Annotated in this window: 41 protein-coding genes and 1 pseudogene; 21 read left to right on the top strand and 21 right to left on the bottom strand. The window is 62.3% G+C overall.

The features are described from left to right. The first annotated feature begins 192 nt into the window (after positions 1 to 192). Complete coding sequence (locus tag AC5RW2_RS33520) at positions 193 to 843, top strand: hypothetical protein (protein WP_493961899.1); 651 nt, start codon at positions 193 to 195, stop codon at positions 841 to 843. Positions 844 to 1,372: 529 nt separating this feature from the next. After that, positions 1,373 to 1,921: an SGNH/GDSL hydrolase family protein gene (locus AC5RW2_RS33515; RefSeq protein WP_493961898.1), complete on the top strand. Its 549-nt coding sequence runs from the start codon at positions 1,373 to 1,375 to the stop codon at positions 1,919 to 1,921. A 1,251-nt stretch (positions 1,922 to 3,172) separates the two neighbouring features. On the opposite strand, the gene AC5RW2_RS33510 is transcribed toward AC5RW2_RS33515, so the two are convergent. The 3 genes from AC5RW2_RS33510 to AC5RW2_RS33500 all read right to left on the bottom strand — a co-directional run bounded on the left by AC5RW2_RS33510 (position 3,173) and on the right by AC5RW2_RS33500 (position 4,928). Continuing rightward, positions 3,173 to 3,772, bottom strand: a complete 600-nt coding sequence (locus AC5RW2_RS33510) for a class I SAM-dependent DNA methyltransferase (protein WP_493961897.1) — start codon at positions 3,770 to 3,772, stop codon at positions 3,173 to 3,175. A gap of 89 nt (positions 3,773 to 3,861) precedes the next feature. Continuing rightward, a complete protein-coding gene (locus AC5RW2_RS33505) occupies positions 3,862 to 4,356 on the bottom strand; it encodes an NUDIX domain-containing protein (protein WP_493961896.1) in 495 nt (164 codons plus the stop codon). A gap of 65 nt (positions 4,357 to 4,421) precedes the next feature. Next, the gene (locus tag AC5RW2_RS33500) at positions 4,422 to 4,928 is read right to left on the bottom strand and encodes a GNAT family N-acetyltransferase (protein WP_493961895.1); all 507 of its coding nucleotides are present in this window, start codon (positions 4,926 to 4,928) and stop codon (positions 4,422 to 4,424) included. A gap of 98 nt (positions 4,929 to 5,026) precedes the next feature. On the opposite strand from AC5RW2_RS33500, the gene AC5RW2_RS33495 reads away from it, so the two are divergent. Then, positions 5,027 to 5,482, top strand: a complete 456-nt coding sequence (locus AC5RW2_RS33495) for a DUF6176 family protein (RefSeq protein WP_493961894.1) — start codon at positions 5,027 to 5,029, stop codon at positions 5,480 to 5,482. Between the two features lie 219 nt (positions 5,483 to 5,701). Here AC5RW2_RS33495 and AC5RW2_RS33490 read toward each other — a convergent pair whose 3' ends face one another. Next, a complete protein-coding gene (locus tag AC5RW2_RS33490) occupies positions 5,702 to 6,190 on the bottom strand; it encodes an alpha/beta fold hydrolase (RefSeq protein WP_493961893.1) in 489 nt (162 codons plus the stop codon). A gap of 274 nt (positions 6,191 to 6,464) precedes the next feature. Next, the gene (locus tag AC5RW2_RS33485) at positions 6,465 to 7,646 is read right to left on the bottom strand and encodes an ROK family transcriptional regulator (RefSeq protein WP_493962280.1); all 1,182 of its coding nucleotides are present in this window, start codon (positions 7,644 to 7,646) and stop codon (positions 6,465 to 6,467) included. Positions 7,647 to 7,804: 158 nt separating this feature from the next. Between AC5RW2_RS33485 and AC5RW2_RS33480 the strand changes: the two genes are divergently transcribed. The 8 genes from AC5RW2_RS33480 (at position 7,805) to AC5RW2_RS33445 (ending at position 16,570) form a co-directional block, all read left to right on the top strand. Continuing rightward, the gene (locus AC5RW2_RS33480; RefSeq protein ID WP_493961892.1) at positions 7,805 to 8,932 is read left to right on the top strand and encodes a Gfo/Idh/MocA family protein; all 1,128 of its coding nucleotides are present in this window, start codon (positions 7,805 to 7,807) and stop codon (positions 8,930 to 8,932) included. Positions 8,933 to 8,984: 52 nt separating this feature from the next. Beyond that, complete coding sequence (locus AC5RW2_RS33475) at positions 8,985 to 10,031, top strand: Gfo/Idh/MocA family protein (protein WP_493961891.1); 1,047 nt, start codon at positions 8,985 to 8,987, stop codon at positions 10,029 to 10,031. Positions 10,032 to 10,060: 29 nt separating this feature from the next. Continuing rightward, positions 10,061 to 11,179 carry an ABC transporter permease gene (locus tag AC5RW2_RS33470; protein WP_493961890.1) on the top strand — a complete coding sequence of 373 codons (1,119 nt, stop codon included), beginning with the start codon at positions 10,061 to 10,063 and terminating at the stop codon, positions 11,177 to 11,179. A gap of 75 nt (positions 11,180 to 11,254) precedes the next feature. Further along, a complete protein-coding gene (locus AC5RW2_RS33465) occupies positions 11,255 to 12,244 on the top strand; it encodes a sugar ABC transporter substrate-binding protein (protein ID WP_493961889.1) in 990 nt (329 codons plus the stop codon). An 83-nt stretch (positions 12,245 to 12,327) separates the two neighbouring features. Next, complete coding sequence (locus AC5RW2_RS33460; protein ID WP_493961888.1) at positions 12,328 to 13,179, top strand: TIM barrel protein; 852 nt, start codon at positions 12,328 to 12,330, stop codon at positions 13,177 to 13,179. Then, positions 13,172 to 14,026 (top strand): TIM barrel protein, encoded by an 855-nt coding sequence (locus tag AC5RW2_RS33455; RefSeq protein WP_493961887.1) that lies wholly within the window; start codon positions 13,172 to 13,174, stop codon positions 14,024 to 14,026. Before AC5RW2_RS33460 ends, AC5RW2_RS33455 begins: the two co-directional genes overlap by 8 nt. Further along, complete coding sequence (locus AC5RW2_RS33450; RefSeq protein ID WP_493961886.1) at positions 14,023 to 15,525, top strand: sugar ABC transporter ATP-binding protein; 1,503 nt, start codon at positions 14,023 to 14,025, stop codon at positions 15,523 to 15,525. The genes AC5RW2_RS33455 and AC5RW2_RS33450 overlap by 4 nt, the downstream gene beginning before the upstream one ends. 22 nt (positions 15,526 to 15,547) lie before the next feature. Then, the gene (locus AC5RW2_RS33445; protein WP_493961885.1) at positions 15,548 to 16,570 is read left to right on the top strand and encodes a sugar phosphate isomerase/epimerase family protein; all 1,023 of its coding nucleotides are present in this window, start codon (positions 15,548 to 15,550) and stop codon (positions 16,568 to 16,570) included. Between the two features lie 394 nt (positions 16,571 to 16,964). Here the strand turns inward: AC5RW2_RS33445 and AC5RW2_RS33440 are convergent, their stop codons facing one another. The 7 genes from AC5RW2_RS33440 to AC5RW2_RS33410 all read right to left on the bottom strand — a co-directional run bounded on the left by AC5RW2_RS33440 (position 16,965) and on the right by AC5RW2_RS33410 (position 24,828). Then, entirely contained in the window at positions 16,965 to 17,534 is a 570-nt protein-coding gene (locus AC5RW2_RS33440; RefSeq protein WP_493961884.1) for a hypothetical protein, read from the bottom strand. A gap of 16 nt (positions 17,535 to 17,550) precedes the next feature. After that, positions 17,551 to 18,699 (bottom strand): zinc-dependent alcohol dehydrogenase, encoded by a 1,149-nt coding sequence (locus AC5RW2_RS33435; protein WP_493961883.1) that lies wholly within the window; start codon positions 18,697 to 18,699, stop codon positions 17,551 to 17,553. Between the two features lie 59 nt (positions 18,700 to 18,758). After that, a complete protein-coding gene (locus AC5RW2_RS33430) occupies positions 18,759 to 19,907 on the bottom strand; it encodes a glutathione-independent formaldehyde dehydrogenase (protein WP_493961882.1) in 1,149 nt (382 codons plus the stop codon). 495 nt (positions 19,908 to 20,402) lie between these two features. After that, positions 20,403 to 21,398, bottom strand: a complete 996-nt coding sequence (locus AC5RW2_RS33425) for a hypothetical protein (protein WP_493961881.1) — start codon at positions 21,396 to 21,398, stop codon at positions 20,403 to 20,405. 727 nt (positions 21,399 to 22,125) lie between these two features. Continuing rightward, positions 22,126 to 22,332: a hypothetical protein gene (locus AC5RW2_RS33420; protein ID WP_493961880.1), complete on the bottom strand. Its 207-nt coding sequence runs from the start codon at positions 22,330 to 22,332 to the stop codon at positions 22,126 to 22,128. Between the two features lie 355 nt (positions 22,333 to 22,687). Then, complete coding sequence (locus AC5RW2_RS33415) at positions 22,688 to 23,392, bottom strand: hypothetical protein (protein WP_493961879.1); 705 nt, start codon at positions 23,390 to 23,392, stop codon at positions 22,688 to 22,690. A gap of 398 nt (positions 23,393 to 23,790) precedes the next feature. Further along, positions 23,791 to 24,828, bottom strand: a complete 1,038-nt coding sequence (locus tag AC5RW2_RS33410) for a LacI family DNA-binding transcriptional regulator (protein ID WP_493961878.1) — start codon at positions 24,826 to 24,828, stop codon at positions 23,791 to 23,793. A 160-nt stretch (positions 24,829 to 24,988) separates the two neighbouring features. On the opposite strand from AC5RW2_RS33410, the gene AC5RW2_RS33405 reads away from it, so the two are divergent. Together AC5RW2_RS33405 and AC5RW2_RS33400 are read left to right on the top strand one after the other, a co-directional pair. After that, positions 24,989 to 25,924 carry a dihydrodipicolinate synthase family protein gene (locus tag AC5RW2_RS33405; protein WP_493961877.1) on the top strand — a complete coding sequence of 312 codons (936 nt, stop codon included), beginning with the start codon at positions 24,989 to 24,991 and terminating at the stop codon, positions 25,922 to 25,924. A gap of 175 nt (positions 25,925 to 26,099) precedes the next feature. Continuing rightward, a complete protein-coding gene (locus AC5RW2_RS33400; RefSeq protein WP_493961876.1) occupies positions 26,100 to 27,401 on the top strand; it encodes an Nramp family divalent metal transporter in 1,302 nt (433 codons plus the stop codon). A gap of 739 nt (positions 27,402 to 28,140) precedes the next feature. On the opposite strand, the gene AC5RW2_RS33395 is transcribed toward AC5RW2_RS33400, so the two are convergent. The 7 genes from AC5RW2_RS33395 to AC5RW2_RS33365 form a co-directional block, all read right to left on the bottom strand. Beyond that, complete coding sequence (locus AC5RW2_RS33395) at positions 28,141 to 29,121, bottom strand: NAD(P)H-quinone oxidoreductase (RefSeq protein WP_493961875.1); 981 nt, start codon at positions 29,119 to 29,121, stop codon at positions 28,141 to 28,143. Beyond that, positions 29,118 to 29,513, bottom strand: a complete 396-nt coding sequence (locus AC5RW2_RS33390) for a cupin domain-containing protein (protein WP_493961874.1) — start codon at positions 29,511 to 29,513, stop codon at positions 29,118 to 29,120. The genes AC5RW2_RS33395 and AC5RW2_RS33390 overlap by 4 nt, the downstream gene beginning before the upstream one ends. A gap of 43 nt (positions 29,514 to 29,556) precedes the next feature. Next, positions 29,557 to 29,982, bottom strand: coding sequence for a nuclear transport factor 2 family protein (locus tag AC5RW2_RS33385; protein WP_493961873.1), 426 nt, complete (start codon positions 29,980 to 29,982; stop codon positions 29,557 to 29,559). Between the two features lies 1 nt (position 29,983). Then, positions 29,984 to 30,928 (bottom strand): 3-carboxyethylcatechol 2,3-dioxygenase, encoded by a 945-nt coding sequence (locus AC5RW2_RS33380; RefSeq protein ID WP_493961872.1) that lies wholly within the window; start codon positions 30,926 to 30,928, stop codon positions 29,984 to 29,986. A gap of 104 nt (positions 30,929 to 31,032) precedes the next feature. Continuing rightward, positions 31,033 to 32,355 carry an MFS transporter gene (locus AC5RW2_RS33375; RefSeq protein ID WP_493961871.1) on the bottom strand — a complete coding sequence of 441 codons (1,323 nt, stop codon included), beginning with the start codon at positions 32,353 to 32,355 and terminating at the stop codon, positions 31,033 to 31,035. Between the two features lie 95 nt (positions 32,356 to 32,450). After that, entirely contained in the window at positions 32,451 to 34,133 is a 1,683-nt protein-coding gene (locus AC5RW2_RS33370) for an FAD-dependent monooxygenase (protein WP_493961870.1), read from the bottom strand. Between the two features lie 193 nt (positions 34,134 to 34,326). After that, complete coding sequence (locus tag AC5RW2_RS33365; protein ID WP_493961869.1) at positions 34,327 to 35,190, bottom strand: fumarylacetoacetate hydrolase family protein; 864 nt, start codon at positions 35,188 to 35,190, stop codon at positions 34,327 to 34,329. Positions 35,191 to 35,409: 219 nt separating this feature from the next. Between AC5RW2_RS33365 and AC5RW2_RS33360 the strand changes: the two genes are divergently transcribed. Further along, positions 35,410 to 36,108, top strand: a complete 699-nt coding sequence (locus AC5RW2_RS33360; protein ID WP_493961868.1) for a GntR family transcriptional regulator — start codon at positions 35,410 to 35,412, stop codon at positions 36,106 to 36,108. A 451-nt stretch (positions 36,109 to 36,559) separates the two neighbouring features. Further along, positions 36,560 to 37,447 (top strand): Abi family protein, encoded by an 888-nt coding sequence (locus AC5RW2_RS33355; protein WP_493961867.1) that lies wholly within the window; start codon positions 36,560 to 36,562, stop codon positions 37,445 to 37,447. A 225-nt stretch (positions 37,448 to 37,672) separates the two neighbouring features. Here AC5RW2_RS33355 and AC5RW2_RS33350 read toward each other — a convergent pair whose 3' ends face one another. Continuing rightward, entirely contained in the window at positions 37,673 to 37,861 is a 189-nt protein-coding gene (locus AC5RW2_RS33350) for a recombinase family protein (protein WP_493961866.1), read from the bottom strand. A gap of 457 nt (positions 37,862 to 38,318) precedes the next feature. Here AC5RW2_RS33350 and AC5RW2_RS33345 point away from each other — a divergent pair, with 457 nt between their 5' ends. From AC5RW2_RS33345 to AC5RW2_RS33320, 6 genes are all read left to right on the top strand, one after another. Then, a complete protein-coding gene (locus AC5RW2_RS33345) occupies positions 38,319 to 38,945 on the top strand; it encodes a DUF6932 family protein (RefSeq protein WP_493961865.1) in 627 nt (208 codons plus the stop codon). Beyond that, positions 38,938 to 39,867 carry a hypothetical protein gene (locus AC5RW2_RS33340; protein WP_493961864.1) on the top strand — a complete coding sequence of 310 codons (930 nt, stop codon included), beginning with the start codon at positions 38,938 to 38,940 and terminating at the stop codon, positions 39,865 to 39,867. The genes AC5RW2_RS33345 and AC5RW2_RS33340 overlap by 8 nt, the downstream gene beginning before the upstream one ends. 544 nt (positions 39,868 to 40,411) lie before the next feature. Continuing rightward, positions 40,412 to 41,263 (top strand): HAD family hydrolase, encoded by an 852-nt coding sequence (locus tag AC5RW2_RS33335; protein ID WP_493961863.1) that lies wholly within the window; start codon positions 40,412 to 40,414, stop codon positions 41,261 to 41,263. A 278-nt stretch (positions 41,264 to 41,541) separates the two neighbouring features. Then, entirely contained in the window at positions 41,542 to 42,240 is a 699-nt protein-coding gene (locus tag AC5RW2_RS33330) for a class I SAM-dependent methyltransferase (protein WP_493961862.1), read from the top strand. Between the two features lie 227 nt (positions 42,241 to 42,467). Further along, entirely contained in the window at positions 42,468 to 42,719 is a 252-nt protein-coding gene (locus tag AC5RW2_RS33325; RefSeq protein WP_493961861.1) for a hypothetical protein, read from the top strand. 274 nt (positions 42,720 to 42,993) lie between these two features. Then, on the top strand, positions 42,994 to 43,854 hold the full coding sequence (locus tag AC5RW2_RS33320) for a GAF domain-containing protein (RefSeq protein WP_493961860.1): 861 nt from the start codon (positions 42,994 to 42,996) through the stop codon (positions 43,852 to 43,854). 498 nt (positions 43,855 to 44,352) lie between these two features. Here the strand turns inward: AC5RW2_RS33320 and AC5RW2_RS33315 are convergent. After that, positions 44,353 to 45,083, bottom strand: a pseudogene (locus AC5RW2_RS33315) (ParB/RepB/Spo0J family partition protein); the annotation flags it as partial.

Below are 45,083 nucleotides of genomic sequence, written 5' to 3'. Positions count from 1 at the left end.
CTCCAAGCTGACACACGGCTCCTTGCTTTGGTCCTCGGGTATCGTGAGTGGTCCTGCTTGGGAGACTGGCTCGCGTTCCGCGTGTTTGCCAGTTAGGGTACACCCCAACCTGACGTCAGGTGAGTGCCGGCGGCGACGTCGATTTTACGCAACGGCGTGCGGCGGGGCCGGCCGGAGCCGTACGGTAGCCGGATGGAGAGCTTTACAGGGTTCATCGCGGGTTTGGGCACCAGCGCGGGTCGCCGGCTGGTGGTCGGGCACTGGATGGACTCGCCGCTCGGCGCCTTCACGGACGTCATGACCGAAGACCGCGACGGGCTGCGGACGCTGCTGGCCCCCAACCGGGCGGTCGCCGACTATGTGTCCGCGACCTACCGCTTCGATGAGGTGGCGGTGGCGCCGCTGGAGGCCAGCCTGAGCCCCGCCGAGGAGCGGAGCGCGGAACCGGGGAACGAACCTGGGACCGCCGCAATGGTCCTCCGCGTTTCCGGCGGCCCGCTGGAACTGCGCGTCGACCTTGGCCCCCTGACAGCGCTGGGCTGGATGCTGCAACTGGTCCCCGCCCGCATCGCCGTCCACCCGGCGTGGCTGACAGCCGTGAACCGCGCCGCAGGGATCCTGCTCCCGGGGGTGGCCACCGCCGGTTCCGCCGTAGGCGGACGTCGGGAGTACTATGGCGTGCGCTCCATCCGTGGCGTCGAGCGCGCCGCGGCGAGCTGGAACGGGGCCAGCCTCGGGCCCCTCGCGCCGGTGGATCCGCCCGTGCGCTTCGGCTTCAGTTCCGTCCCCCGCACGCCGCAGGCCGTGGCCGTCACGACGACGATCCTCCCCGCCCGCCGCTGAGGCGGGACCGGTGGCTGAAGGGGGTTAGTGGCGTTCGTTCCGGGGGCAACAAGACCTTCCCTTCTCAGGGTCGGGAGTTGCCCGCCCGCCAGTCGCATACGCCGGTCCCCCACCGCGACAGGGGTGGGGGAGAGCTTATGAAAGCACGTGAATAGCGCGTGGGGCAGTCCCCGATGGCTTCAGCACCCCCGTCTGCCCACCAACGGCGTACTGGATGGCCCCAGTTGAGATGGCACGCGCTCCACCATTGAGGTGGACACCCGCCAACGCCAACGCCATTGATTGAGGGGGCCAGGTCCAGGAGTAATCACCCTGACTCACCTTTCATCGCCCGTTGAACAGCACTATGGAGTTCCTCGCTCCCTAACTGAGCGGCGTTGGGATGTGCCTGGCTGGACGCACGCGTCGAAACTTTATACCCATGGGGGGTATGCTCACCCATATGGGAGCGTTGCTTGGACGAAGCCACAAACAGTCGTACACACACCGCGCGTACTGGGACCAACCTCAGACGGGGACGCTGACGTACGTGGCGCTTGGTGATTCCGCCGGACTTGGGGTGGGCCTTCCTGACCCCAGCCGCAGCTACGTGGCCCTCCTGGCCCAACGACTTCAGAGCACCACGGGCAGCCACGTGCGTGTCGTGAACCTGTCTGTGAGTGGTGCTACCGCCGAGGACCTTCTGCGGGATCAGATACCCAATATGCCCGACCCGTCGGGCAACATGGCCGTGACATGTGTTATCGGTGGCAACGATGTGGCCCGGTTGCGATTTGACGCCCAGGCCTTCGCCCAAACCATGGAGATGATCGCTGTGCGCCTGCCTGTCGGCGCCGTGATGGGTCTAGTGCCCCGTTTCGGTCATTGGCCCTATGACAAACGCGTACAACTCGTCAACGAGGCGATTCGGGATGCAGCTGCCACGAGAGCGCATAGAGTCGCCGATATCTACACCCCCAGTGTCAGGCTTTCCATGGCGCAGTATATAAAGACGCTGGCCAGAGACTTTTTCCATCCCAACGAGTCCGGGCATGTCATGTGGGCGGACGCCGTGTGGGATCAGTTGGCACATCCTTGAGTACCAGCTTTTATCTCAGGGACCCTCGCCCCCTCGGGACGCCCGGCCACGCAGCGGGAACACAATCCCTCGGGGCGGCCATGGCGGGCCGCGAAGCCTATCTGGGCGAGCTCGACGGCCCGGGTACGCGAACCCTCCGGTCTCGCCTCCAGAACAAGGCAGCCGGTTCCGGCCGCTAACCAAAGCCCAGTCGAACCGCGAATCCTTGTCCCAAAGCCGGTCCCCCACCGCGACATGGATGAGCGAGAGCCTATGCACACCTGTGAATAGCCCCAGGGCGATCGAAGTTCCGTTTTCGCCGGGGCTGCCCCTGTCCCTTTTGAGCATGCTTCATCGAAACACCTGTCCGGACATACTCACGGTTATCGGTACAAAAAGATTGGGGTTGCCGTTCCCAGCTTCACCGCGCCACCCAGACGGGCTGCGGCCCATGTGAGACCCAACGGTCGACGCAAACGTCTAAACGTCCAAAGTCCATGCAAGGCCGCTGAAGAGAAGAATGCTGCTGATAGGAGACAGCCTGCCAAGGAAAAAGGCGGCTGCGGATACTGCTGAGGAACAAGCGGTTGCCCAGCGGGCTGCGGCGGAGATAGCCCCGCAGGCGCCGCCGACGTCAATCCCGGTGCCTTCTGTAGCCGCGGCACCGGTGTCAGCAAAACTGGCAAGCCGATGTTCTACTACAGCAAAAGGCCGCACCCATGGCTGAAGCCAGGATGGGGGTTTGGTGTCAGCGGGTGCTGGCCCGGCTCACGATCAGTGAGACAAAGTCGTGGGTCGCCGGACGCTACTACTCTCGTTCTACGGCGCCCAAACTCTCCATTGAGCGTTCGGCTCTAATGGCACCGCGAACCGCTGACTTTATAACCGCATGCAGCACAAAGAAGAAGATCGCAACAGGTATCCCATACATGAGGATTGGCACCAAGATGGAAATAAGTATCATGCGTCATGACGCTACAGCAGGCGCTCAGTTTCTCAGTCCGTCACCTGCACAATTGGGAATTTCAACATCACAGGACCGGACACAACCCGGGGCTCGCTCGCCGGGGCAATGCAAGCACGGCGTGTAAGGACGTAACGGACTCGGGGGCTGGGCGTATGCTCTCACCAGGGACCGTCTCGGTGGCCGGTGCCCCTACGCGAAAGTGATCAGCGAGGAACTACGCACGTGTCCACCCTAAAAGACGCGCCCGCTCGGCACTCCCTTCTGTCCCGGATGAACATCCCTCAACGGGCACTTGGAGGCGCGGCTCATCGGTCTAGCCGCGCTCTCAATGCTGCATGCGGGCGATGGCCATGGTCGTGACGTTGGTGGAGTTCAATGACTGTAAAGCCGGCATTGCCAAGGGCCGCATCCAGGGACTCAACGGACCAGAAGTAAGCTGGCGCTATGGCGTGGGGAAACTCCTGTTCGGCCTCGCCGTCGAAGAAACCGATGAGCAAACCCCCGCCGGGTTCTAAGCACCGCGCAAACTCGTCCAGAATGGCAGGCACAGTGTTGGGGGATGCATGAATCATGGAATACCAAGCCAGAATGCCTCCAAGGCTCGCCGAGAGCGTGGGCAACTCTCGAAACGTGCCGCGAATAAACGGGAGCTGGTACCGGTCGCGAGCTGTGGCCAAAAATTCTTCGGAGAGATCTATACCCAGAACGTCCCGGTGCCCGGCGTGCAGGAAGGAAGTCCAGTGTCCAGGTCCGCAACCGGCGTCCAGCAGACGCCCCGGAGTGGAATCGCGCCAACGTCCTATGAGGTTTCGGTCGGGTTCGGCCATCTGGCTGACGTCCCCAAAAAACTCGATGTATTGCGCAGCTCGCGAGTCGTAGGCCTCGCGCACAAGTGCATCGCTCATGGCAGGAGTTTACTCGGCCGAATCGAGGTCATTCCGCAGGCACCAATTCCTGAACGGACGTCCCGTAAGCCGGTCCTTCAGCGGTACGCCTAGTTTGCCTGAAAAACGCCGGTTTCCCGGAACAGTGCATACAGCTTCAGAACTTCCAGGGTCGGGGCATGAGTGGGGGCCGGTGGATCAACCAGTGGAAAGAACCCAAGGTCACTCACCTCGCACTCTTCTGCTGAGAGGCTTCCTTCCCAGTTAGCTAGCACAAAACACATCGCGAAGGCCTGAACCTGATCGCCGTTGGGGTAGGTCAGGCTGTGAATTGAAGGATCGGACAGGCTCGCGAAGGGTTCAAGGTCCTCTGCTTTGGCAACGATGCCCGTTTCCTCAAACAACTCGGCTATGGCCGCTGTCCTGAAACTCTGGCCAGGTTCGCAGCCTCCAGCGGGTAACTCCCACACTCCGTTATCCGATCGGCGCTGGAACAAGGCTTGGCCTTCTTCTCCCAGCACTAGCACTTGAGCACCTGGTAGAAGAACGAGTTGCGATCCGAGGTGTTGCCGAATCTTCCATAGATACGACCCAATGTGCCCCATTGCCTCACCCTACAATGTCGGTCAAAACGCGCCCGTTTGCCGGTCGCTATACGGATGGGAAGGAACTACTCCAGCACTGCGACCATCTGTACGCGACGCCCGTACCTAGCAAGCTCGAGGCTGTCTTCACCATGGACCAGTTTGCGGTGGAAGTCAGTCGAAGGGGCCTCCTCCGTAAAACCAAGTCGCGAGTAAAAAGGCGCATTCCAAGGGACGTCGGCATAAGTACGCAGGGTCAACCGGTTATGCCTCCGTCCTCGGGCTTCTTCCTTCGCGGCATCGACCAGCATGCGCCCATAGCCGCGACGACTATATTCGGGCGACACCGAAAGTTGCTCTAAGTGAGCAATCTTGTCTAACTCAATGACGTGCACGAAACCCAAAACAGCGCCTGTGTCAGTCGCTTCGGCGACCAGGACGTATCCGGGCTCTGACGCTCTCGAAGCGCCAGATGGGGCGGCGGGCCACTGCTCAGGGAGCAGCCAATCAATGAGAAGCCGATCGGCAGCATTTTCGATCGTCTCGACTGCAGCGTAGTCAGCCGGTGTCGCGAAGCGGATTCGAACGGTCACCTATCGATCATATGGTGACCGCCCGTAAGCGGGTCCCTGAGCGAAACACGTCTGCGTTGGAAGTACCTCCGTGCGGTCAGCGCCGCGAGAATACCTTCATGACCTCTCATGAAAATGACTTCGAGCTCCCTTTCGCTCCGGTGCCGCGCGATTTTCCTGGGCACCAGATGCCGCCATCAGTACCGCAGGGCATGCGACTCGAGCTGAGCCGCTCACGCATCGTCAGCGGCAAGGAGCGCGCATTCGAGGAGTGGATGGACATGCTCAACTCGCGGCCGGATGAACTGCAGCAAGGACTCTCGGCGGAGCGCGCAGTCTTTGAAGCAACATTCCGAAATGTCGAAGCCGATGGCTCAACGTGGATCTATCATCTTGCTCTCATGGGCGAGGAATCGGGTGGGCTCGACGAGTCCATTCCCGTTGATGCCGACCATGCAGCGTACAGCCGGCGCGTGAAAGAGCCGGGCTGGGAGGAACTCGAACCTCGCTTCATGCTCGCGCCAAATCATCTCCTCGAAGCAATGAAGCGCTGGGCTGCGACCGGAAACGAATGAGATCTGAATGAATCGCGCGCGACGCTGGCTCGGCTGGTTGCCCCGCCCGTAAGCCGGTCCCCCACCGCGACTTGGACGAGCGAGAGCTTATGCAAGCGCGTGAATAGCCAGCAGCTGATTATATTCATGTCATCAGGGCCTATTACTGTCCCCGTTGGAGGATGGCTCAGCGGGGCAGTGCCGTGTTCTCCCGTCTCGTCAGGACGGCTTGGCGGTTTGTCAGCCGTTGGCGTGCTGGGCGTGCCGGGTTACTCGTTCGACAGCACTGACCAGGTCTGCCAGCCCTGGGTCCTCGATCGGGAAGTGGCCGCACTCGCGCAACATGACCAGTTCTGCCGGAGCGGCGATTCGACTGAGCCATCGCGTACTGATCTCAACCGGCGTCCAGTCATCTTTGGCCGGATGGGCCAGCGTTACCGGGATGCGCATGCGCTCCGGTGGGGTGTGGCGGTAGGTGATGAACGAGGTGAGGAATCCGAGCGGGACTTTGGCCCCTCCTCCACGCGAGTCCGCGGTGCACAGCCGTGACAGGCCGGGGTCGCGATTCATTTTCGACAGCGCAGCGACCCAGGACATCGGGATGTGCCTTCCGGCGAACCTGCCCGAGAGAAGGCGTACCAGCGCCCCGCCGAGGATTTCAAGCGGGCCGAAGCGGGTAATGACCGCGCGAGCCTTGGGGTCACGCGGGTCGAGCAAACTCGTCGCCACCACTCCGGCAGAACGACCGGTGCGGGCAGCGACCTCATAAGCAAGCCGCCGATGCTGGCACCCAATAACACCTCCGGCCGGCGGTGTTACTGGATACGGGCGCTGCCCGTAGCCGGGGCTTCGCATAAGCCCGATCTTGGACGGGCATATGCGTACGGGTCAGTCACGGCAGGAATCCGTGTGGTGCCGCCGGAGCTCCTGTCCCCGGTCAGTGTTGCCGGCCCCTGACGGTACGCGCCTACTTGCCTGCCTGACAGGGCGGTTCATTTCTGGTTCAGGTATCCGCGGGGATGACGGGTTGCGTGTCAATAGAGGTGATGTTCTCCGGCGAAAGTATGTGCTCGATGGCGAGAATTCCTGCGCCGATGACACCGGCCTGGGAACCAATCTGGGAAGGCACAACGGTGAGATTCCGGGTGGCTAGGGGGGTCGATCCCGTATAGATCACTTCGCGGATGCCGGCTATCAGGTGTTCGCTGGACTGGGACAGCGAACCTCCGACCACAATAAGCGACGGGTTGAGGACGCTCACGCACATATTGAGCACCTCTCCGATGTCCCGCCCCGCCTGCCGAAGTGTCTGGATCGCGGCTAAGTCGCCTGACTTCACCAAGGCGATCACATCTTCACTGGTTGATGCTTCGGCCCCGAGGCTGCTTATATGTGCCGCGATGGCAGGGGCGCCGGCGATTGCCTCCAGGCATCCGATCTTCCCGCATCGGCACGCGATTCCGGATCCGCGCGAGACCGGGATATGGCCTACGTCGCCGGCGCTGCCTTCAGCGCCGCGCTGAAGCGTGCCGCCGGAAACGATCCCCGCTCCGATACCCGTGGCGACCTTGAGGAAAACCATATTGTCCACCTGAGGCCAGCACTTGGCCCTTTCCCCAAGGGCCATGATGTTCACGTCATTGTCAACGAGTACGGGAACCGCAAAAGACTGCTGAACATGGGACGGCACGTCGAAGCCGTCCCATCCGGGCATGATCGGAGGGCTGGAGGGCTTGCCCGTGGAGTGCTCCACGGGACCCGGCAGGCCGATCCCTGCCGCGATGAGGTCGGATACCGGCCTTTCAAGTTTACGCAGCAGATCAGTGATGGTTTCGACCAGCCACTTCAGAACCAATTCGGGACCGGCCGCAATCTCCAACCCGGCGGTGGTCTCGGCAAGGACCGTCCCGGCAAGGTCCGTCATTGCGACCGTCGCATGCGTGGCTCCCAGGTCAGCCGCCGCAATAACCCTCACTCCGGCGTTGATTGCCACACGTGCCGACGGACGTCCGCCCGTGGATGACGCATCGGCAACCGGGGCGATGAGCCCGCAAGCAAGCAGTTCATCCAGCCGGGTCGTAATGGTCGAACGGGACAAACCGGTAAGGGCGGCAAGATCGGCACGCGTACGCGGCACGCCGTCACGTAGGGCCTGGAACAGGTCCCCTGCCCCGAATCCCGTCAGAGTTTTGCCGATTCCCTGCACTATGTCTCCTCCTCAGTCGTGGGTATGACTCTACCGACCCATTCGCCTGCCGGGCAATCATCAGAAGATGACGTTAAGAATACGTCTTTTGCTGACCTATTGACATAAGTAGTGTGCCACGTGTCACACTTGTGTACATGGAAGACAACGACTTCAGCTCACCGGCGGGATTGCGCGTCGGCATCGTGGGTGGCGGCTTCATGGCTCAGGCCCATTCGAGGGCAGCGCGAAACGCCGGGGCCGACATCGCAGGCGTGGCTTCGTCCACTGAGGCCAGCGCCGTCGCGGCCAGCCGAAGGCTGAACGTGCGCAGGGCCTATCTCTCGGTGGAGGCCTTGCTTGCCGATGACGACATCGATCTGGTGCATGTCTGTACGCCGAACATGACGCACGCGTCGATCGCAAAAAGCGTGCTCCAGGCCGGGAAGCATGTTGTTTGCGAAAAGCCGTTGGCGACAACATCCGATGACGCCCGCGAACTGATGGAGTTGGCCCAGGCCAGCGGTCTGACCGCCGTTGTCCCCTTCGTCTACCGGTTCCACCCGATGGTCCGTGAGGCCCGTGCCCGCGTCGCAACCGGCGACATCGGGAGGATATTCACCATCCAGGCTTCCTATCTTCAGGATTGGCTGCTTTCCAGCACGGACGATAACTGGCGTATCGACGCCCGTGTCGGAGGGCCGTCACGGGCCTTCGCCGATATCGGTTCGCATCTGTGCGATCTCATTGAGTTCGTGACAGGTGACCGGATCGCCCGGATCAACGCCTTGACGCGGACGGTCCACCCGGACCGCGTCCTGAATACAAACATTGACACCGAGGACGTTGTCGCCGTTGTTTTCGAGACGGTTGGAGGAGTGGTCGGGACACTGCTTGTCAGCCAGGTGGCTGCCGCCCGCAAAAACTTCCTTAGTTTCGAAATCAGCGGTGAATCAGGGTCCCTTCGTTTTGACCAGGAAAACCCCGAAACGCTGTGGCTGGGGGGAAAGCAGGGGTTTCACCGGCTCGTGCGGGACCCGCAGCATCTGACCGAGTCGGCCGCCCGCTATTCAATTCTCCCTGCGGGTCATCCCCAGGGTTTCCAGGACGCCTTCAACGCCCTGATTGCCGATGCCTATCAGGCCGCTGCCGGCGACACTCCGGACGGGCTGCCGGTTTTCGCAGACGGCTACCGCGCAGCCCTGCTCACCGAAGCGGTCCTGAAGTCAAAATCGTCCGGCGGTTGGATCGACGCCGTGGAACAGTCCCACAGCGGGTTGAAGTAATCCGCAGCCGGCCGGCGGCCGGCCCTATGAATCATCACGAAGGAGAAACGCAATGAAAATCGTTCAGGTCGGACTCGGAGCCTGGGGCGCTTCCTGGCTGGATGTGGTCAAGCGCAGCAGCGACTGGGAACTGACGGGCGTGGTCGACGTTAACCAGGCGGCCGCCCAGACCGCAGCCGAACACCATGGCATCGCCGCTTACCGTGACATTGCCGAGGCTCTGGCGAACCGGGACAGCTTCGATGCGGTCCTGGTGATCGTGCCACCGGAGTATCACGCTGCCGTGGCCATCCCGGCCCTCGAAGCAGGAATCCCCACCCTTATCGAAAAACCCCTCGCACACAACATGGAGGACGCACTGGCGATCATCGCCGCCGCGAAGTCCAGCGGTGCGGCCGCGATGGTCTCGCAAAACTACCGGTTCAAGCGGGCGCCGCGGACCGTGCAGCGGCTGATCCGCGAAGGAGTTATCGGGGACGTCCAGCAGGTCTTCATCAATTACCAGAAGAATCCGCCCTTTGAAGGTTTCCGTCTGACGATGGACGAACCCCTGATTGTCGACGCGATGATCCACCATATTGACCAGATCCGCGGCATCGCAGGAGTCGAAGCCACGTCGGTCAAAGCCGATTCTTGGAACCCCTCCTGGTCCCGTTTTGCCGGCAATGCCTCGGCCGTCGTCCAGATCCAGGGAGCCAATGGAGTCCGGGTCGTCTACACCGGTTCATGGGCATCCCAGGGCGAGCAGACGAGCTGGGACGGCGACTGGGATATTCAGGGCTCCAAGGGAGCGATCAGCTGGAAAAACAACACCGTCCAGATCCGGTTCCAGTCCCTGTTCGACACCGTCTTCCTGGCGGGAGCCACCGAACACTCCGGTGTCATGCACGTTGAGCTCGACGCCGTCGAAAACGAAGAACGCCTGGGAACCCTGGAAGCCTTCGCCCGCACGATCAAGACCGGGGAGCGTGCGGAAACCGATGTTCTCGACAACATCCAGAGCCTGCAGCTCGTCCTGGCCACGGCCGAATCGGCCAGGAACGGCGGAGGGCCGGTCAGGCTTACCGCCACCGAGGATCTCCTCACGAAAAGCAACTAGAAACGCATGCTGACTACAGGGAAACGACCATGACACCCACGACTCCACACGCCCCCGCCGACAATCGCCAGCCCGCTGCGGCGCCGGCCGAACCGCCTCAGAAGAAGTTCACGGCCGCGCTTGTCGGCCGCCTGATCGGGGGGCAGGGACTGCTCATCGTAGTGCTGGCCTTCGGGGTGCTCCTCAGCGTCCTGAGCCCGGTATTCCTGACCCCCGCGAACATCATCAACCTTCTCTTCCAGTCGACCATCCTGGCAGTCTTCGCCATCGGGATGACTTTTGTGATCCTGACCGCCGGCATCGATGTGTCGGTCGGAGCGACCGCGGCCGTAACATCCGTCCTTTCGATGGGCGTCATTGTCAGGATGGGCCTGCCCACAGCCGCCGGACTGATTGTCGGACTGCTGATCGGGCTCGCCATCGGGACGATCAACGGATTCATGGTTACCAAACTCGGAATCTCCCCCCTGATCGCCACTCTTGCCACGCTCAGCGCGGGAACGGGGCTCGCCTTCGCCTACTCCGACGGCGGAAACATCACCCCGGTCCCACCAATGCTCAGCAGCTTCGTGAACGCCAAGCTGTTCACCGTACCGCTGCTTATCCCCGAGGTGCTGCTCCTGGCCTTCCTCGCGCACTGGGTTCTCACCCGGACCACGTACGGCCGCTCGGTCTACGCGGTCGGCGGCAACCCTGAAGCGGCCCTGCTGGCCGGCATCCGGGTCGACCGCGTCAAGCTCATTGCGTACGCGCTCAGCGGGCTGACCGCCGCCATGGCCGGCCTGTTGTTGACCGGCCGGCTGGCATCCGGCAGCCCCCGCGCCGGCGAGGGCATCGAACTGGTCGTCATCGCGGCGGTAGTTATCGGCGGAACGAGCCTGTTCGGCGGCCAGGGAACCATCAAGGGCACCCTGCTGGGCGTGCTGCTGATCTCGATGGTCTCCAATGCCGTGAACCTCCTGGGCATCCCGTCCTCGTACGACCAGATCGTGCAAGGCGCCGTGATCTTCGGCGCCGCAGCGCTGGACGTCTACCGCTATAAGTACGTCCAGCGGGGACTCTCGCGGAAGGCGAAAATCGCACCGCCGCCGGCGACTCCACCGGCATCCGGGGCCACAGGAGCCGCACCGACGGCCCAGGGAGCATGAGAGCGCATGATACGTCCGGTCACAAACCCGCCAAGAAACCCCCTCAGGAAACCGCAGGAAGCAAGGAGAAAATCGATGAAGACCGGTAAAAGAATGCTGGTTCTGATCGCCGCAATGGTCGCAGCGGCCCTGTGCCTCACAGGCTGCGGAGGCGGCGGCGGCACCGCAAGCGGCGGCGACAGTGGCAAGCCCAAGATCGCCGTGCTTCTGTACAGCCAGGGCTTCGAGTTCATGGTCGCCCTGGGTCAGGGCATCCAAGACAAGGCCAAGGAGCTGGGAGTAGACGTAACGATCCTGGATGCGAAGGGGGATTCCTCGACCCAGATCAGCCAGATCCAGGACCAGCTCGCCCAGGACGTCGACGGATTCGTGCTGAGCCCGAACAACTCCGACGAGTTGGTTCCCGGCGTGCAGATGATTCACGACGCTGGCAAGAAAGTAGTCACGGTCGACTCCATCGTCACCGGCGATATCGCCGACGCCGCGGTGGCCTACGACAACAAGCTTGCCGGCAAGCAGGGCGCCGAACACCTCGCCAAACTCATGGACGAGAAGGGTACCGTGCTGGAATACCAGGGCGCCAAGGGTGCCTATCATGCACGGCTGCGCGGCGAGGGATTCCACCAAGGCATCGAAGCCTTCCCCGACATCAAGGTCATCCCGCGTGATTCCCAATGGACGGCCGATCAGGCCCTTGCCCTCACCGTCGATAACTTCACCGCCGACCCCTCCATCAACGGCCTCTTCAGCCACAACGATGAGATGGTCCGGGGAATCGTGTCGGGGCTGGACCAGATTGGCAAGGCAGCCAAGGTGGGAGAAAGCGGCCACATCCCGCTGGTAGGCGTGGACGGAACACCGCTGGCGCTCGACCGCATCCGCAACGGCACCCAGGACGCCACCATGGACCAGGATCCGTTCACAATGGGTGCCCTCTCCCTGCAGACCATGGTCGACATTCTCAACGGAAAAGAGGTTGAGAAGCTCCAGCTGACCCAGCCCAAGCTCATCACCCGCGAAAACGTTGACGATCCGAAGCTGTGGGGAAACGTCTTCGAAAAATAATCACATCTGCCCCAAGCACCCTTTGGCCCCACTGCTTCATAGCACCGCTTAGTACAACCGCCAGAAAGAAAAGGAAGATCCTCATGTCCCGCTTCAAGTATTCCTACAACGCGATCGTTTACTACCAGGAGGAAATCTCCAAGGGCATCGACCGGGTCGCACGCTTCGGCTACGACGCCATCGAGCTCGTCGGAGAACCCAAATCACACAATGTCGCAGAGGTAAACAAGCTCACCTCCGACGCCGGGATCGAGGTGAGCTCGATCTGCAGCATCTGGTTCGGCGAAGAGCGCGACCTGGTCAATCCCAGCGCGGAGAACCGTAAGAAGGCCGTCGACTACGGCAAATCCGTCGCGGACTTCGCGGCCGGCGTCGGGGCCCCGACCATCATTGTCGGGCCCTCGCCCGTGGGCAAGACCGCGGCGCTGGCCCCCGACGAGCAGGAGTGGGAGTGGGCCGTCGAAAATGTGCGGGAAATCGGCGAACACGCCGCCTCCGTCGGAGTCAACATCACCCTCGAGCCGTGGAACAGATATGAAACCTACTTCCTGAACCATCTCGACCGCGCCGTCAAGCTGCTTGACGCAACCGGACTGACGAACGGCGGCGTCCACGGCGACCTGTTCCACATGAACATCGAGGAAGACTCCATTGCGGATGCCTTCCGCCGGGCGGCAGGAAAGGTCAATCACGTCCACCTCGCAGACACCAACCGTGCGGCACCGGGCGTGGGACACCTGGACTTCCGACCCACCCTGCAGGCGCTGAAAGAGATCGATTTCCAGGGATACCTTACTTTCGAGCTGCTGCCGGCCGCCTCCGATCCGTTCGCGATGATGGCCCGGGGCGGCCATCTCGAATTCCTGGACCCCTACACCGAACGCGCCATCAATGAGATGAAGGCCCTCGAAAAGGAGCTGTGGCCCAATGAGTGAGTACAAGTTCGGCATCAGTTCATTCATCCTTGCCTCCCCGTTCACCGATGAGGACATGGACCAGTTCGACCGCGCCAAGGAGATGGGGTTCGACCTCTTCGAAGTCTGCATCGAAAACCCCTCGCTGCTCTCCGTCGAAGCGCTGAAGGAAACATCCGAGCGCACAGGCCTTCCCGTTTCCATCTGCGGAGCCTTCGGTCCGGACCGGGACGTATCCCACGAAGATGCCGACATGCGCGGCAAGGGAATCGAATACCTGAAACTCTGCGTCGATTTCGCGGCAGAACTCGGTTCACCCCACGTGGCCGGACCGATGTACTCGGCGACCGGCAAGACGAGGCTGCTTCCCAAGGAGGAACGGGACCGGCAGCGGAAGTGGGCGGCCGAGAGCCTGCGGCGCGTGGCCGACTATGCCGGAGAACGCAACGTCTCCCTCGCGGTGGAACCGCTCAACCGCTTCGAGACCGACCTTGTGAACACGGTCGAACAGGGCTTGGAACTGTTCGAAATGATCGGCAGCGGCAACGTGGGATTCATGCTGGATACGTTCCACATGAATATCGAGGAAAAACACGTTGGCGAAGCGATCCGGGCCGCCGGAGACAAGGTCTTCCACTTCCAGGTCTCCGAGAACGACCGGGGCACCCCGGGGAGCGGGCACGTTCCCTGGACGGAAACCTTCGAGGCGTTGCGCTCCATCGGATACCAGGGATCGATCGTCATCGAATCCTTCCTGCCGACCGTCGAGGAGATCGCCAGGGCCGTATCGCTGTGGCGGCCCGTGGCGCCGTCCATGGATGCCCTGGCCCGCGACGGCCTGGCGTTTCTGCAGAAGGAGCTGCCATGACCACCACCGGCAACGCGGCCACGAAGACCGCGGTCGTTGAGGCACGGGGCCTGGTCAAGCGCTTTCCGGGCGTGGTGGCCCTCGCCGGCATGAACTTTGAGCTTCATGCCGGCGAGGTGCACTGCCTCGTCGGCGAAAACGGCGCAGGGAAGTCGAGCCTCATCAAGACCCTCAGCGGCTTCTACGTCCCGGACGAAGGCGGGGTTTACGTCGATGGGGAACTCATGACGGCGTCCACCACGGCAGCCAAAGCGGCCGGCATCGCGACGATCTACCAGGAGCACAACCTCGTCCCCACCCTCTCGGTCGCCGAAAACATCCTGTTGGGCAACTGGGCTGACCAGGGGGGAATCGTCTCGCGGGCCAAGGTCAGGTCAAAGGCAAAAGCGGCGCTTGACCAGGTCGCTCCCCATATCGACCTGAATGCTCCGGCAATGACACTCTCAACGGTAGACGGGCAAATGGTCGAGATTGCCCGGGCGGTCGCCCAGGATGCCCGGGTTGTCATCATGGATGAACCCACAACCGCCCTGGCTGAGCACGACGTGGAGAAGCTCTTTACGCTGGTCAACAGGCTCCGCACCCAGGGGCTGGCGATTCTGTACGTCTCGCACCGGCTGGAAGAAGTATTCGCGCTGGCCGACAGAGTCACAGTCATCCGGGACGGCCAGACCGTGGCTTCCTCCATTCCTGTGGCCGAACTCGATGCAAAGTCCGTCGTCCGCCTGATGGTCGGCGAGAACGTGAATCTTTATGAGCACGTTCCGCACGAACGCGGCGACGTCGTCCTGTCGGCTCGGGGGCTTAGCCGGGCCGGCGCCTTCGCCGACGTGGATCTTGATCTCCATGCCGGGGAGATCGTCGGTCTGGCCGGGCTGATCGGGGCCGGGCGGACAGAGGTGGCACGCTGCATCTACGGTGCCGACCAGCTCGATGCCGGCACCGTCACGCTAGAGGGCCGAAAGCTGAGGCTGCGCGGCGCCCAGTCCGGCATCGCCGCCGGCATAGCCCTGGTTCCCGAAGAGCGCAAACTTCAGGCAATCGTTCCCGGGCTGTCGATCCGGGAAAACACTACCTTGAGCCTGCTCAAGCGCGTCAGCCGCTGGGGGGTCCTCAAACTGGGCATGGAAAAGGACCTGGCCCAGAAGTACATCAAGGACCTGTCGATCAAGACCCCCGGTGCGGAAACGGCCATCGGCTCGCTTTCGGGCGGTAACCAGCAAAAGGTCATCATCGGTCGCTGTCTGGCGAGCAAGCCCAAGGTATTGATTCTCGATGAACCGACCAAGGGCATCGACATCGGGGCCAAGGCGGAAATCCACCGGCTGATCGAGCAGCTGGCCCGCAGCGGCGTAGCGGTTCTGTTGATTTCAAGTGAACTGCCCGAATTGCTCGCCTTGTCCGACCGGGTGGTCGTCATGCGCCAGGGCCGGGTGGTAGGCGAACTCGATAGAGCGAATGTCACCAAAGAACAGGTCATGTCCTACGCCGCCGCGTAAGAGCACAGAAAGGATCTATGCCATGAACCAAACGCACGCTACCCATCCCGTGACGCTGTTCACCGGCCAATGGGCCGATCTCCCGCTGGAGGAGGTCGCCAAGAACGCCAGCCAGTGGGGATATGACGGCCTGGAAATCGCCTGTTCCGGTGAGCATCTCGACGTGTGGCGGGCAGCGGAAGACGACGCCTACGTCCAGGAACGGCTGAACCTGCTGGAGCGCCACGGGCTGAAGGTCTACGCCATTTCCAACCATCTGAAGGGGCAGGCCGTATGCGATGACCCGATCGACTTTCGGCATCAGGCCATCGTCGGTTCCAAAGTGTGGGGGGACGGGGAGCCGGAAGGAGTCCGGCAGCGTGCCGCGGAAGAGCTGAAGCTGACGGCCAAAGTGGCACGCAAGTTCGGCGTGGACACTGTGGTCGGATTTACCGGCTCAAAGATCTGGCCGTACGTGGCGCAGTTTCCTCCCGTCCCCGCCTCGGTCATTGACCAGGGCTACCAGGACTTCGCCGACCGCTGGAACCCCATTCTCGACATTTTCGACGGCGAAGGGGTGCGGTTCGCCCACGAAGTGCACCCGTCCGAAATCGCCTACGACTACTGGTCCAGCGTGCGGTCGCTGGAAGCCATCGACCACAGGACGGCGTTCGGCTTCAACTGGGACCCCAGCCACATGATGTGGCAGGACATCGACCCCGTCGGCTTCATCTGGGATTTCAAGGACCGCATCTACCACGTCGACTGCAAAGACACACGCCTGCGGCCCAAAACGGGACGGGCAGGAGTGCTCGGCTCGCATCTGCCCTGGGGAGATCCGCGGCGGGGCTGGGACTTTGTTTCCACCGGACACGGCGATGTTCCCTGGGAGGACTCATTCCGCGCCCTGCGGGCCATCGGATATGAAGGGCCCATCTCCATCGAATGGGAGGATGCCGGAATGGACCGCCTCCAGGGAGCCGCCGAAGCCGTGGAGTACATCCGGTCACTGCTGTGGAATCTGCCGCAGGCCTCATTCGACGCAGCCTTCAGCCACCAGGACTGACAACCCCGCCGGGCGGCAAAAGCAGCGTGAAACAAATGCGCACTGCCCACCGGAGCCCGGCCGCAACTCCCCGTGCCCATTACCGTAACCGGGGTTATCCCCCTTTGGGGTGCCCAAGCCACGACGAACCGGGTTCCACATACCGGTTACCCAAGCCGGCGCCGTCGCCTCCGGAGGCGGATTTGGTGTTCCACCCGGAGTCAGTGGCGCGGACCGGTGCTTCACCTGCGTCGCGGATGGCTGTACGGTTGCGGATCCTCGTCGGTCGGGGAATCCTGGTGCAACCTCCCGGGATTTGCCGTCGGTCACCGCGCAGCGGATTCGATCCGCCGGAAACCGCCGCACACATGTGCTGCTGTTGACACCCTGGCCGGTCTCCGCGGCAGATCGGGGTTCAGGCTCCGCGGCGTTTTCGCACGGTCCTGACTGCGGCAACTGCGGCTCCTGCGGCCAGTAGCCACGGGCCTGCTATGATTACCGGGTCCATCCACTGGTGCTTCAAGTCGGCACGGCCCTGACCGAAGCGCGAGGAGATCCCGTGGCGGGAGAACTCGCTGAGCACCCCGGTTTCGGTGACCGGGTTGTCCGGGCGGAGGGTCAGGAGGGACTTCAGGTGGTTCTCCCATGCGTCGGTCCGGTCGGCGGCGATCAGGACCAGCCAGTGGGCGGTCCGTCCCTCGCTGAACCGGTAGGCATACCTGCGCAGGGCGCCCGAAAGGCCTCGGGGTGGGGTGGAGGTGCCGAACACGGGGGTGAGGAACTTGTGCTCGATCGAGCGCTCGCGCGGCCATTTCTCTTCCTGGCGCTCCGGAAAGTCCCAATGGGCGCCGGTGTTGAGGTCGAACCGTTCCCGGGGGACCGCGGGGCGGTCCTTCGGGTCCATGTCCGCGCCCCAGCCGGGGATGCGCGCGCGCAATTCCTCAGCCGGAGGCGGCGGCACCGGCTTGTCTGCGGTATAGGCCATGGTCGTACTTCCTTTCTCAGCTGGCGCCCGGGACGACCAGTGTTTTGATGCAGCCATCCAGCTTGGACGAGAACATGTGGTAGCCCTCGGCGATATGTTCCAGCGGGATCCGGTGCGTGACGATGTCGCTCGGCTTGAAGTAGCCGTTGCGGATGTGCTCGAACAACCGCGGCCACTGCCGCTTGACCGGGCACTGATTCATCCGCAGCGTCAGGCCCTTGTTCATCGCGTCGCCGAACTTCACCGCGCTGAAGACCGGCCCGTAGGCGCCCATCACGGAGACGGTCCCGCCCTTGCGGACCGAATCGATCGCCCAGTTCAGCGCCACCGGCGAGCCGCCCTGCAGCTTCAGCTTCACGGAGGTGACGTGCTGGGTGAAATTGCCGTCCGCCTCGGCACCGACCGCATCAATGGCCACATCCGCTCCGAGGTACTCGGTGATCTTCTTCATCTGCACGACGATGTCGTCGTATTCGGTGAAGTTGTAGGTTTCCGCGTGGGCGAACGTGCGGGCCTTCTCCAGCCGGTACTCGAGATGGTCGATGACAACGACCCTGCCTGCGCCCATCAGCCAGGCGGAACGGGCCGCGAACAAGCCCACCGGGCCGGCTCCGAAGACCACCACCGTGTCGCCCTCGGCGATGTCGCCGAGCTGGGCCCCGAAGTAGCCCGTGGACAGGGCGTCAGTGAGCAGCACCGCGTCCTCGTCATCCATCCAGTCCGGGATCAGGCCGGGGCCGACGTCGGCGAACGGGACCCGGACGTACTCGGCCTGGCCGCCGTCGTACCCGCCGCAGGTATGCGAATAGCCGTAGATGCCACCGACTGCGGTGGCGTTGGGGTTCACGTTGTGGCAGTTGGAGTAGAGCCCGCGCGCGCAGAAGTAGCACGAGCCGCAGTAGACGTTGAACGGCACCATGACCCGGTCCCCGGGCTTGAGGTTCTGCACCGACGGGCCAACCTGTTCCACCACGCCGATGAACTCATGGCCGAAAGTGAAGCCGACCCGGGTATCCGGCATCATGCCGTGGTACAGGTGCAGGTCCGACCCGCAGATAGCCGCCAACGTCACCCGCACGATCGCATCGTTCGGGTGCTCGATCTTTGGTATGGCTTTTTCTTCCACCCGGACCTTGTAGGGCCCGCGGTACACCATCGCTTTCATCAACGCCGCCTCCATGAAATCGCTCGTTCCGGCATCGGGATTCTCCCGTCCGTGATCTCTCAGGCTTCGGCCGGGTGGAGGACGACTTTGGTCCAGCCGTCTTCGCGGCTGTCAAAGTTCCTGTACCCCTCGGGGGCCTGATCCAGCGGCAGCTCGTGGCTGACGATGAAGGAGGGGCTGGCCTTTCCGCCGGCGATGAGGTCGCGCAGCGCCCGGTTGTATTTCTTGACCGGGCACTGGCCCGAGCCCATCGTCTGTCCCTTGAACCAGTAGTTTCCGTAGTCGAAGGCCACCTGGCCCTGCTGGGCGAGTTTGTCGGGGCCGCCAGGGTCCTGGGGCAGGAACACGCCCACTACGCCCAGGCCGCCGACGAAGCGGACGGAGTCCACCAGCCGGTTCAGGGTCAGGTTGGGCTGTTCGTTTCCGCCCGGGTCGTGCGCCTGATAGCCGACGCATTCGCAGCCGCGGTCGGCCCCGAATCCCATGGTCTGGTCCTTGACGAACTCCACCGGGTCCGTGGCCGAATCATCCACGGGGATGGCACCGATCTGTTCCGCCAGCTTCAGGCGGTCGCTTTGGCGGTCCACGACCATCACCTTGCCGGCGCCTTTGATAATGGCCGAGTAGGCGGCCATGAGCCCGACCGGTCCCGCACCGTAAATGACCACAGAGTCCCCCGGGTATACCCCGGCCAGCTCGGTGGCATGCCAGCCGGTGGGAAAAATGTCGGCGAGCATGACGTAGTCGAGCTCTTTCTCCACGGCGTCCTCGCCCAGGCGCAGGCAGTTGAAGTCCCCGTACGGCACGCGCAGGTACTCGGCCTGTCCGCCCTGGTACGGGCCCATGTCCGCGAACCCGTAGGCTGCACCGGCGAGCTGGGGTTCGGGCTGCATGGTCAAGCAGTAGTTGGTAAAGCCGCGTTCGCAGTTTTTACAAAATCCGCAGGCGATGTTGAACGGCAGCACCACACGTTCGCCCACCTTCACCTTGCTTACCGCCGGGCCAGTCTCGACCACTTCGCCAAGGTTCTCGTGCCCGAAGGTACGTCCGGGTTCAAAGCTGGTGCGGCCCTCGTACATGTGCAGGTCCGAACCGCAGATATTCGCCGAAGTGATCCGCACCAGCACGTCGGCGGGGTGTTCGATTTTGGCATCCGGTACGTCCTCGACGCCGACGTCGTTCGGTCCCTTGTAAGTTACTGCCTTCACTTTTCCGCTCCTTCTGTGTCCCATTCCGATCGCGGGCACGTAGTTGCAGCTTCCGGGCGTTGCAGAGCCAGAATGCGGCAGGGCCGCCTCGAAAAGGGTGGCGCGCACGCCACCCGAAAACGCATAAATTGGGCGCGGAGAAATGGGGAATCAGTATTGTGGCCAGTAAAGCCCCGCCGAACCGGCGGGAAGCCCTGAGTATTCAGACGGGAGGCTGGCCAGGAAACCCCGGCCGGCCAGTTCTGTACGAAAAAAGAAACTGATCGCGCCTCAATACTAAGCCTGCTTGGTAGCAGGCGTCGAGGGGAAGCCGGATAAATGTGCAAAACGCTCCAGCATCGTGGGTCGTCCTGTTTCCGCCGGCGGCGGGCGCCGGCGCAGGCACTGCCGCTGACGGTCCGGGCGGGGTTACTGGCGGACAGGCGTGCCGAGCAAGCCACCGGCCTTCTGCGTCTTCCACCGGCCCGAAGGGCAGGCCCGGCCTGGTGCAGCCGTCTAGTTCCGTTCGCGTGCGAGCCGGTTGCGGCGCTCCTCCTCGCGCTTTGAGTAGGCAGCCGCCCGGATCGCCTCGTCCGACTCCAGACCGCTGCCGAGGGCACCGCCGACGGTCGCCGCCGACGCGACGAACCAGGTCAGCACGAACAGGTCGCCATAGCCGAGCGATGTCTGGAGGTAGCCGCCCATCACAGCCGGGTCGAGGACAAACAGCGCCCAGGCCAGGTTCACCACGTAGAGCGCCACATAGCAGATGATCACCCCGATGGTTAGGGTGACCAGCGTTGAGGTGTTGTAGAGACGGGACCTTTCCCTGGCCTCGGCGGAGTTGTCATCGGGACGGTCCCACAATTCGCCGTCAACCACGAGCCAGCCGACCACGAGCGCGATGGAAGCGATCGTCGCGACCAAAAGGCGCCACCACGACAGCGAGCCCGCCAGTAGCCAAACCGTGGAGTTGACCGTGGCAATGGCTCCGGTCGCCAGTGCCGCCACGAGCGCGGACTTGAGCCCTGGCACAAGGCGCCACGGACGGTTGGCTAGCACCATGCCCAAAAGCAACCGCCAGCGGCCACCGAGGCGGGGAAGCGTCACGCGGTGCTCATCCCGCGGGGCGGGCTCGGACATCCCGTCAACGAGTGCGCGCACTGCATGACGGGCGCGCGCATGCATACGGAGCCCACCGAGCGCCGGTAGCGACAGCACGGCCGTGCGCCGCCGTGGGTCGGTCTTGGCCAGCAGGTACCGGCCGTCGTCGTCATGCAGTGGAAGCTCGGTCAGGCCGATGAGGAGGTCCCATTCGTGCCGGCGGCCGTGGTCCCTCAGTCGAGCCAAGGCGGTGTCGACGTCCTCGCAATCCGTGGTGAACGGCTCGCTCACGACCTCGATGTCCCAGGCCTCGTGATCGCCGCCCTGTGGGTGGAGGTCGCTCATCCGGCGCGCGGCCTCGGTGGGCGACGCCGGGTCGGCCACGAGGCCGACATGGATGGGCTTCATCACGGCAGGCTACCCAGAGCGCGGTGTGGCCGTCAGGTGCATCCTACACATGGAGCGAGTATCACCTAGTCATCCTCGAATATCAACGGGGTAGGAATCGAGGGGCCCATGGAAGGCCCCTTTTCATAGCCGAACGCCCACCCGGACCCGGCGCGGTGCATCAACCCACACGGCGGCAACAAGACAAGCTGCCCAATTACCGCCATCCACCGCAACTCCTTCACGGTTAAGCCGGGGCCGGGCTCACACCCCTTTGCGTGAATAGGCCGCAGTGACCGATCTGCGCCTTAGTGGTGGCATGGCTGAGGTCATCGGCGTTACACGGCGAACACTGATCATTCGACCCGCACGGACGACAGCTCCCCAGGATCACGAGCTGCCAGTGCCGGGCTCCCCTGTATCTGGCCTTGCTACCCCGCCACGCCTGACCGCCAGAAGACTGTCTATATATACCGCCGCTGCCCGCTGTCCCGTGAACCGGTCCTTCAGCGCACTACTCCCCCGGCAAATCCCACAGTTGATCAGGACTAGGTTTCAGGGCGCCTCGATTTCGCGTAAACCCCGCCCGCAAAAAGGCCCGGTGAAGGTGCCCCAACCGCGGCAGATACGAATCGCTCTCAGCAGACAGGGCGACTTTAGCCACGCCGTCCGTGCACCGATGAACGCCCCTTCGAATCTAATGGGAACCCCTTATGTACAAACCCGTGGGAAAGCGACTTTCCGATGGCTACTTTCGTGTGTCACGAAGGTGCACGATCAGCCAGAAGATGGCCAAGAAAAGTCCCATCGTCACCAGAAGCCAAGCCAAGTTGAAAGCTGTCCCCGTCAAAGGAGTGCCCATCATCAGGGATGCCAGGAACATGCCGCTGCCGACAAGGAACATCCCGCATGCAAAGACGCTGCCGCTGATCGCTTGCCGGCTCAATTTGCGCATAGCTGATGCTACAACTCCTGATACAACTGGGGGAGCCCCACATTCCACCGCTCGCGCGCCCGCCCGTTTATGTACACCTTCTTCTAGATTTGGCCCTTCGCCAAGTCAGTGAATGCGGCCACGACGAATGGAACCATGCAAAGACCTCCGACAAGGCACAGGGCGAGCATCATCTTCCGCTGCGTCCCGAACGGTTCCCCTTCTCGGCGGGGATGCCTAATGGAGTAAACGGACGAGCCCATCACAAGCAACAAGCCGACAAAGAAAAGGGCCATTGCTTCCGGATGCATGGGCCCATCCTTGCACCGCCAACTTGGGGGAACCATATGGGTGTGGGGGATGCCCCTGTCAGCAGCTAAACGGTGCCCGCCCGTACATAGCGGCCACGCCGGCCCGCCCAGACTGCCATCAGGAGTCCGGTCAGCACCGCCGCACCGGCCAAGCCCGGAGGAGATAACCAGCCGGAGGAAGGCAGAGCCAGTGCCACGGCAACGACCGCACAGGACACCAGGAACTCGGCAGCAGCCCGTAGGGGCTGTCTCCGGTAGGCATGCGAAGCGATGAAAAGCACCGGCGACACCATGGGCACCGCTGCGAGCAGAACAGGACCGAAGACCGGATAGAAGCCTGACAGGACGAAGAACAGCGCCGACGCAGTCAGCGCCGCCCCGAACAGGACCAGCTTCACGGCCTGCTGCCGCCTGTCCCAGGCGCCCCAGCGGCCGCAGATGATTGCCCAAGCTGGCAGGCCCAGCAGCCAGAGGCCGCCCCAGTAACCGGTACCCAGCGCCCACAATGCCACCATGGCACAGCCTGGCAGGACGAACGTCAGCAACTGGCCCGAAGACGCTGCCCTGATGCCGGGCCCGAACATGCACAGCCCGACCAGAATGTAGGCGACGGCGTACCCCGGCAGCAGTTCGGCATCAGGCCGGGTCTCCAGTCCCCCAAGGAGCAGCAAGATGCTGATGGCGGCCACGCAGACGGCAGCCACCGTCCATCGACGGCCCGGACCTAATGCATCATCCGGCCAATAATGCCGGTACTCCGGGGACTCCATGCCTGCAGTATTGCAGAGCAGGTGGGAAATGCCGTTCGAGCCCGAGATGGAAGCCCTTTCCGGTACCAAATGGGGGCGGAGGCTTGATGGAACCATTGGAAGCCTGCGAGATGCCTAATTGGAGTACACCCCAACCTGACGTCAGGTTAGTGGCCGAAACCTCGTCAGAATAGAGTACTAGCTCCCCATTTCTGACATGCCACAACTCAGGTCTTAGAACTCACTCTGACAAGACGCTACCTGCGGCTGGCCGCCCGCCTCGCAGCTTCTGCCTCAGCAGTAGCCCCCGGCCGCGCACATCTTTATACGATTTCTTCCTTGCCGGGATGCCGTTGGTGACACCGAAGAGGGTGTCATCGCGAGAGGAGAATCGGGCGGTGCGCAAGATCTCCTACGGGTCAGGGCTGGGCTGTGCGGACGTAGTGCACGGGCGCTCCGCTCGATTGACGGGGGATCAGGCTGGGCGTAGCGCGCCGGATCCGCGGTTCGGTGCCGGGGTTGACGATGAGGTCGATGGCGGTGGCGGCGATCTGGTCTAGCGGGACGCTGACCGAGCTGAGCGGCGTGGGCAGGCGCGCCGACAGCGGCGTGTCATTGTAGCCAACCAAGGCGAGGTCATCGGGGATGGTGATGCCGTTGTGTTGGGCTGCTGCCATGACACCCATGGCGATGTTGTCGTTCGCCGCAAAGATAGCCGTTGGCCGGTTTTCGGGTCCTGCGGAGAGGAGGGTTTGTCCTGCCGTGTAGCCATTTTCAATGCCGTAGCCTGCGGCGATCATCCACTCGTCCCGGGCTTTGATGCCGGATTCTTCCAACGCCCTGCAGGCCCCGGCCAAGCGTGCCGTTCCGGTGGAGGTAAAGTCCGGGCCGGTAATCACGGCGATGTCCCGGTGCCCCAGGTCAACCAGGTGCCGCACGGCGAGGTAGCCGCCAACCTCGTCATCACCGATAGCGGACGGGCTCTCGCCGTCGGTACGAAGGACAAGCGCGTGCGCGACGTTACGCTGACGCAGGAGTTTCGGCAGCTCATCGCCGATCCGTGCGGTAGCCAGGATCAGGCCGTCGACGTTCCGGTCCAGCAGCGTCTCCGCGGCACGGCGCTCGTCCTCGGGGTCATCGCCGCTGCTGGCCACCATGGCAAAGTAGCCTCGGGCCGCTGCCGCACGTTCCACCGCTTCGAACATCAGCGCCATGACCGTATCGCTGAGGCGCGGAACCAGCACTCCGAAAGTCCGGGTTTCTCCCCGGCGAAGGCTTGAGGCAAACGAGTTCCTGCGGTACCCGAGCTCCTCGGCCACCTTCCGCACATGCGCCGCAGCGGCCGACCGTGAGTTGGTGCGCTCATCCAGCGCGCGGCTGGCCGTGGAGATGCTCACGCCGCTGGCCGCGGCGACGTCTTTGAGCGTGACGACAGCTCCAGGGGTGGCCGGCTCCATTGCGGTTCTCCTCTTCAGCAGGGGCGTTACAGACACTCTATTCCTCCTGGTTGCAAACGTTCTCTTGACAGTGAGCTGCGACACGTGCAAACTTGAAAACGTTCCCGCAAACGTTCTCATAGTTTAGCGGAATACCATCGAAGAAATAGAGGAAGTTCTCATGAGCATCGATCTCCGCGGACTCAGCCCCGCACCTGTCACCCCGTTCACCGAAGATGGCGCTGTCGACTTCGCTGCGATCCAGCGGCTGGGGTCGTGGCTCGGATCTATTGACGGCGTGAAGAGCCTCGTCGTTCTGGGGCACGCCGGCGAAGGCACGTTCCTTGCCGAAGAGGAGCAGCTGGACGTCATCCGCGCGTTCGTGGCGTCGACCGACGGCCGTGTGCCGGTCGTGGCCGGAATCACGAAGGAGGGCAACAAGACCGCGGCGCTTGAGGCCAAGAAGGCCGTCGAAGCCGGCGCGGCGGCCGGTCTCGTCTACCCCTCGCACGGGTGGCTGCGCTTCGGCTACCAAAAGGGCGCGCCCCAGTCGCGCTACAAGGAGATCTACGAAGAGTCCGGTCTGCCGCTGATTCTGTTCCAGTACCCGGACAACACCAAGGCAACCTACGACCTCGATACTCAGCTGGAGATCGCGGGCCAGGAGGGCGTCTTCGCCACGAAGAACGGTGTCCGGAACATGCGCCGGTGGTACACCGAGATCCCCGCGCTGCGCGCCGCGCACCCCGAGCTGCAGGTGCTGTCCTGCCATGACGAGTACCTCCTGCCGACGATGTTCGATGTCGACGGTCTGCTCGTCGGCTACGGCAACATCGCCCCCGAACTGCTCGTCGAATTGATCGAAGCCGGCAAGGCGCAGGACTACCCGCGCGCACACGCCATTCATGAGCGGCTGCTCCCGGTGACCAAGAACGTTTACCACCGCGGGTCCCACATGGAGGGCACCGTCGCCTTGAAGTGGGGCCTGGTGAACCGCGGCATCCTGGACCACGCCACAGTGCGCACCCCGCTCCTGCCCCTGCCCGAGGGTGCGGAGACCGAGATTGCGGAAGCCTTCGCTGCCGCAAACATCGGCAAGGTCACCGTCAGCGCCTGACCGGCAGCAGGGTGCGTGCGGGAGAAGCTGCACCGCACGCACCCTGGCCCGGACACTGCTCGCGTTTCGCACGCGATCGGCCGCTTCGGCAGGCCGCACATCCGACTTTGAGGTCGGAATCAGAAAGTCAAAGAAGACTGAGCGGGAGAATAGTCCCGTGGAAGGAGGGCGTGCTGTGACTGCTCACACGAAGACGCCTAGCACCTCGGGCGAGCCGGGATCCCGGCGTCGGCCCGCCGGCAGCGTCAAAGCCCAAAAGACCCGTCGATCATTCTGGGGCCAGCTTGCCCTGATCGGCCCAGCCTTCGTCGCCGGCGCCTGGCAGTTCGGGCCCGGCAACCTCGCCACCGCCGTCCAGGCCGGCAGCGGCTACCAGTACACCTTGATCTGGGTGATCGTCGTCTCCACCATCCTGATGATCTTCCTCACCGACATGAGCGTGCGTCTGGGCATCAAATCGCCTATCTCGCTCATCCAGTCGATCAAGGACCATTTGGGAAAGAAGGTCGGGGTGGTCGCCGGCATCGGCGTCTTCCTCGTCACCTTGTGCTTCTCGGTCGGCAACGCCGTCGGTCTCGGCTTGGGCGCGTCAATGCTGCTTGGCGGATCGCCGGTCATGTGGACGATCATCGGCACCCTCCTGGTCGCCACGATTCTTCTGTTCCGCAATGTCTATCGGGTTATCGAGAAGGTGCTCGTCGTGATGGTTGCGGTCATGGCGATTGCCTTCGTCACATCGGCGTTCATCGCGAACCCCGACTGGGCCGCGGCAGCGTCCGGGCTGATCCCGAGCGTTCCTAACGATGCCTGGCTGCTCGTCATCGCATTGGTCGGCACGAACTTCTCCGTGAACGCCGCCTTCTACACCTCTTACGGCACGAAGGAACGCGCACGCAGCGAGGAAGACTACCGCGACATCACCATCGTCGATACGATCCCCGGCATCGTTGCCCCCGGCATCATGACATCGCTCGTCATCGTCGTTGCGGCCGCCGTACTCGGTGCCACGGGCCAGGTCGCCTCAACCATGGGCCAGCTCGGGAGCGTCTTCGAACCCCTCGCCGGCCCGATCGGCACCGCGATCTTCGCCATTGGATTCACGGGCGCCGCTTTCTCTGCCATGACCGCCAACTGCACCGCCGGCGGGACCATGCTCTCCGACGCACTCAACCGGCGCGGCACTAACGGCATCACTTCAGGCACTCAGAAACTGATCAGCGGGATCATCCTCGCGTTCGGCCTCACGATCACCGTCATCTTCCAAACCTCACCGATACAGGTCATCGTCATCGCCCAGGCACTAACGATCCTGGTCGCACCTCTGCTGGCAACACTGATCGTGGTGATGGCGAACCGCCGCGACCTGATGGGTTCGCTACGCAACAGGTGGTGGCAGAACCTCTTTGGCGTAGTAGGCCTTCTCGCGGTGCTTGCCCTGTCCATTCGACTGATCCTCAACTTCGCCGCCGGCAGCTGACCCGCCAAGTGATCAGATGCGAAGATGCCGGACATCGCCCGCACAGGATCACAACGCAATACCGGTCAGCTCCGCAACCAGCACACAAAAGTGCCCCCACCCGAAAGGTGGGGGCACTATTTGTGTGCCTCGATCACCGGCACATGAGCAAACACGCTCCCATTCACCCAACCCGAATAATGATTCGCCAAGCCTATTCGCTGCCGCCTCACCTCATAAGCGACAAACCGTACGAGCGTCCCATTAGACGGTCCCCCACCGCGGCACCTTCCGACCGCTCCCCTTGGTGATGTTGGGATCACGATTCGCGTATAGCCTGCCCGCAAAACTGTCCTGCTTAGCTAACCTAGCCGCTACAGTTTCACATGGCAGGGGTGGCCCTCTTTTCAGTTCTCGGAGCCGTCAGGAGGTGCCTGCCCGATCCGCAACCGGCCCATCTGAGCTCGCGGAAGCAGGCCGGCAGGGAGTACGAGGCTGCCGCCCTGGCCAAAATTCGTGCCACAGCACGACAACTTACGACTTCCCTGGCTCAGCCGTTGACAACGCCGCTGGTGGGTCAGTTTTCTCCCGATGCGCGGCGTGGTGAACTCCGCTGCCGGGGCCGTCCTGTTCGCAGACACCGAGCCGGTCGACGCATCGTCTTCCATCGCGATCTTCTCGGCTCCGACGACCCGAAATCGTTCTTCCGTCCGGCACCGCGGACGTAAAGCGGGCACAGCCAGCGTTCCGCAGGAAGGCGCTACCCGGCGTGGAGGCAGTCCAGTACGATTTTGCCGACGTGGCCCTTGGTTTCGAAGTAGGCGTGGGCTGCGGCTACTTCGGAGAGCGGGTACACCCGCTCCGTGACCGTCCTGACGGTGCCGGCGTCCAGGAGCGGCAGGACAACGCGTTTAACCTCGTCCATGATCTGTGTTTTCTGCTCCGGCGATCGGTCGCGCAGCAGGGTTCCCGACACGGACGCCTTCTTTTTCATGAGGGCGGCGAAGTTCAGGGTGCCCTCGGGCCCGCCCTGCATACCGATGGTCACGATCCGCCCGAAGGGCGCCAGGGCCTCGACATTGCGGCCCAGGTACGGCCCGCCGACAGTGTCGAGGATGATGTCCGCGCCGCCTTCAGCGGCCATCCGTGCGGCGAAGTCCTCCTCCCTGTAGTTGATCAGTACGTCAGCCCCGAGTTCCCTGGCGGCCTCGAGCTTCGCGTCGGTGAATGCGGTCACTGCCACCCGCCCTCCGAGCGCCTTGATCAGCTGGATGCCGAAGACCCCGATGCCCCCGGTGGCTCCGTGGATCAGAACGGTCTCGCCGGAGGTGAAGCGGCCGGTGCCCCAGACGTTGGAGACGACTGTGGCTGCCACTTCGGGTATCCCGGCGGCCTGGAGCAGATCGGTTTCCGCGGGGACCGCCAGGACGTGGCCGGCGTTGACGGCGACGTATTCTGCGTATCCGCCCGAGGCGAGCAGCGCCATGACACGGTCGCCCGGCGCGAAGCCGCTGACGCCGCGGCCCGTCTCGGCGATGGTGCCGGAGACTTCCATCCCGAAGATGTCCGAGGCGTCGGGCGGCAGGTTGTAGCGTCCTCGGCGCTGCAACGAGTCGGCCCGGTTAAGCCCTGCTCCGGTCACCCGGATGAGAACTTCTCCCGTCTGCGGCACAGGACACGGGAGTTCTTCCACGGCGAGGGTTTCGGGGCCGCCTGCCGTTCTGAACCGTACTGCTTTCATGATCCGTATCCCTGGTGTTCGCACAGGCCCAGGTAGTCCTCGCGGACCGGGGCGAAGACATCGATGTTCAGTGCCCGCTCCTCGCCCAGCGGCTCGGCGCAGTGCGGCACGCCTCCCGGAATGTGGAGGACGGCAGGCGCGATGAGGTCGAAGACCTCGTCGCCGACGTAGAACCTCATGGCGCCTGCCAGGACGTAGCTGAGCTGGTCGAAGGGGTGCGAATGCGGGCCGACCGTTTTATAGCCGGGGTCGAACCAGTTGACGGTCGTGACCGCCCCGTCCGACCTGATCCCTGTGCGGGAAAATCCCGGTCTCACCTGCTGCAGTTCCAGGTCATCGAGGCTGAACGCCTTGGCTCCCGTGTGGGCGCCTTGGGTGGGGGTGGTGCTCATGGACTCAAATCCCTTTTCTGTGTTGCTGGGGCGGGCTGCACGCTCATGGTTGGCGCTGGATCCGGAAGGCGCGCCGGATGACGCGGCGACGGATTCTCCATTCCCCGGCCTCCTGGACGTATTGATCCTCGTAGTCTCCGACCATGAAGGGCGCGGTGTCGCTGGTATCGGCGGTGTCGCTGCGGTACACCGTGGCGCACAGCGTGCCAGTCAGTGTTCCGTCGTCCCACACCAGCCGGTGGTTGGTCTCCACGTGGCGCGAGGTCCGGGCCAGCTTCACCCGCTCGGCGCCCCAGGCCGTGAGGGCCTCCCGGCCGATCAGGTCCTTCGGCGGCAGGCCGAGCAGTTCCCCGTCGGCGGAATAGAGTTCGTGCAGGGTGTCGGCCTGGCCGTGGTCAAGCCGGTAGGCGTGTTCGGCGGTGAGCGCTTGGATGGCTAGGCGGGTTTCGACATCCACGGTTTTTCCCATTTCAGGCCTCCTTCGAGACGGCGGTCATGATTCCGAATCCGGTCATCCACTCCTGCACGGGCCAGTACCAGCGGTTCGTCACCGCATAGTCCCCGGCCGCGGACAGCGCGGCGTAGGCCGCCACCCAGGTGCGAATCTCGTGCGCGGAATGCCCGCCCTCCTTCTCCATCCAGTCGTTGGTCCACGCATCGGTGGCGGCCACGCGGCCCTCGGCCAGGGTGTCCATGACCAGGGCGTCGTACTCGGGGTTGATGTCTTGGAAGGAGGTATCTCCGGCGGCGTGGGCCTTTCCGGCCTCGATCACCCGGCGTTCGCGTTCGGCGCGCAGTTCCGGGGAGGGGTTGCGGCCGTCGATGAGGCGGGCGATGACCTCCGGGGATGCTTCCTCCAGCCGGGGCACGGGCGGGTCATGGGACAGGCCGCCGGAACCGATGATGAGTACGCGCTTGTTCCACGAGGAGACCTCCCGGCCTACCGCTTCGCCGAGGAGCCGGATGCGCTCCATCGGGCCCAGGGGCAGACCTACCGCGTTGATGAAGACCGGCACGACCGGGTTCGTGTAGCCCTGGCCGAAAATGAATTCCAGCGGCTGGGAAATTCCGTGGTCGACGTGCATTTCCTCGGACTGGGCGACGTCGACGCCCGCGTTCAGGACCGACGCCACCAAGGCCCGGGCCGCGGTCCTGTCCACCGGCAACGGGCCGGGTTTGGTGCCCCAGTCCCCGACGGAGCGGGCACCGGAACCGATGCAGAAGGCGGGCATCATGTCGTAGAAGACGCCGTTGTAGTGGTCCGGGCCGAAGACAACCGTGATCTCCGGATCGAAGTTCCTCACGAAGTCCCGGACCTGGTCCAGGGCCGCATTGACCTCGGCCAGGGTTTCGGGTCCGGGGTCGTTGATGCCGTACAGCGGCGAGTGGGACAGCGTGCACAGTGCGATGGTCATTGGCATTTCCTAGCGTTCGGAGTGGGGGCTTGCAGGCGGGCAGGCTGCCTGCGAGGAGGCTGTATCAGGCGGGAAGTCTGCATAAGCAGCCGCTGGCAAAAAAATCAGGACCTTTTGCTATGTTCTTTGCCCAGGACGACTGCGAAAGCGCCGATCAAGCACATCGCGACGAAGCAGAGCGAAATCATCCACGTTTCACCTCCACCGGCTATCAGCAGCGAGGAGGCGATCAGCGGTGCGAATCCGGCGCCCACCAACGTCGCCATCTGGTAGGACACTGCCATGCCCGTGTAACGGGTTTCAGTGCTGAACTTTTCCGAAAGAAACGCGCCCATCGGCCCGTACATGAGTCCGTTGGCGATCGGATTTGCGATGATCAGGGCAAGCAGCAGGAGCAGGGTGCTTCCCTGGGATACCAGAGCGAACACTGCCCAGATCGCCAGGATCCCGCACACGTATCCGCCCAACATCACCGGTTTGCGGCCGACACGGTCAGAAAGAGCTGCGAAGGCGGGAACGGTGAAAATCATGAGTGCGTTAGCGATTGTCACCATCCACAGGACGGTAGCCTGCATGTGCCCTTGGGTGACCGCGTAGGTGATGACGAACGTTGCCAGGAGTGATTGCAGAAAGAACGGAGCGATCCCGGCGAGGGTTCCGCTCATCAACCGTCCGGGGGAATTACGAAGTACTGAGAGGAGAGGAGCTACGGCTGTTTTATTCTTACCCTCTGCTACGTCACGCAGGAACTCCGGGGATTCGGTGACCTTCGTGCGAAGAACGACCGCAATGATCACCAGGATCACGGATGCAAGGAAGGCCACTCTCCACCCCCAGGACAGTAGCTGTTCTTTGGGCATTGCAGAAAGCGCCGCGAAAACCAGGGTTGCGCAGACGGCTCCGGAGGGAGCGCCGCTGGATACGATGCTGGCTGCAAATCCCCTGTTCTTTGGCTGTGCATGTTCGAGGGCCATCAGTGACGCCCCCGCCCATTCTCCGCCAACCGCGATGCCCTGAATGACCCTGAGCAGAACCAGCAGGACAGGCGCGAGGACGCCGATCGTTGCGGTTGCAGGCAGGATTCCGATTGCTATGGAGACCAGCCCCATGATCATCATGGAGAGGACGAGCATCTTTTTTCGTCCGATCCGGTCACCGAAATGCCCGAAGAGAATACCTCCCAACGGGCGGGCAGCGTAGCCGGCGGCCAAAGTCACATAGGAGAGGATCACCCCCAGGGCAGAAGGTACGTTCTGGAAGAATACCGTGGGAAAAATAAGGGCGGCAGCGGTTCCGTAAATGAAGAAATCGTAAAATTCAACTGTTGTTCCCAGATAGCTTGCTACTGCAGCCCGCCGGGCATTTCCTTTACGGTCAACGGGTGGTGCCTGCGTCACTGAAGGAGACATACCGTTAATTGCGTTCATGACAACCGTTTCTCAAGAGAGTAATTGAATTAATCAGCTCCATGGGCAGAGGCGCCGCCGGACGATGTTAGAGCAATAGTGGAAGGCCGATTTATCTAAGCCATTGTCTTAGTTTTGATTTCAGCAAACTTCGGCGAAAGATCGACTCGGTCTGAATCGACCCCGTAAACGATACGGTCCGGGCGCACGATGGCGAGCTGAGCACTGTTGTTCTTCTGGAACCACTCCCACAGGCGGCCCACAGGATCGCCCACTTCATCCTGACCAACAATCAGCGTTCCGGTACGGATACGGATGAACCGTGCACCCCACGCTTCCCACGCGCTGACTTCCTCTGAGGAAAGCAACGTTCGAGGGTCCGCATTCAGGCCGAATATGCAGAGATCCTGGCCAAGGTAGTCATCGAGAAGCATGCGCCCGTTTTCGGTGCCAACATCGTAGTTGGGAAACGTCCTGCCAACGGGTGTCTTCTGGTGGTTTGGACGGGCGACGAATCCTGACTGGAAGCCCGGGACCGGCTTTCCCTTCATGGAGTTTGTGTAGGACTTCAGGCCGGGAATGTGCCGGAGGGTCCGGAAATAGGTGTTCCGCAATGAGGCGAGGACGGGGTTCTTTACCTGCACGATCTTGCCGAGTTTTTCGGCGTATTTTGTAATCGCTGCCGCATGGGGCTCACGCTCGTCCTGATAAGTGTCCAGAAGAGAGTCAGATGCCCTGCCGTCGATCACAGCCTTCACCTTCCAGACCAGGTTGACAGTGTCGCGGATAGCTGATGCCATACCGGCGCCGGCAAACGCCGGCATAATGTGCGCCGCATCCCCCAGCAGGAATACCCGGCCGATTCTCCATCGGGCGGCCCGGCGGACATGGAAGGTGTACTGCCAGGTGCGCTTTACGTCCAGGGTCTCATCATTAATCTGAAGTGCGGGGTTACCGCTGCCTTTGCGGGCCAGGTCGGTGATGATGGACCAGACTTTGGATGACATTTGTCCACCGTCATCGCCTTTATTGATTCTCCACTCAAATCTGTGCATTCCCCCGGGGCACGGGCAGTCGACGCCCGGGCGTTTCGGGTCACAGATGAACTTGAAGTAGGGCGTGCCCTGCATCGGCTGCAGCGTCTCACCCTGGACGTCAAACCAAGGATCGGGCAGGGACGTCCCTTCCATCGGGATCCCCAGTGCCTTGCGGATGGTGCTGCTGCCGCCATCACAGGCGAAAACATACTTACCCTCAAGGGCCACGTTCGTATTATCAGCTGCCGACTTGACCGTGACAGTTGCGCTATCCGGGCCGTTTTCAACGGAGACGGCTTCATGTCCGAGGAAGAGATCAACCAGCTCGGGGTACCGCTGGATCCCTTTTCGCAGCTCCCCCTCAAGATGGGGCTGATGAAAGAAGTTTCTCTGGTGGTATCCGTTATGCGTGATCGATGAGGCAAGGCTGAGGATTTCCTTGCCCTTGGACGTGACAAACTTGGAGGTGACTCCTTCATGCATTGTCGCGCGGATGGGTTCGACCAATCCTATTGATTGAAAGACCCGCATGACCTCGTCATCACAGGAGATCGCGCGTTGCCGCGGAAAGACGTCCGTGTCCCTTTCAACAATTGCAATTCGGAGCCCCTGCTTAGCTGCAAGATTGGCCGCGGTGACCCCGCTGGGACCGTAACCCACGATGATGACGTCATACACGCCTTGGGGGGTTGGCGCAGTCATGCTTTCAGCTCCGGTGTTTTCGTCAATGTTCTGCTCCGGGTGGGCGATAGAAGTGCCCATCGTTACTCACTCCTCATTAAGTATGTGGTGCCTCTAGATGCGGTTCTGAATCAGGCTGGCCAGGAAATGCATCCGGTGGACAGTCAGGCATCCTCTGAGTGCGCGCAGCAACCCAGGTGATACCCGGTGGCGGTGCCGGTGTTTCCGAGCCGTCGGCAATCAATCAGTCGCTCTCCAGGCTGGGGTTCTGGAATCAGGGCGACGGGACGACCGTATTGCGCAGCACGCCCAGACCGGTGATCTCCACTTCCACCACGTCGCCTGCGGCGAGCAGGCCGGACGGGGTCATGAACCGGCCGACGCCGCCCGGGGTGCCGGTGACGATCACGTCGCCGGGGGACAGCCGGGTGAAGCCGGTGACGTGGCTGATCAGCTGCGGGATGGTGAAGTACAGGTCGGCGACGGAGGCCTTCTGGCGGGTCTCGCCGTTGACCCGGGTTTCCAAGGTGAGCCTGTTGACGTCGCCCAGGTCGGCTGCGGGGACCAGGTACGGGCCGAAGCCGCCGGTGCCGGGGAAGTTCTTGCCCGGGGTCCACTGCGTGGCGGCCAACTGCCAGTCCCGGACGGAAAAGTCATTGTAGGCGCCGTAGCCGGCCACGTAGTCGAAGGCATCCTTTTCGGCGACATGGAAGGCTTCCCGGCCGATGACCAGGGCCATTTCACCCTCGTAGTCGAACTCATTCGTCGTCGCAGGCATGAGAGCCGGCTGCAGGTGGCCCATCTGGGAATCCGCGAAGCGGGTAAAGATGGTCGGGGCCTTCTGCTCGGCCTGGTGCGCGGCCCGGCCGGTTTCCTGCTGGTGGCTGCGGTAGTTGACGCCAACGCAGATGATCTTGCCCGGGTCCGTGATGGCCGGCAGGAATTCGATCTCCGCCTCGGCGCGCGACGGCGCGCTCCGGTACTGCTCCCCGACGGTTCCGAAGATGCCGGAGGCCACGGCTTCGCGCAGGCCTCCGGCAAGGTTCAGGCCCGTGGGGCCCAGATCGTAGGCCTGAGCGTCGACGATGACGCCCCAGGTGGGCGATCCGTCCGCGGCGATGAAGCTGGCGTAGTTCATGGTGTTCCTTTCGGGCAGGAGGATAACCCCCTGGTCGGGCTGTGAGGCTGTGGTTTGCGGGCCGGAGCTAACCGGCCCTGCGGAAGAACTCGCACGAGCTGGACTGCCACGGTCCGCCCGTGCTCAAGAGCCGCACTGTGTTGCTGATCACCCAAGCTAATCGCTAATAATCCACTTGTCAACGAATAATATATTTAACGAGGGTGGTATATTTTTCCCATGGCAACTGGACCGGTGAACAACATCACCCGCACCATCGACGCAGTGCGCAGGGACATTCTCGCCGCACAATGGCCACCGGGCGGAAAACTGCAGCCCGCGGTGCTTGCGGCGCGGTACGAAACGAGTACGACCGTCATCAGGGAGGCCCTCACCAAGCTGGCCGGTGACGGCCTGGTGGCGGTCAAGCCGAACCGGGGGTTTTTTGTCAGCGACCTCAACCTGACGGAGCTGCAGGACATCACGGAGCTGCGGTGCGTCACGGAAGCACTGGCCGTCAGGCTGGCCATTGAACGCGGCGACCTGACCTGGGAATCAGACCTGATGGCCGCCCATCACCAGCTGGCCCGCACGCCCCGCCGGAAGAGCGAAGATCCCGCCCACATCAACGAGGACTGGGCCAGGGCCCATCGGGTCTTCCACGCGGCGCTGCTCCAGGCCTGCGCCTGCCCCCACATGACCCGACTGGCCGCAAACCTGGCCGACCACACGGAACTGTACCGGTGCTGGGCAGCACCGTCCCCCGCCGCGGCGGTACGCGATGTGGAAAAGGAACACCGCGACATTCTGGAGGCCGCGCTTGCCCGGGATGCGGACCGGACCGCAGCAGTGTTGCGGGCCCACTACCAGGCGACCGTCAACGTGGTGCTGGAATCGGGCCTGGTGCAGGGAATCGAATCGCCTTCCCCCATCGGCTAACGTGCCGCGCCGGAAACCAGGCACTTCGCCTTGAGCCAACCGACGGCTCATCATTGCTGCTGACCATACAACGGCGCTCATGCTGTCTCGCATCACGCGAGATGCGAGACACGAACACGGGACACCCGGATGCCTTCGAAGCGTCGGGGCACGAGGTGTCTTGCTGCCGCGTCTCATAAGCAGGAACCGGAACATCCGCCGCCAGCGATGGTTGTAAGACACTCCTAAGGAACGTGGACAAGCAGGTTTCGACCTGCGGCCCAAGGTGCCCGGTGAAGGCCGCCCAAATACAACAGCGGACCTAGGAACACGCGAGTCAGAATCCGAATGCCGGGCAGTTACTTGGTAGTTGTAGGTAAGTACGGTATCGTTTTATCCAACAAACCCCGCCAGGGCTAGAGCGAAAGCTTCCCCAAGACCGGCGGGCTTTTTCTTTAACTATGCTGTAACGGTGGACAAACCGGCACGCACACTCCCTGAGCAGCTCGCGCTCCTAAAGGAGCGCAAACTTCGCATCGGCCCGGACGAAGAAATGACAATGGTCCGGATGCTTCTCAGTAGGGGCTACTACCGGATGTCCGGTTACTGGCGATACTTCCAGAAAGCGCCGCACCTCGGCGACAACGAGTTCGAACCGGGCGTCTCCCTGCAGCAGATCATCGATGTCTACGAGTTTGATGAGATTCTGCGCGGCCTTCTTTTGGAGGGACTGGCCGTTTTCGAAGTGGCCTTCCGCACCCGGCTCGCCTACTTCTTCTCTGTTCACCAAGACCCCTACGATTATCGGTCCCTTGGGCTGTACCGCGACGAGGAACATGAGAGGGACGGGGAAGTGAGGGTATTTCGCGAAGATCTGGTGCGCGACATGGAAGCCGAACTCAACCGCTCACACGAAGACTTCGTGAAGTCGCACCGGGACCGGGGAAAGCCGGTCCCTATCTGGGTGGCCGTCGAGGTGCTCAGCATGGGAACGGTTTCAAAGATGTACCGGCTCCTTTTGGACGACGACGTCAGATACCGAGTGAGCAAGTCCTTCGGCTACCCCGACCCGGCTTTCATGGAATCCATTTCCAGAGCGTTCGCGACCTTGAGGAACAAGTGCGCCCATAACGTGAGGATCTGGAACCACAGTTGCGTGAATCCGCCGCCCGTCCTAAAGCGCCTCAAGACCGACCCGGACAAAGGGATCTACTACCGCACGCCCTGGTCCTACCTCGTAATGCTTGCAGATGCCGTCGACGACATCCAGAAGACAAGTTCCTTTTCCAAGAGCTTGTATAACCACATCGATGCCTATCCTGAGTTCCGGTTCGGCCTTACGAAGCCCCATAAACGCTAGGTACGAACTCCAAATCGGTTATGAGGCGTCCAGGCTCAGGTAGCGGTAGACGGTGGCCCGGCTGGCCCGGCTGGCCCCGATGATCCTGCCGATGTCGGCGGGCTTCAGGCCCCTGGGCCTTCAGCTCACGGGCGCACTTCACCCTTGGGTCTCCCGCCGTGAGTTTCCCTGCGTCCGGCCCGCCGCCCCGTGGCCGGCGGCTGCGGCCATGCCGGCCAGGGTCCGCTAGGCCAACTGGTCCCGTTCGAGTTGCGCGAAGGCGGACATGACGGTGAGCATGGTCCTGCCCATGGCACCCGTGGTGGTGATGCCCTCGGTCAACGACCGGAAGCGGATACCCCGCCCCACTAGGTCATCGATGAGGGCCAGCAGGTTGCGTGTGTTGCGGCCCAGCCGGTCCAGCTTCGAGACCAACCTCTTCTCCTTCGCGCAGGTGGTCGAGCATCCTGTCCAGTTCGGGTTGGCTGATCCACGGTGCTGACCCGGGCGTACCCGATGCTGGACAGGCCGCTTCCCCTTGTCCCACCAAAAGGCTGTTTTTCCTGTTGTTGAGAATAGCGGAAGTGAGACATATTGATGAGACAAGCCGGCGGGCGGAATCCGGGCCTGGCCGGCCGGGAACGAACCGTCTGCCTTCGTCCCGGTAAAGGGTCCTTTGATGAGGCTGGCGCGCCATCCTAGTCCCTTTCCATATTGGACTTAATTTGACGGACCAGCGCACTAGTCTGGGTCTCGGAGTTCGTTGTCTGGGCTCGGCGCGGGTCGTCGTCGCACTGCTTGGGTACAAACGTGATGGCTCGCAGGGCCGCCGCTCCTGAAACATATCGTTTAGCATGCGGCATTCAGCGCCCGAATATGACAGCCTATGGCCATGGGGGAATCATTGAATACCGCGGTGCTTGATACTGGAGCCAGCGCACTGTACGGGATTCCGCCCTTTGATCCGGAGACCGGACACCTGCCACCTGGTCGTTACAGGACGACACTCTCCAACATAAGGCAGCGGTTCGTCCTGTCCCCTGACTTCCAGGCTTCCTCCACACGAGCCGCTATCTGGGATGGCTTCACCAGCTACCTGCTGGCTTGGAAGACGTCCCAGGCTGCCCTCGGACAACCAATCCTCAAGACGATATGGGTCGGCGGTAGCTTCACGTCCAGCGAGCTGGATCCAGACGACATCGACCTCTCGCCTGTCTATGACGAGGCCATTGTCGATGATCTTCACAGCAAACCTGGCATCAAAAGCCTGAAGAAGCTCATTGGCAATCGCACGAGCATAACCAAGAAATACATGGTCGACCCATTCCCCATACCGTGGCGTAGCCTTCAATCAACACTCCATCCCACTATGCTGCCCGACCACGCACAGACGTACCTGGCAAAGCGCGGGGGACTTGACGACTGGTGGCAACGGATCAGGCCGGCTGGCGAAAAGGCCGCCCCTATCGCGCCTGACGACGCTGCAGCGCGGGGTTACTTGGAGGTGTCGTGTGAGTGAGCGCGTTCAGAGTTACCTCGATGAGCACGTCACGCCTGAGCAGGAACTAGCTGTTGAAGAGTTTCTGGAGAGCCTTCCCGAGCCTGAAGGCGATATCTTCGAGGTTATCGAGGAGGCCGAGTACGACGCCGCCAAACGTATGAACCCGGATCTGCCGCCCTTCTCCCATCTGGTAATCCGCCTAACGGGTGACGCGGTAGCGGATGGCGGGGTCGATCACGAGGTCGCCAACGAATTGCTTGGCCCGATAAGTGCTGAGATTCAAGCTGCAGCTGATAAGCGGTCGTCTGAAGCTGAGATTACGCTCGTGAGAATCAGTAGGGGAAGCCTGGTTCTCCACTACCAGGCGAAGCAACCCCTTGCCGCTCACGAGGCAGATCAAGCAGACGTTGAGGTATCCCCGGTCGACCAAGCCATTCGGGATACTTTTGCGTTACACAACATGCTCGAAAATGGCGAAAAGCCTTCTGTAATCGCAAATCGGTTCGGTGAAAACAAGAAATTCATGCGGAGTGCCCGCAATCTGACCGAAGCGTTAGACAAGCTGGATCTGAACATGAAGGGCAAGTGGCGCTCCCCTATGGGCGGGCGAGCCACGACCAAGCTCACTGAAGCCGGTCGCACCCATGCTCGTGGCGTATTTAAGCGGATCGACCGCCCAGACACCGAAATCGTCTCCGGGCGCATCACTGCCCTTGATATTGACGGAATCGTGACCATTCAGCAGACGGCCAAACGCAAACGCAAGGTCTATCTCGAAGAACCAGCTTTGCTCGCGTCCGGCGGGTTCGTCTTGGGGGCCGAAGTCAGCCTGCTAGTAGAAAAAACTGAGGCTCGCGACCAAGTTGGTCTGAGCAGCAAAGAACATCTGACGTACAAGGGCCATGTTCGGCAGGGCGAGCTGGATATTCCAGACGTCTAGGCACTTTCGGCAGCCGAAAGAGCCCTCAGGAACATCTAACCAAGACGCTCTTGTGGGAAGCAGGAACGCCGATAGCAGCGCTTACGTCTGAGGTTTATCAGGGAACGACATCCATGTTCAACGTCCAGCGACGTTCCAAAGGTCGTCAAAGACGGCCCGGAACAGTGCAACGACAAGCCCCGGCAGCGCCGACAGACTCCGGCAACCTGCAGTCGGTATGACTTGTTGCGGTGGTCCTGGTTCAAGGACATGAACTTCTCCTCTCGTTGTTGAAGACCAATCCAAGACTTGCCAAGGCGAGGGGCGCCGCGAATGCTCCCGCACTTCGCCGCCCCTCCACAGGGAGTCCACACCGACTGCCCTGGTGTAGGTGCAACGGCACGCCTGAGAGTGAACAACGTCCACAGAAAGCTCCCCGTGAGTCCTACCCTCCGGGAGGTTCGTTCTGAAGTCGCTTTACCAATCCTCTGTCTGTAGCGTTAAGAACCATGATCAGCTTAGAATTCCGCGGCAGTGGCGATCATGGTCAAGAGAACGAGACACGATGACCGGTGCTGCTCGAAGCGCTGAGCCTTGGTCCTCGATCCCGAGCGCGTTTCACGACGTACGTCTGGTGGTCTCCGATATGGATGGCACCCTGCTGGACGGGGACGGTAACGTTCCTGCCGGGTTCTGGCCGTTGCTGGAGCGGATGCGTGCCCGTGGCATCACATTTGTACCCGCCAGCGGCAGGCAATACGCCACCTTGGCCCGCATGTTCCCCAATGCACCAGCAGGTGCCACCTTCATCGCCGAGAACGGCTCCCTTGTTGTCCGTGACGGCGCCGTACTCTCGGCCACCTACATGGACGAGCCCACTGTGACGCGCGTCATCCACGCGGTTCGCCACGCAACGGAAACCGCGAACAGCCTTGGCCTGGTCGTATGCGGCCGCCGCAGTGCCTACATCGAGCGACGCGATGCTGGATTCATCCGCGAGGCGGAAACCTACTACGCCGAACTCACCACGGTCGAGGATCTCACCACTGTCACGGATGACATCCTCAAGCTCGCGATCTACGACTCCACCGACGTTGAGTCCAGCGCGAGAAGCATCGTCGCTCCACTGGCATCCAGTCACCAGATGGCCGTCTCCGGTAAGCAGTGGATTGACATCATGGCACCGGGCACCAATAAAGGACGAGCAGTGCAGGAACTGCAACGAACCCTGGGCGTGAATGCCGCTCAAACCGTCGTGTTCGGCGACTTCCTGAACGACCTCGAAATGTTCGACCGCGCCGACCTGTCGTTCGCCATGGACAACGCCCACCCGATCCTGCGTTCCCGCGCCCGTTACACCGCGCCAACGAATGAGGAACATGGCGTCGTAACCGCCCTATCCCACTTGCTCAACTAGGGGCCTTGCCGCGCGAAAATCAGTGGAAGCGGCGAGTAGATTCTCCGAGCTTTCATCGGATCCGTCCTTCAGGTATCGACGCCGATAACAGCGCATCTGTCATTTCGGCGCGCCGTCCGGTCGTCAGTGTGAACTGCGGCGTAGGTTCGAAGTATCCTGCCCAACCGATTCGCGTCCCGAGATCACCGGCAAGGCGTCCCAATCCGATTTTGTGCGTAGATCGTCAGGAACGAGCGGACCGACCCTAAGATGAGCGTTGTCCCGAAAGCGAGGATCCGGTGAAGGCCGATCATTACGACAATTTCGCCGAGAACTACTCCGCGGAAAACGAGTCCAGCCTCCTTAACGCCTACTACGAGCGGCCAGCAATGATCGACCTCGCCGGGGACGTCGACGGCCACCGGATCCTGGATGCCGGATGCGGTTCCGGCCCCTTGGCCGCGGCGCTGATCGGAAAGGGCGCGACCGTTACCGGTTTCGACGCCAGCCCTGCCATGGTCGAGCTGGCGAGACAACGGCTCGGCGATAGCGCAGCGCTGCAGGTAGCCGACCTCAGCCAACCGCTCCCATTTAAAGACGGGTCCTTTGACGACGTTGTATCGTCCTTGGTCCTGCACTATCTCAAGGATTGGTCGGCGCCCCTGATTGAGCTGCGACGCGTCCTGAAGCCAGGTGGTCGCCTCATCCTGTCGGTGAACCACCCCTTCGTCTACAAGGTCATCGAGCCGGACGCGGACTACTTTGCCATCACCGAGTACTCGCAGGAGAACGTCTTCAACGGACTAGCCGCGACGCTGACGTTCTGGCATCGGCCGCTGCACGCCATGACCGACGCGTTCACGGAAGCGGGCTTTCGCCTGAAGATCATCAGCGAACCGCCCGCCTCTCCGGATGCACCGCGGGAGCTCTTCCCCCCTCACCTCGAAGGCCGGACAGCGTTCGTGGCCTTCATCTTCTTCGTGCTCGAAGCCGGCTGAGGGTCTCGGCTAGGACCCGCTGATGCCGGGAACCGGGTCGACATCGATCTTCCATCTCATGTCGACATATCCAATGGCGGCAGCGGAATCCGGATCAGTCTAGAGGGATTCGAGGGCCTGAGACGCGGCAGCGCGACGTGCGTTTTGATGCCGCCAAACGTGGGTACCTCCACCGGCGAGCAGCAGCAGCCACAGTGCCGGGTTGGTCCCTCCTGCATACTCGGGACATGGACACCACGACTGTCGATCCCCGCGACCAAACCTGGGAGGTAGACCGCCCTCGGTACCGGGTGTACTTCTGGGCCGGAACAAAGTCGGATGAGTGGGAGGTCTCCGGTGCAGACATTCCGGAGGTCATCGACTGGGCAGAGTCGAACCGGGGAGGCCGCTCGTACACCCTTTACGCGTGCGTCCCGGTAGACGGGCTTGGCTTGGTTAGCCTTGCTGGAGTTGATCCGACCGCTGCGCCACGGGGCTGAGGGCACAGATGGAAGGCGATTGGGTCAAAACCCGTTCGCCTTCACAGAATTTTGCGGTCCAGTTACGCACTTGGCCTGTGACCCTTGGCCTAAACCCGGCGGTGGGTGTCAAAACGTGCTGCGTCTAGAACGGTCGTTATTGACGTGTCCATCGATCTGTTGAGGTATGCGTCCGTCCGAGAAGGCCAGGCGGCATCCCCTCGTCCAATAGAATTCGCTGGTGCCCCCAAACTTGATCCGTGCTCGCATACGTCTATTGCGAGGTCTCTGGAACGTGTCGATAGTCATCTGTCCCCTGATTGCTGGGGCGTTGCTGGGGCAGTTCTTTGCTCTGTCTGCGGAAGAAAAGAAATCGAATCCTCAATCCACGGCCGAGAGCCAGTCCCGCGTTGCTTGGAGCCACCTGTGGGAAGGCTATTGGGGGTGGATAATCGCCGCAGGTGTCCTTCTGGCGATTATCATCATTCTTGCGTTCAATCGCAGGCAGCTCCGGGAACAGTCCGGTGTCCAAACCAAGCAGCTTCTCGATGCCCTGGCCGTTGCTGCACGGCAAATAGCTGACAGTGAGCACGGCACCGAGGGTGATAAGAAATCAGATCTCAAAGCTGTGTGCACCCACCTGGTCGGGGCGTTGGTCCGGGCCTATCCGGAAGTAGAGGATGTCCGCGCGATTGTCTATTTCTTCAATGAGAACCACTCGAAACTGGTGCCGTTTAAGGACGCGGGCACGCGTCGTCCGTCCGGTGCATTCGTGGCTACGGACCCTAGAGGAAAGGCCGCTATCGACTTTGCTCATACGAGTGAGAAGGCGAGGCTACAAGCGGATACCAACCAGGGAGCAGAGGGCTGGCGCGGCAGCGGAAAGGGTTATCGATGCTTTATTGCCGCCCCAATCGTTAGCGCTGCAGATCGGTATGGCATGCTCACCATAGACGCCAAGGCGCCGCATGCCCTGACCTCCGAAGACGAACTGGTTGTTCAGCTTGCGGCCAACCTCATCGGGATCGCCAAAGCCTCGATAAAGGGCCGCGTCAAGTTGTCCGACCCAATGAATACACTAGATGAACAGAGCGGAGGTGGCGGTATTGAAGACGAAAGTGCAGCGCAACAGAGCCAAGCAAAGGTCGGCGCGTAAGCGTGGGCTTAAAGCCACAGTAAAGTCCGTATCCTATTCACTTCCCAAGCCGGTAACGTTGCCGGACTGGAATGATGAGGGGACGTTCCGCGAGTATCGCGAAGTCGCCGAGCGCCGAGAACGAGAGTCCCGGCGCAGCCGCGTGAAGAATTTTCTGTATCACCTCGTGAACGGATGAAATACTTGCCGCTGACGGGAAAAGAGAGGCCGGCAGTATGTGTGCCGGCCTCTCTTTTTCCCTCTGCAAAGGAAATCTGTGGTTCAGCGTAGCTGAATTATTATGGTGCTGCCACGGGGCCGGGGAACTTCGTTGTTCCTGGTCGCGCGGTGGATTGGTTCTTGGGGTTGTGTCGCGTTGAGCGGCGGTCCGCCGCTGGTGAGTGGTTGCTGTGGTGTGTCCTGGGCGGCGGACCGCCCCACTTTTGGGAGGTTCCTGGCCTGCCTGTGGTGATTGGTGCCTTGCCGGGCGGTTTCGTGGCCGCCCGGCAAGGGGTCGTTTTAGGCGGCGTCAGTTGTCGTTTCTTTGCCGCTGTCGATGATGATCTGTTCGGTCTCGGAGGCGGTGTAGCCCCAGGTGACCAGCTGGTTGAGGTAGTCGCGGTGGCTTTGGTGCGGTGAGCGCCACGAGTCCTTGGCGATGGTCTTTTCGTATCCTGCGCAGATCAGTGCGATCAGGGAGAACTCGGGCCGGGCGGTGGTGTTGGCGACGTGGTCGCGGAGCGGGTTCCAGCCCCAGCGTCCGTTCTTGTCTTCGGTTTTGGCTCCGATCATGTCTGCGGCGACCTCGCCTTGGTAGCCGCTGGCGGTCTCGGGGTGGTGGGTGATGGCGTGGACGGTGAAGTACTGCCAGCCCTTGGGTGCCTGCTTGCGTGCCAACAGGTTTTTCACAAATTCCCGCCGGACGACACCGGCGGACTCCATCGCCTTGTTGTTGGCGATCAGCGTTTTGCGTTCGGCTTTCTGTTCCTCGGTCATGGGGCCGGACTGTGCCTGGCGGCCGCCGTCGTAGCGTTCGTGGCGCGGGGTGAAGCCGAGTTCCTTCCACCCGTTGATGACTGGTTTGGCGGAGTGGTTGCCTTGCCAGTCGCGCTGGATGATGTAGGCGTTGGCGTCGTCCTCGGTGGCCGGTTCGCCGTCGGCCCGGTTCGCGGCCGAGACGTACAGGGCGTCTTCGTCGGCGTAGTGGCCCGCGTCCTCCACGATGGCCTTGCCCTGGCCTTCGAGTTCGG

Source organism: Arthrobacter sp. B0316-1-20 (assembly GCF_059091865.1).
Note: the sequence above shows the minus strand (reverse complement) of the source record. Positions and strands in the feature narration are given on the sequence as shown.

Excerpts from the sequence above, each read along its gene's own strand:
- AC5RW2_RS33505 (WP_493961896.1), bottom strand. The coding sequence starts at position 4,356 with ATGGGGCACATTGGGTCGTATCTATGGAAGATTCGGCAACACCTCGGA.
- AC5RW2_RS33385 (WP_493961873.1), bottom strand. The coding sequence starts at position 29,982 with ATGGGAAAAACCGTGGATGTCGAAACCCGCCTAGCCATCCAAGCGCTC.
- AC5RW2_RS33365 (WP_493961869.1), bottom strand. The coding sequence starts at position 35,190 with ATGAACTACGCCAGCTTCATCGCCGCGGACGGATCGCCCACCTGGGGC.
- AC5RW2_RS33520 (WP_493961899.1), top strand. The coding sequence starts at position 193 with ATGGAGAGCTTTACAGGGTTCATCGCGGGTTTGGGCACCAGCGCGGGT.
- AC5RW2_RS33440 (WP_493961884.1), bottom strand. The coding sequence starts at position 17,534 with ATGGCCTATACCGCAGACAAGCCGGTGCCGCCGCCTCCGGCTGAGGAA.
- AC5RW2_RS33345 (WP_493961865.1), top strand. The coding sequence starts at position 38,319 with ATGGGGGAATCATTGAATACCGCGGTGCTTGATACTGGAGCCAGCGCA.
- AC5RW2_RS33335 (WP_493961863.1), top strand. The coding sequence starts at position 40,412 with ATGACCGGTGCTGCTCGAAGCGCTGAGCCTTGGTCCTCGATCCCGAGC.
- AC5RW2_RS33435 (WP_493961883.1), bottom strand. The coding sequence starts at position 18,699 with ATGAAAGCGATGGTGTACCGCGGGCCCTACAAGGTCCGGGTGGAAGAA.
- AC5RW2_RS33380 (WP_493961872.1), bottom strand. The coding sequence starts at position 30,928 with ATGACCATCGCACTGTGCACGCTGTCCCACTCGCCGCTGTACGGCATC.
- AC5RW2_RS33465 (WP_493961889.1), top strand. The coding sequence starts at position 11,255 with ATGAAGACCGGTAAAAGAATGCTGGTTCTGATCGCCGCAATGGTCGCA.
- AC5RW2_RS33425 (WP_493961881.1), bottom strand. The coding sequence starts at position 21,398 with ATGAAGCCCATCCATGTCGGCCTCGTGGCCGACCCGGCGTCGCCCACC.
- AC5RW2_RS33445 (WP_493961885.1), top strand. The coding sequence starts at position 15,548 with ATGAACCAAACGCACGCTACCCATCCCGTGACGCTGTTCACCGGCCAA.
- AC5RW2_RS33460 (WP_493961888.1), top strand. The coding sequence starts at position 12,328 with ATGTCCCGCTTCAAGTATTCCTACAACGCGATCGTTTACTACCAGGAG.
- AC5RW2_RS33510 (WP_493961897.1), bottom strand. The coding sequence starts at position 3,772 with ATGAGCGATGCACTTGTGCGCGAGGCCTACGACTCGCGAGCTGCGCAA.
- AC5RW2_RS33410 (WP_493961878.1), bottom strand. The coding sequence starts at position 24,828 with ATGGAGCCGGCCACCCCTGGAGCTGTCGTCACGCTCAAAGACGTCGCC.
- AC5RW2_RS33450 (WP_493961886.1), top strand. The coding sequence starts at position 14,023 with ATGACCACCACCGGCAACGCGGCCACGAAGACCGCGGTCGTTGAGGCA.
- AC5RW2_RS33470 (WP_493961890.1), top strand. The coding sequence starts at position 10,061 with ATGACACCCACGACTCCACACGCCCCCGCCGACAATCGCCAGCCCGCT.
- AC5RW2_RS33325 (WP_493961861.1), top strand. The coding sequence starts at position 42,468 with ATGGACACCACGACTGTCGATCCCCGCGACCAAACCTGGGAGGTAGAC.
- AC5RW2_RS33455 (WP_493961887.1), top strand. The coding sequence starts at position 13,172 with ATGAGTGAGTACAAGTTCGGCATCAGTTCATTCATCCTTGCCTCCCCG.
- AC5RW2_RS33390 (WP_493961874.1), bottom strand. The coding sequence starts at position 29,513 with ATGAGCACCACCCCCACCCAAGGCGCCCACACGGGAGCCAAGGCGTTC.
- AC5RW2_RS33475 (WP_493961891.1), top strand. The coding sequence starts at position 8,985 with ATGAAAATCGTTCAGGTCGGACTCGGAGCCTGGGGCGCTTCCTGGCTG.
- AC5RW2_RS33405 (WP_493961877.1), top strand. The coding sequence starts at position 24,989 with ATGAGCATCGATCTCCGCGGACTCAGCCCCGCACCTGTCACCCCGTTC.
- AC5RW2_RS33495 (WP_493961894.1), top strand. The coding sequence starts at position 5,027 with ATGACCTCTCATGAAAATGACTTCGAGCTCCCTTTCGCTCCGGTGCCG.
- AC5RW2_RS33480 (WP_493961892.1), top strand. The coding sequence starts at position 7,805 with ATGGAAGACAACGACTTCAGCTCACCGGCGGGATTGCGCGTCGGCATC.
- AC5RW2_RS33375 (WP_493961871.1), bottom strand. The coding sequence starts at position 32,355 with ATGAACGCAATTAACGGTATGTCTCCTTCAGTGACGCAGGCACCACCC.
- AC5RW2_RS33415 (WP_493961879.1), bottom strand. The coding sequence starts at position 23,392 with ATGGAGTCCCCGGAGTACCGGCATTATTGGCCGGATGATGCATTAGGT.
- AC5RW2_RS33370 (WP_493961870.1), bottom strand. The coding sequence starts at position 34,133 with ATGGGCACTTCTATCGCCCACCCGGAGCAGAACATTGACGAAAACACC.
- AC5RW2_RS33395 (WP_493961875.1), bottom strand. The coding sequence starts at position 29,121 with ATGAAAGCAGTACGGTTCAGAACGGCAGGCGGCCCCGAAACCCTCGCC.
- AC5RW2_RS33420 (WP_493961880.1), bottom strand. The coding sequence starts at position 22,332 with ATGCGCAAATTGAGCCGGCAAGCGATCAGCGGCAGCGTCTTTGCATGC.
- AC5RW2_RS33360 (WP_493961868.1), top strand. The coding sequence starts at position 35,410 with ATGGCAACTGGACCGGTGAACAACATCACCCGCACCATCGACGCAGTG.